The organism is Actinomadura miaoliensis, from assembly GCF_039536785.1.
GTDB classification, from domain to species: domain Bacteria; phylum Actinomycetota; class Actinomycetes; order Streptosporangiales; family Streptosporangiaceae; genus Spirillospora; species Spirillospora miaoliensis.
This window is the reverse complement of sequence record NZ_BAAAZG010000055.1, coordinates 113,810-171,281: the sequence shown is the minus strand read 5'-3', so window position 1 is coordinate 171,281 and position 57,472 is coordinate 113,810. Positions and strand designations below refer to the sequence as shown.

The 57,472-nt window shown below is 73.4% G+C and carries 50 protein-coding genes (2 of these 50 cut by a window edge); 28 read left to right on the top strand and 22 right to left on the bottom strand.

Annotated elements, in window-relative coordinates:
- Positions 1–1,834, bottom strand: the start of a protein-coding gene (locus ABD811_RS35110; RefSeq protein WP_344956378.1) for an AAA family ATPase. The gene continues 1,982 nt to the left of window position 1, outside the view; the window shows 1,834 of its 3,816 coding nt (coding positions 1–1,834); its start codon is at positions 1,832–1,834; its stop codon lies off the left edge, out of view.
- A 313-nt stretch (positions 1,835–2,147) separates the two neighbouring features.
- Between ABD811_RS35110 and ABD811_RS35105 the strand changes: the two genes are divergently transcribed.
- On the top strand, positions 2,148–2,606 hold the full coding sequence (locus ABD811_RS35105) for an STAS domain-containing protein (protein WP_344956376.1): 459 nt from the start codon (positions 2,148–2,150) through the stop codon (positions 2,604–2,606).
- A 61-nt stretch (positions 2,607–2,667) separates the two neighbouring features.
- Here the strand turns inward: ABD811_RS35105 and ABD811_RS35100 are convergent, their stop codons facing one another.
- The 5 genes from ABD811_RS35100 to ABD811_RS35080 form a co-directional block, all read right to left on the bottom strand.
- Complete coding sequence (locus ABD811_RS35100) at positions 2,668–3,468, bottom strand: SGNH/GDSL hydrolase family protein (RefSeq protein WP_344956374.1); 801 nt, start codon at positions 3,466–3,468, stop codon at positions 2,668–2,670.
- 143 nt (positions 3,469–3,611) lie between these two features.
- On the bottom strand, positions 3,612–4,232 hold the full coding sequence (locus tag ABD811_RS35095) for a GTP-binding protein (protein ID WP_344956468.1): 621 nt from the start codon (positions 4,230–4,232) through the stop codon (positions 3,612–3,614).
- Between the two features lie 28 nt (positions 4,233–4,260).
- Entirely contained in the window at positions 4,261–4,701 is a 441-nt protein-coding gene (locus ABD811_RS35090; RefSeq protein ID WP_344956372.1) for a DUF742 domain-containing protein, read from the bottom strand.
- A gap of 76 nt (positions 4,702–4,777) precedes the next feature.
- Positions 4,778–5,233 carry a roadblock/LC7 domain-containing protein gene (locus tag ABD811_RS35085; protein WP_344956370.1) on the bottom strand — a complete coding sequence of 152 codons (456 nt, stop codon included), beginning with the start codon at positions 5,231–5,233 and terminating at the stop codon, positions 4,778–4,780.
- Positions 5,230–8,553, bottom strand: a complete 3,324-nt coding sequence (locus ABD811_RS35080) for a sensor histidine kinase (RefSeq protein WP_344956368.1) — start codon at positions 8,551–8,553, stop codon at positions 5,230–5,232. Before ABD811_RS35080 ends, ABD811_RS35085 begins: the two co-directional genes overlap by 4 nt.
- Before the next feature lie 441 nt (positions 8,554–8,994).
- Between ABD811_RS35080 and ABD811_RS35075 the strand changes: the two genes are divergently transcribed.
- From ABD811_RS35075 to ABD811_RS35055, 5 genes are all read left to right on the top strand, one after another.
- Positions 8,995–9,984 (top strand): ABC transporter substrate-binding protein, encoded by a 990-nt coding sequence (locus tag ABD811_RS35075; protein ID WP_344956366.1) that lies wholly within the window; start codon positions 8,995–8,997, stop codon positions 9,982–9,984.
- Positions 9,981–10,760 carry an ABC transporter permease gene (locus ABD811_RS35070; protein ID WP_344956364.1) on the top strand — a complete coding sequence of 260 codons (780 nt, stop codon included), beginning with the start codon at positions 9,981–9,983 and terminating at the stop codon, positions 10,758–10,760. Before ABD811_RS35075 ends, ABD811_RS35070 begins: the two co-directional genes overlap by 4 nt.
- Positions 10,757–11,554, top strand: coding sequence for an ABC transporter permease (locus ABD811_RS35065; protein WP_344956362.1), 798 nt, complete (start codon positions 10,757–10,759; stop codon positions 11,552–11,554). The genes ABD811_RS35070 and ABD811_RS35065 overlap by 4 nt, the downstream gene beginning before the upstream one ends.
- 72 nt (positions 11,555–11,626) lie before the next feature.
- A complete protein-coding gene (locus tag ABD811_RS35060; protein ID WP_344956360.1) occupies positions 11,627–12,520 on the top strand; it encodes an ABC transporter ATP-binding protein in 894 nt (297 codons plus the stop codon).
- Between the two features lie 72 nt (positions 12,521–12,592).
- Positions 12,593–13,861 (top strand): flavin-dependent oxidoreductase, encoded by a 1,269-nt coding sequence (locus tag ABD811_RS35055; RefSeq protein WP_344956358.1) that lies wholly within the window; start codon positions 12,593–12,595, stop codon positions 13,859–13,861.
- A 5-nt stretch (positions 13,862–13,866) separates the two neighbouring features.
- Here the strand turns inward: ABD811_RS35055 and ABD811_RS35050 are convergent, their stop codons facing one another.
- From ABD811_RS35050 to ABD811_RS35030, 5 genes are all read right to left on the bottom strand, one after another.
- Positions 13,867–15,513, bottom strand: a complete 1,647-nt coding sequence (locus ABD811_RS35050; RefSeq protein WP_344956356.1) for a bifunctional 3'-5' exonuclease/DNA polymerase — start codon at positions 15,511–15,513, stop codon at positions 13,867–13,869.
- Between the two features lie 56 nt (positions 15,514–15,569).
- Positions 15,570–17,144, bottom strand: a complete 1,575-nt coding sequence (locus tag ABD811_RS35045; RefSeq protein ID WP_344956354.1) for a metallophosphoesterase family protein — start codon at positions 17,142–17,144, stop codon at positions 15,570–15,572.
- A 119-nt stretch (positions 17,145–17,263) separates the two neighbouring features.
- Positions 17,264–17,680 carry a YccF domain-containing protein gene (locus ABD811_RS35040; protein ID WP_425549492.1) on the bottom strand — a complete coding sequence of 139 codons (417 nt, stop codon included), beginning with the start codon at positions 17,678–17,680 and terminating at the stop codon, positions 17,264–17,266.
- A 282-nt stretch (positions 17,681–17,962) separates the two neighbouring features.
- The gene (locus ABD811_RS35035; protein ID WP_344956350.1) at positions 17,963–18,871 is read right to left on the bottom strand and encodes a diacylglycerol/lipid kinase family protein; all 909 of its coding nucleotides are present in this window, start codon (positions 18,869–18,871) and stop codon (positions 17,963–17,965) included.
- Positions 18,872–18,876: 5 nt separating this feature from the next.
- Positions 18,877–20,475, bottom strand: coding sequence for an FAD-binding oxidoreductase (locus ABD811_RS35030; protein WP_344956466.1), 1,599 nt, complete (start codon positions 20,473–20,475; stop codon positions 18,877–18,879).
- A 55-nt stretch (positions 20,476–20,530) separates the two neighbouring features.
- Between ABD811_RS35030 and ABD811_RS35025 the strand changes: the two genes are divergently transcribed.
- From ABD811_RS35025 to ABD811_RS35010, 4 genes are all read left to right on the top strand, one after another.
- Positions 20,531–21,124 (top strand): TetR/AcrR family transcriptional regulator, encoded by a 594-nt coding sequence (locus ABD811_RS35025; protein ID WP_344956348.1) that lies wholly within the window; start codon positions 20,531–20,533, stop codon positions 21,122–21,124.
- Positions 21,121–22,644: a glycerol-3-phosphate dehydrogenase/oxidase gene (locus tag ABD811_RS35020; protein ID WP_344956346.1), complete on the top strand. Its 1,524-nt coding sequence runs from the start codon at positions 21,121–21,123 to the stop codon at positions 22,642–22,644. The genes ABD811_RS35025 and ABD811_RS35020 overlap by 4 nt, the downstream gene beginning before the upstream one ends.
- Before the next feature lie 288 nt (positions 22,645–22,932).
- Positions 22,933–23,841, top strand: a complete 909-nt coding sequence (locus ABD811_RS35015; RefSeq protein WP_344956344.1) for a ferredoxin family protein — start codon at positions 22,933–22,935, stop codon at positions 23,839–23,841.
- 189 nt (positions 23,842–24,030) lie between these two features.
- Positions 24,031–24,327, top strand: coding sequence for a WhiB family transcriptional regulator (locus ABD811_RS35010; protein WP_021600082.1), 297 nt, complete (start codon positions 24,031–24,033; stop codon positions 24,325–24,327).
- Between the two features lie 316 nt (positions 24,328–24,643).
- Here the strand turns inward: ABD811_RS35010 and ABD811_RS35005 are convergent, their stop codons facing one another.
- From ABD811_RS35005 to ABD811_RS34995, 3 genes are all read right to left on the bottom strand, one after another.
- Positions 24,644–25,366 (bottom strand): phosphoribosyltransferase, encoded by a 723-nt coding sequence (locus tag ABD811_RS35005; RefSeq protein WP_344956342.1) that lies wholly within the window; start codon positions 25,364–25,366, stop codon positions 24,644–24,646.
- A 160-nt stretch (positions 25,367–25,526) separates the two neighbouring features.
- Complete coding sequence (locus ABD811_RS35000) at positions 25,527–26,492, bottom strand: phosphotriesterase family protein (RefSeq protein WP_344956340.1); 966 nt, start codon at positions 26,490–26,492, stop codon at positions 25,527–25,529.
- A gap of 39 nt (positions 26,493–26,531) precedes the next feature.
- A complete protein-coding gene (locus tag ABD811_RS34995; protein WP_344956338.1) occupies positions 26,532–27,641 on the bottom strand; it encodes a YihY/virulence factor BrkB family protein in 1,110 nt (369 codons plus the stop codon).
- A 294-nt stretch (positions 27,642–27,935) separates the two neighbouring features.
- Here ABD811_RS34995 and ABD811_RS34990 point away from each other — a divergent pair, with 294 nt between their 5' ends.
- The 6 genes from ABD811_RS34990 (at position 27,936) to ABD811_RS34965 (ending at position 32,193) form a co-directional block, all read left to right on the top strand.
- The gene (locus tag ABD811_RS34990; RefSeq protein WP_344956336.1) at positions 27,936–28,142 is read left to right on the top strand and encodes a hypothetical protein; all 207 of its coding nucleotides are present in this window, start codon (positions 27,936–27,938) and stop codon (positions 28,140–28,142) included.
- A 327-nt stretch (positions 28,143–28,469) separates the two neighbouring features.
- Complete coding sequence (locus tag ABD811_RS34985) at positions 28,470–30,122, top strand: nitrite/sulfite reductase (RefSeq protein ID WP_344956334.1); 1,653 nt, start codon at positions 28,470–28,472, stop codon at positions 30,120–30,122.
- A 95-nt stretch (positions 30,123–30,217) separates the two neighbouring features.
- A complete protein-coding gene (locus ABD811_RS34980) occupies positions 30,218–30,397 on the top strand; it encodes an Insertion element protein (protein ID WP_344956332.1) in 180 nt (59 codons plus the stop codon).
- Positions 30,394–31,104, top strand: a complete 711-nt coding sequence (locus ABD811_RS34975) for a phosphoadenylyl-sulfate reductase (protein WP_344956331.1) — start codon at positions 30,394–30,396, stop codon at positions 31,102–31,104. The genes ABD811_RS34980 and ABD811_RS34975 overlap by 4 nt, the downstream gene beginning before the upstream one ends.
- On the top strand, positions 31,086–31,865 hold the full coding sequence (locus tag ABD811_RS34970; protein WP_344956329.1) for a sirohydrochlorin chelatase: 780 nt from the start codon (positions 31,086–31,088) through the stop codon (positions 31,863–31,865). The genes ABD811_RS34975 and ABD811_RS34970 overlap by 19 nt, the downstream gene beginning before the upstream one ends.
- Before the next feature lie 46 nt (positions 31,866–31,911).
- The gene (locus ABD811_RS34965) at positions 31,912–32,193 is read left to right on the top strand and encodes a hypothetical protein (protein ID WP_344956327.1); all 282 of its coding nucleotides are present in this window, start codon (positions 31,912–31,914) and stop codon (positions 32,191–32,193) included.
- 35 nt (positions 32,194–32,228) lie between these two features.
- Here ABD811_RS34965 and ABD811_RS34960 read toward each other — a convergent pair whose 3' ends face one another.
- A complete protein-coding gene (locus ABD811_RS34960) occupies positions 32,229–32,849 on the bottom strand; it encodes a DUF1707 SHOCT-like domain-containing protein (protein ID WP_344956325.1) in 621 nt (206 codons plus the stop codon).
- Between the two features lie 235 nt (positions 32,850–33,084).
- Between ABD811_RS34960 and ABD811_RS34955 the strand changes: the two genes are divergently transcribed.
- The 6 genes from ABD811_RS34955 to ABD811_RS34930 all read left to right on the top strand — a co-directional run bounded on the left by ABD811_RS34955 (position 33,085) and on the right by ABD811_RS34930 (position 40,200).
- Complete coding sequence (locus ABD811_RS34955) at positions 33,085–34,710, top strand: acyl-CoA dehydrogenase family protein (protein WP_344956323.1); 1,626 nt, start codon at positions 33,085–33,087, stop codon at positions 34,708–34,710.
- Between the two features lie 19 nt (positions 34,711–34,729).
- Positions 34,730–35,317, top strand: coding sequence for a DUF4262 domain-containing protein (locus ABD811_RS34950; protein WP_344956322.1), 588 nt, complete (start codon positions 34,730–34,732; stop codon positions 35,315–35,317).
- 33 nt (positions 35,318–35,350) lie between these two features.
- Positions 35,351–35,878: a GNAT family N-acetyltransferase gene (locus ABD811_RS34945; RefSeq protein WP_344956320.1), complete on the top strand. Its 528-nt coding sequence runs from the start codon at positions 35,351–35,353 to the stop codon at positions 35,876–35,878.
- A gap of 128 nt (positions 35,879–36,006) precedes the next feature.
- Positions 36,007–38,118: a glycogen debranching protein GlgX gene (gene glgX / locus ABD811_RS34940; RefSeq protein ID WP_344956464.1), complete on the top strand. Its 2,112-nt coding sequence runs from the start codon at positions 36,007–36,009 to the stop codon at positions 38,116–38,118.
- Between the two features lie 26 nt (positions 38,119–38,144).
- The gene (locus ABD811_RS34935) at positions 38,145–38,930 is read left to right on the top strand and encodes a pyrimidine reductase family protein (protein WP_344956318.1); all 786 of its coding nucleotides are present in this window, start codon (positions 38,145–38,147) and stop codon (positions 38,928–38,930) included.
- Positions 38,931–39,108: 178 nt separating this feature from the next.
- Entirely contained in the window at positions 39,109–40,200 is a 1,092-nt protein-coding gene (locus ABD811_RS34930) for an ATP-dependent DNA ligase (protein ID WP_344956316.1), read from the top strand.
- 91 nt (positions 40,201–40,291) lie between these two features.
- On the opposite strand, the gene ABD811_RS34925 is transcribed toward ABD811_RS34930, so the two are convergent.
- Positions 40,292–41,980 carry an alkaline phosphatase D family protein gene (locus tag ABD811_RS34925; protein WP_344956314.1) on the bottom strand — a complete coding sequence of 563 codons (1,689 nt, stop codon included), beginning with the start codon at positions 41,978–41,980 and terminating at the stop codon, positions 40,292–40,294.
- Positions 41,981–42,559: 579 nt separating this feature from the next.
- A complete protein-coding gene (locus ABD811_RS34920; protein ID WP_344956313.1) occupies positions 42,560–43,789 on the bottom strand; it encodes a sensor histidine kinase in 1,230 nt (409 codons plus the stop codon).
- Positions 43,790–44,198: 409 nt separating this feature from the next.
- Between ABD811_RS34920 and ABD811_RS34915 the strand changes: the two genes are divergently transcribed.
- A complete protein-coding gene (locus ABD811_RS34915; protein WP_344956311.1) occupies positions 44,199–46,598 on the top strand; it encodes a HelD family protein in 2,400 nt (799 codons plus the stop codon).
- Positions 46,599–46,674: 76 nt separating this feature from the next.
- On the opposite strand, the gene ABD811_RS34910 is transcribed toward ABD811_RS34915, so the two are convergent.
- Positions 46,675–48,081 carry a sulfatase-like hydrolase/transferase gene (locus ABD811_RS34910; RefSeq protein ID WP_344956309.1) on the bottom strand — a complete coding sequence of 469 codons (1,407 nt, stop codon included), beginning with the start codon at positions 48,079–48,081 and terminating at the stop codon, positions 46,675–46,677.
- 162 nt (positions 48,082–48,243) lie between these two features.
- On the opposite strand from ABD811_RS34910, the gene ABD811_RS34905 reads away from it, so the two are divergent.
- A complete protein-coding gene (locus tag ABD811_RS34905) occupies positions 48,244–48,768 on the top strand; it encodes a nuclear transport factor 2 family protein (RefSeq protein WP_344956307.1) in 525 nt (174 codons plus the stop codon).
- Between the two features lie 55 nt (positions 48,769–48,823).
- Positions 48,824–50,272 (top strand): aldehyde dehydrogenase family protein, encoded by a 1,449-nt coding sequence (locus ABD811_RS34900; protein ID WP_344956305.1) that lies wholly within the window; start codon positions 48,824–48,826, stop codon positions 50,270–50,272.
- 57 nt (positions 50,273–50,329) lie between these two features.
- Here ABD811_RS34900 and ABD811_RS34895 read toward each other — a convergent pair whose 3' ends face one another.
- On the bottom strand, positions 50,330–52,255 hold the full coding sequence (locus ABD811_RS34895; RefSeq protein WP_344956303.1) for a Xaa-Pro dipeptidyl-peptidase: 1,926 nt from the start codon (positions 52,253–52,255) through the stop codon (positions 50,330–50,332).
- Positions 52,256–53,050: 795 nt separating this feature from the next.
- Here ABD811_RS34895 and ABD811_RS34890 point away from each other — a divergent pair.
- Complete coding sequence (locus ABD811_RS34890; protein ID WP_344956301.1) at positions 53,051–53,260, top strand: DUF4236 domain-containing protein; 210 nt, start codon at positions 53,051–53,053, stop codon at positions 53,258–53,260.
- A 273-nt stretch (positions 53,261–53,533) separates the two neighbouring features.
- On the opposite strand, the gene ABD811_RS34885 is transcribed toward ABD811_RS34890, so the two are convergent.
- A complete protein-coding gene (locus ABD811_RS34885) occupies positions 53,534–54,088 on the bottom strand; it encodes a TetR/AcrR family transcriptional regulator (RefSeq protein ID WP_344956299.1) in 555 nt (184 codons plus the stop codon).
- A gap of 335 nt (positions 54,089–54,423) precedes the next feature.
- Here ABD811_RS34885 and ABD811_RS34880 point away from each other — a divergent pair, with 335 nt between their 5' ends.
- Complete coding sequence (locus ABD811_RS34880) at positions 54,424–55,869, top strand: PAS domain-containing sensor histidine kinase (protein ID WP_344956297.1); 1,446 nt, start codon at positions 54,424–54,426, stop codon at positions 55,867–55,869.
- Positions 55,870–55,936: 67 nt separating this feature from the next.
- Here ABD811_RS34880 and ABD811_RS34875 read toward each other — a convergent pair whose 3' ends face one another.
- Both ABD811_RS34875 and ABD811_RS34870 read right to left on the bottom strand, forming a co-directional pair.
- Positions 55,937–56,296: a response regulator gene (locus ABD811_RS34875; RefSeq protein ID WP_344956295.1), complete on the bottom strand. Its 360-nt coding sequence runs from the start codon at positions 56,294–56,296 to the stop codon at positions 55,937–55,939.
- An 11-nt stretch (positions 56,297–56,307) separates the two neighbouring features.
- Positions 56,308–57,279, bottom strand: coding sequence for a hypothetical protein (locus ABD811_RS34870; RefSeq protein ID WP_344956293.1), 972 nt, complete (start codon positions 57,277–57,279; stop codon positions 56,308–56,310).
- A 20-nt stretch (positions 57,280–57,299) separates the two neighbouring features.
- Between ABD811_RS34870 and ABD811_RS34865 the strand changes: the two genes are divergently transcribed.
- Positions 57,300–57,472: the beginning of a response regulator transcription factor gene (locus ABD811_RS34865; protein WP_344956291.1), read on the top strand. 538 nt of this gene lie beyond the right edge of the window; the window shows 173 of its 711 coding nt (coding positions 1–173); it begins with the start codon at positions 57,300–57,302; its stop codon lies off the right edge, out of view.

Below are 57,472 nucleotides of genomic sequence, written 5' to 3'. Positions count from 1 at the left end.
GGCGGGCCCGGGCGTTGGCGGTGGCCTGGGTGGCCAGATGTTCGACCAGGCGGGCGCCGCGCAGGTTGAGCAGGGGCGGCGTGGCGGCCAGCAGGGCGCCGGCCTGGGCGGCGACCTCGCGGGTGACCGCGGCGCCGCGGCGGGCGACGGCGCGGCGGAACAGCTCGGTGTAATCGTCCTGACGGAAGTCGCGGGTGCGGGTGACCTCGAAGGCGCGGACGAGGGCGGGGTTGGCGTCGAACAGGCGGCGGTCGCCGCCGGGACGGCAGAGCGCGACGACGTCCAGCGCCGGCCACCGGGCCATGAGCCGCCGCAGCTCCTCCACGGCGGCGGCGCCGCACCGCTCGTAGGAGGCCAGCCGTTCCAGGTCGTCGACGACCAGCAGCAGCCGCGCCTCCAGGCACTCGCGGACGCGGGCCTGCAGCCACAGCACCGCGTCGCTGACGGTGAGCGCGGCGAACACCTGGTCGGAGATCCAGGCCGCCTCGCGGATGGCGCCGCGCTCGGCCAGGACGCTCTCCAGCAGTTCCGCGGCGGTGCCCTTGCCGGTGCCTTCGGGGCCGGCCACCAGCAGGCGGATCGGGCGCTCCCCCGCCGCCCGGGCGGCCAGGGCCTCGCGCAGCGCGCGGGTCAGCTCGGGCTGCCCGACCAGCGCCTCCTTGAGCTCGGCGACCTCGGGTTCGGCGGCGCCGGGTTCGCCAGGGGTCTGCCGTCCGGCCGCGACGGTGCCGGACGGGGCCAGGCGGCCCACCAGGTGGTTGGTGACCCGGCGGGAGGCGAACAGGCGCCGCACGTCCAGCTGGAACGCGCGCACCGGGACGCGGCAGCGCGGCATGGTGGCCGACTCGGGCAGGCCCTGCACGGCGCCGGTGAGGCGGACCGCCATGTCGAGCCAGGCGCGGCACGCGTCGGCCTCGCCCGCGACGAGCCCGCGGGCCAGCCAGGCGCGCAGGTTCAGCTGCCACGCTTCGACGTTGAAGTCGCCGCGGGAGGCGCGCAGCCGGTCCTGCAGATGCTCGTAGCGCGCCGTGCCCAGTGCCACGGCCATCTCGGCGGGCACGGCCGTCATCTCCGCCGCCAGCAGCAGCCGCGCGACGGCGACGTCGGCGGGCTCGGTGTCGCCGGTCTGGGCGGCCAGCCGGGCGTGCGCGGCGTCCAGGCCCGCGCACACCCAGCCCAGGTAGCCGACGGGCCCGGACAGTTCCGGCAGCACGGCCAGGGTGTCGTCGGGAAGGCCGTCCGCCCACGCGGCCTCCAGGCGGTCCTGGGGGACGGTCAGGTCCTGCTCGCGCAGCGCCGGGTCGGCCGCGTGCCGCTCGAACAACTCCGCCAGGGCGCGGCGGCGCGGCTCCAGGGGTTCCAGCCCGGCGAACACCTCCAGGCAGTCACGCGCCAGCTCGTACATGACAGCGCGGCGCTCGCGGTCGTCGCCCGCGGGCTCAGGCAGCCACAGGCCGGGCGGACGCCACCGGCCGCCCTGGGTGAACCACGCCAGCGGGTCGCGCACCGCGGGCTCGGGGGCGGCCAGGAAGTCCGACAGCAGCTCGTACTCCACGTCGCCGCGCGAGCCGCCCCGTACCGCCGAGGCCCCCAGCAGGAACGTCAGCAGCGACCACTGCTCGGCCCCGGCCGCCGACGTGCCCGGCCCGTAGAAGTCGCTGAGCTGCCGGGAGAGCAGCGCCGCGCGTTCGTCGGCGTTGAAGGCGACGGCGCGTTCCCGCATCTCCTCGTACAGGCCGTCCGGCACCCGCCAGGGACCGTGGGCGTACACGTCCAGGACGGGTTCGTCGGTCAGCAGCAGCTCGAGATGGTCGGGCAACCGGGGCGCGCTCACCTGGGACGCTCCTCCTTAGATCCCACCGGGGGCACGGGGGACGTCCCCCGCGAGAACACTGGTCCGTCACGTCTGGCAAGCACCCTACGCCCGAAGGAAAGGCGGCGCGGCCGCCGTTTGCGCCCTTGACAATGGCACATAGTGTGGGGATCGGCCCTCATATCCGTGGGCCTCACCGTTACGGACGGTGTCGGGGCGCCCCATGGACGCGTCGCCTTGTTGGCAGGCGCCGTGCGCTCCGGAATAGTTGACGGATGAACGAATTTCGCCGCCGGGTCCGGCGGAGGCGTGTCTACCGAAATGGGGGACCCCCGTGCAGCCACTCGAAGTGACCTCCCGTCCGCACGACGGGTTCACCGTCGTACGGCTGCGCGGTGAGCTGGACATCGCCACCGCCGAGGAGTTGCGCCTGCGGCTGCGCCTGGCGCGGCGCGAGCACGGCGACCGGGTCGTGCTGGACCTGGCCGAGCTGGAGTTCATGGACTCGCACGGCCTCTCGGTGATCATCAACTGCTACCGGTCGGTCACCGAGGCGGGGGGCAGCCTCGCGCTGGTCGCCCCCCGGCCCATCGTGTGGCGGGCCCTGGAGATCACCGGGCTGCACCAACGGCTGACCATCGTGGGCACCGTCGACGAGGCGGTCGCCACCGCGCCGGAGCCGGCCGGCGGCGCGGGCGAGGCCCCGGAGAGCGAGACCCCGGAGGGCGGCGAGGACGCCGGCCCTGCCGCCGATCAGGCCGCCGCCCCCGTCGCCGCGGCAGGCTCCACCTGACCGATCTCCACCTGACCGGTCTGCACCTGACCGGGCTCCCGCCGCACGCGGCGGGGAAGGCTCACAGCGGCAGCGGCGTGGGTCGTTTGGGCGCGCGGCCGTCGCCACTGGAACGGCCGGTCGCGCGGCGGCCGATCCACGGCAGCAGATAGGTGCGGGCCCAGCGCAGGTCCTCGCGGTACATGTCGAGGCGGCCCACGGGCGGGACGTCGGCGGGCCACGGCTCACGCCAGTCCTCGTGCACCGGAACGCCGATCACCTCGGCGACGCGCAGCGCCATGCGCCGGTGCCCCTCGGGGGACAGGTGCAGGCGGTCCTCGTACCAGGCGCGGGCGTCCCCGAAGACCGGCATGAGCGACCACAGGTCCACCACGGCGCAGCCGCGCCGGTCGGCGATGGCGCGCAGGTGCATGTTGAACGTGGCGGCCTTGCCGCGCAGCCGCCGGGAGCCGACGCGGTGGTCGCGCGGGTCGAATCCGGTGAAGACCACGACGTCGGCGCCGCAGCCGCGCAGCCGCCGCACGGCGTCGTCGAACTCCACGGCCAGCGCGTCGGGGTCGGTGCCGGGCCGGATGATGTCGTTGCCGCCCGCGCAGAACGTCACCAGGTCCGGCCGCATCGCCACGGCCGCCGGCACCTGGTCGGCGACGATCTGCCGCAGCAGCTTGCCGCGCACGGCCAGGTTGGCGTAACACAGCCCCGGGTTCTGCGCGGCCAGGTGCTCGGCGAGCCGGTCCGCCCAGCCGCGGAAGCGGTCGGGGTCGTCCGGGTACGGATCGTTCAGTCCCTCGGTGAAGCTGTCACCGACCGCGACGTACGTCGCGACACGCCGGGCGGACACCACATCCTTGGACTGATCCATAGCAACCCCCTGATACGGCGCAATCCAACCGATCACGACGACATATCATGCAGGGTGCACATATCCCTACGCGACCGTAGGGACCGGCGGGTCCGGAGCCGTCGCGTGGCGCCCGGGTCCCCGCCGGATCGACGAGGCGCCTGTCAGGTCCAGCTCGGAGAGGTGCCCACGGCGCCGCCGCCCGGCGGCACCGGCGGCGCCGACGGCGGCATCGGCCCGACCGACGTCGAGTGCACCGCCATCGCGTGCTGCACCAGCGTGATCAGCACCTGCTTGGTGGACTGCCGGCTGCGCGCGTCGCACTTGACGATCGGAACGTGCCGGCTGATCGACAGCGCCTCCCGGATGTCCTCCACCGCGTACGGGAACTCCCCGTGGAAGCCGTTGACGCCGACCACGAACGGCAGGCCCAGCTCCTCGAAGTAGTCGACCGCGGCGAAGCAGTCCTCCAGGCGGCGGGTGTCGACCAGCACCACCGCGCCGATCGCCCCCTTCACCAGGTCGTCCCACATGAACCAGAACCGGTGCTGGCCGGGCGTGCCGAACAGGTACAGGATCAGCTCGCTGTCCAGGGAGACGCGGCCGAAGTCCATGGCGACCGTGGTCGTGGTCTTGTCGGGCACCGCCGACAGGTCGTCGACCTCGGCGCTGGCGGCCGTCATCACCGCCTCGGTGGTGAGCGGCATGATCTCCGAGACGGACCCGACGAAGGTGGTCTTGCCGACGCCGAAGCCGCCACCGACGACGATCTTGACGGACGTCAGCTCGCCGTCCGCGCCGGGCGGCGCGGTTTCAGAGCTTGCGAAGGCCACTGAGCACCCTTTCGAGTAGGCGGAGGTCCGGCTGGGCGTTGGCGGGGCGCGACTGGTGCAGCCGCAGCAGTCCCTCCAGGGCCATGTCGGCGACGAGCACGCGAGCGACGCCGAGCGGGATGCGCAGCATCGCCGACACCTCGGCGACCGAGCGCGCCGACCGGCACAGATCCATGATCGCCCGGTATTCGGGCGTCAGGCTGGAGATGTCGCGGGGCGGGTAGGGGGCCGCCGTGACCAGGGCCTCGATGGCCAGGTCGTACCGCGGCTTGGTACGGCCCCCCGTCACGGCGTAGGGGCGCACCAGCGAACTGGTCTCACCCTCCGCCCGGGCCTCCGGCGCGGGGCGTCCCTGGGCCGGATCGCCCGACCACCGGGGCGGGCCTCCCGGGCCGGGCCCGTAGGGCCTGCCTCGATCCATCTCGCCGACCTCCGTCCGAGTCAGTCGCTGCCACTACGGGGGGACGCCGCCCCCGCACCCCCGGGGTCATTGCTGGTCAATAGCGGGCCGGACCCGCACCCATCTCCGACACCGACGGCCCGCCGTACGGCGGCTGCTGCCCGTCTCCCCCGGACCGCAGCGCCGGCGTCAGGACCCGGCCCACGCGTTCCACCAGCAACGTCATCTCGTACGCCACCAGGCCCAGGTCGCAGTCGGGCGCCGCCAGCACGGCGAACACCGAGCCGTTGGCGATGGACATCACGAACAGCAGCCCGCGGTCCATCTCCACGACGGTCTGGTTCACCCCGCCGGCGTCGAAGATCTTCGCCGCGCCCTGGGTGAGGCTCATCAGCCCCGACGCGATGGCCGACAGCTGGTCGGCCCGCTCCGGCGGAAACCCCGACGAGTACGCCATCGGCAGCCCGTCGGAGGAGACCACGACGGCGTGGGCGACCTTCGGGACGCGATCCGCGAAGTTCGTCACCAACCAGTTGAGATCCTGCCCGCTCACGGGGTGCCTCCTGTCTCTCCGCCATCCTGTGACGGACCCTCACCATGCGTGCCGGCGGATCCGGCCGCGCCGCGAGCCTCATCGCGTCCGCGGCGCACGCCGCGCTGCAGGCTCGCGAAACGATTCCGTACGACATCAGCGGACTGGCTCTGCGCCTGCTCGCGCCGCGCCGCGGCCTCCTGCGGCGAGACCGCGCCGGGCACCCGGTTGCGACCGGGCACCCGCTTGGGCAGCCCAGCGGACGTGCGGGAGCCCGCGACCGGCTTGCGGGTCGCCGCCTCCGCCACCCGGAAGCCCTCGTCGGCCGGGGACTCCCAGCCCTTGGCCGGGTCCCCGGACGCGCCCTCGGTCCTGCGCTGGAACCACTCCGACTGCATCGCATCGAAGATAGGGGAGCGTTCGGAGGGACGCATAGTGTCGGGTGGGGCGGATGATCCGCGTTGCGGTGGCCGGGCCGCCGGACGGGGCCTGCCCTGCCCGAACCCCTGCTCGGGAGACGGGGCGGGAGCGGCCTGCGCCGGGGGCATCTGCCCTGCCGGAGGCGTCTGCGCCGGAGGCGGGGCGCCCTGCCCGAACGGCTCCTCGGGGTAGGGGCCTTCCGCGAAGGAGGGTTCGTCCATGGCGGCCGGTTCGGGGGACGGCGCGTCCTCCCACTGACCGCCGCCGACGGGCTGTCCCTGGTCGCCCGGCTGCCGGCGGGTCGGCCTGCCGAGCCTGCCGGGCCGGACGGGCGGCATCGGGCCGGTGTCCCACGACACCTGCCGGGGCGGGCTCTGCTCGGGCATGGCCGGCTGCGCCTCCGGCACGACCGGCTCCGGGCCGTGCAGATGCGCGCCGGGCTTACGGACGGGCAGATCGCCGCCGAAGCCGGGCCGGTCGTCGCCGGCGAGGCCCGGGCGCTCCTCGGCGCCGTAGCCGGGCCGGTCCTCGGCGCCGTACGGGTCGCGGGCGTCGGCCCCGTAGGGGTCACGCGTGTCGGCGCCGTAGGGATCCCGGGCGTCGACGCCGTAGGGGTCCTTCGGTTCGTGCTCGCCGCCCATCGGCAGCGGGCCGGTGTTGCCGAACGCCGGCTGCGGCCCGGTCTGGCCGGGCAGCGGCGGCTGCGGGCCCGTGCCGCCGGCCATGGGGTGCGGTCCGGTGCCGTCGAGCGTGCCGTGCGGGCCGGTTCCGGCCACCGGCTGCGGCCCGGTCGGCGACTGCGGGCCGGGCTGCGGGCCGGTGCCGCCGACCGTCGGCAGCGGGCCCGTTCCGCGCAGCATCGGCTGCCCGCCGGTGCCGTTGTACGGGTCGTCGGCCTCGGCCCGCTGGAACATCCCGCCGGCGGAGTTGCCGCCGGGGCCGGCCAGCGCGGACTGCGCCGACACCCCGGCCAGCTGCGGCCGTCCCGCCGGTTCGGCGTCGCGGGAGCCGAAGCCGCGGGTGCCGACGCCGCCGCTCTCGCCGGCGCTGATGACCGCGTCCGGCAGCATCACGAACGCGGTGAGCCCGCCGCCCTGCGCGGCCCGCAGCTCCACCCGGATGCCGTGCCGGACCGCCAGGCGGCCGACCACGAACAGGCCCATGCGGCGGGCCGCGGAGAAGTCGATGACCGGCGGGTTGGCCAGCCGCCAGTTGGCCTGCTCCAGCTCCTCGGACGACATGCCCACGCCGTTGTCGTTGATCTGCAGCATGGCGCCGCCGCCGCTGAGCAGCTGCCCCGACACCGTCACCTTGGTGTGCTCGGCGGAGAACGTGGTGGCGTTCTCCACCAGCTCGGCCAGCAGGTGCACCAGGTCGTTGACGACCGGGCCGGCGACGGTCATGTCGCCCTGCACGCGCACCGCGACCCGCTCGTACTGCTCGACCTCCGACAGCGAGGCGCGCACCACGTCGATCAGCGGTACCGGGCGGTTCCACCGGCGCACCTGGTCCTGACCGCCGAGGACCAGCAGGTTCTCGCAGTTGCGGCGCATGCGGGTGGCCAGGTGGTCCAGGCGGAACAGGTTGGCCAGCTGCTCCTCGTCGCGCTCGCTCTGCTCCAGCTCCTCGATCAGCCGCAGCTGGCGTTCGATCAGGGTCTGGCTGCGCCGCGACAGGTTGACGAACATCGCGTTGATGTTGCCGCGCAGCACGGCCTCGTCGGCGGCCAGCCGGACCGCCTCGCGGTGGACCTCGTCGAACGCCCGCGCCACCTGGCCGATCTCGTCCCTGGACTCGACGTCGATGGGCTCGACCTCGATCCCCTCGGCGGCGGCCTGCGGGTCGCGCAGCCGGTCGACCAGGCCGGGCAGCCGGGTGCCGGCCACCTCCAGCGCGCCCTCCTGCAGGCGGCGCAGCGGCCGCACCATCGACCGGGCCACCACGACGACCACGATCAGGACGACGGCCAGCAGCAGGGCCAGCAGCACCGCGTCGCGGACGGTGGCGAACTCGGCGTCGGAGCGCAGCTCGTCGACACGGTTGCTGACGTCGGCGCGCATGCGCGTCTCCACCTGCTGCATCCGGTCGATCCGGGCGGTGGAGTCGCGCACCCAGTCCTCCGCCTGGCGGGGGCCCAGCGGCTGGATGCTCAGCGACGTGGAGCGGGCCGACAGGGTCAGCGCCTGGGCCCGGGTGAACTCCGCCCGGTCCAGCTCGGGACCGGTGACGGTGTCGTCGAACAGCCGCTGCTCGGCCAGGTTCGCCGAGGCGCGGAAGTCGGCCAGGCCGCGGGTCAGGTCCGAACGGGCGTCCTGGACGCCCTGCAGCGTGCCGGAGTCGAAGCGGCGGTCCCACAGGGCCGCGGCGATGAGGGCGCGCTCGCGGGACGCGGCGTCCTTGGCGCGCGACAGCGACACCAGCGTCAGCAGGCTGCGGGCGGTGTCGGGGTCGGACGCGTCGTAGGCGGCCACCACCAGGTGGGCCAGGATGTCGTCGTTGAACTCGCTGTACTTGTCGACGACCGGGCCGGGGGCCAGCCGTCCGGCCAGCGCCCGCAGCGCGCCCAGCGACCGCACCCGGTTGTCGATGTTGGCCAGGCCGAGGCGCAACTGCGTTCCGCTGATGTCCGCGTCGGCGACGGCCTGACGGTATTCACGCGCCGCGGCGTCCACCGCCGACTGGCGCTGCCGCAGGGTGTCGTCGTCCACGGCGCGCGCACCGCCCGCGGCGCGCTCGGCCATGGCGTCGCGCTCGTTCTCCAGCGCCTGGGACAGCACGCTCAGACGACTACCGACGGTAGCCAGATCACTGCTGCGCCGGTACTCCTCCGCGTTGTCCACGGAGGAAAGGACCCGGCCACCGGCCAGCACGGCCGCCACGACCGTCGGGATCGCGATGACGGCGATCAGACGCGTGGTCACGCGCCAGTTGCGCAGCCGCAGCCACCCGCCGGAACCCCCCTTGCGCTGGGGTTCCTTGCCGGTAGTGGGCGCTGCCCGGGGGGACTGCGGGGCGACCTCGGCCCCTTCCGCTGTGCGCACTGCCCTCCGCTACCTCTCAATGGACGACCGCTCGCGGCCCACATGCCCCGAACGCGATTCCACTATTTCGCGCCTCAAGAGCCTCTGCGGGCGAGCGCGGAACATTGCAACACAGAGCTACCATCCCAGCCAACCCGAATGATCACACAGGTCATAACTTGTGATGAATGAGCCGGGGATGTCACAGATTGTTTGCAGTTGTTCACATTTGTACGTGTAAAGCTGCATCTTACGACCATGCCGCTCGCCCGTGCGCTACGCTCCCCGACCGTTGAAAGATCACTTTCATCGACCCTCCCCCGCATCACGGAGCGTTGCCAAATGCATGCACTCCATCGCCGCACCCTGCTCGCCGGCGCCCTCGCCCTGACCCTGGCCGCCTCGGCGGCCGCCTGCGGCGGCTCCGAGGAGAAGGAGTCCGCCAACGGCCTGGAGCAGTCCGAGATCACCGTGGGCACGATGCTGATCGGTGACACCGCCCCGCTGCAGCTGGCCATCAGCCGCGGCCTGTTCAAGGCAGAGGGCCTGACCGTCAAGACACAGGTGATCAACGGTGGCGCGGAGGCCATCCCGCGACTCAAGAGCGGCCAGCTCGACATCTCCGTCGGCAACTACGTGTCGTTCTTCAACGCCACCGCCACCGGGGCGCTGAAGACGAAGATCGTGGCCGAGGCGTCGCAGGCCGCGCCGAAGACCCACACGCTGCTGGTTCCCAAGGACTCCCCGATCCGCAGCATCTCCGACCTCAAGGGCAAGAAGATCGGCGTCAACACCAAGCGGAACGTGGCGACGCTGCTGGTGCGTTCGGCCGCCAAGCCCGCGGGCGTCGAACTCGACGAGGACAAGAACTTCGTCGAGGTTCCGCCGCCCAACATGGAGGCCGCGCTGAAGTCCGGCAGCGTCGACGCCGTCCAGGCGATCGAGCCGTTCGGCACCCAGATCCAGCAGAAGCTCGGCGCCCGCCTGCTGGCCGACCTGTCCAGCGGCGCCACCGCAGACTTCCCGCTGTCGGGTTACGCCACCACCGAGGAGTTCGCCACCAAGAACCCCAAGACCGTCGCCGCCTTCCAGCGCGCCATCGTCAAGGCGCAGGGCATGGCCGCCGACCGCAAGGTGGTGCAGGACATCCTGCCCAAGTACGCGCGCGGCATCGACGCCAACGTCGCCGCCACGATGGTGTACACCGCCTACCCGACCTCGCTGAACGCGACCCGGCTGCAGCGCGTGGCCGACGTCATGCAGCAGTTCGGGATCGCCAGCCAGCGCATCGACGTCAAGTCGCTGCTGATCGCCGGGGCGACGTCCGGATGATCGCCCCCCGGCGCTTGCTCCTGGGCGCCGCCGGCGTGGTCGGGGCGATCCTCGTCGTCGAGGCGGTCAACCGGCTCGGCCTGGTCGACGAGGACGCCCTGCCCGCCGCGACGACGATCCTGTCGGAGGCGGGACGGCTGGCCGTCGACGGCGACTTCCTGGTCGACGTCGGCGACACGGTGCGCGCCTGGGTCGGCGGGCTGCTGCTGGCGGTGGCCGTCGCGGTCCCCCTCGGCGTCCTGCTCGGCTCGGTGCCGCTGCTCGGCACCGCCTCCCGCTTCCTGGTCGAACTGTGCCGCCCCATTCCCTCGGTGGCGCTGATCCCGCTGGTGCTCATCCTGTTCTCCTCGGTCACCCAGCAGAAGATGGCGCTGATCTTCTACGCCTCGCTGTGGCCGATCCTGATCAACACGCTGTACGCGCTGCGCGACGTGGACCCGGTCGCCAAGGAGAGCCTGCGCGCGTTCGGTTTCGGTGAGGGATCGGTGCTGTGGCGGGTGTCGCTGCCCAGCGCCGGCCCGTTCATCGCCACCGGCGTGCGCATCGCCGCGTCCGTCGGGCTCGTCGTCGTCATCAGCGCCGAACTGCTGGCGGGCGGCGGCGAGGGCGTCGGCAACTTCCTGATGGAGAGCCAGTCCGGCGGCGGCAACACCGAGATCATGCTCGCCGGCGCGTGCTGGGCGGGGATCCTGGGGCTGGCCGCCAACGCGGGCCTGGTCGGTCTGGAACGGCTCGCCTTCCGCTGGAACACCGCCCGCGTGGAGGGGGTCTCATGACGCGGCTGCTGCGCGGGGCCGCCGAGCGGCTGTGGCTCGTCGTGCTCGCGCTGATCGCCTGGGAGATCGGCACCCGGGCGGTGCAGGAGGAGTACTTTCCCCCGCCGTCGAAGATCGTCTCGGCGCTGCACGAGATGTGGTTCTCCGGACCGGCGTCCCGGCTGTTCCTCACCGACAAGGCGGTGGACGACTTCTCCACCAGCCTGGGCCACCTGTTCGCCGGCTGGCTGATCTCCTGCGTCGCCGGCGTCGCGCTGGGCGTGGCGATCGGCCGCTCCCGGACGCTGAACGACCTGCTGGACCCGCTGCTGCAGTTCCTGCGGGCGGTGCCGCCGCCCACGCTGCTGCCGTTCTTCATCATCGTGTTCCAGCTGGGCGCCACCATGCAGATCATCACGATCGCGTTCAGCGTGGTGTGGCCGGTGCTGCTCAACAGCGCCGACGGCGTGCGCACCGTGGACTCCCTGCAGCTGGAGACCGCGCGGGTGTTCGGCCTGTCGCGGTACCGGCGCCTGGTGACGGTGATCCTGCCGTCCGCCGCCCCGAAGATCTTCGCGGGGCTGCGGGTCAGCCTGGGCTTCGCGCTGATCCTGATGGTGCTGTCGGAGCTGGTCGGCAGCACCGCGGGCATCGGCGCCCAGCTGATCGGCGCGCAGCGCGACTTCGACCTGCCCGCCATGTGGGCGGGGATCATCATCCTCGGCGTGCTGGGCCTGCTGTTCAACGGGGCGTTCGTGCTGCTGGAACGGCGGCTGCTCGCCTGGCACAGCGGTGCCCGCAGGCTGGCCAACTGAACGACCAGGGGGGCGCGGGGGCCGCCCCCCGCGAGCACACGCCTCGCTACCACCAACAGAAGGGTTGACGTCGTGCTGGAGATAGCCGCCCTCAGCCACACCTATCCGGACGGGCACATCGCCATCCGCGGCATGGACCTCACCGTCCCCGACGGTGAGCTGGTGAGCATCGTCGGCCCGTCCGGCTGCGGCAAGTCCACGCTGCTGCGCTGCATCGCCGGGCTGATCCGCCCCACCGGCGGGAAGGTCGTCCTCAACGACGAGCAGGTCGCGGGCGTCCCCGACGGGCTGGCCGTGGTGTTCCAGGACTACAGCCGTTCGCTGTTCCCCTGGCTGACGGTGCGCGACAACGTGGCGCTGCCGCTGCGCCGCCGCGGCAAGTCCAAGACCGAGCGGCGGGACGCGGCGATGCGGGCGCTGGAGTCGGTGGGGCTCGCCGACGCCGCCCGCAAGTACCCCTGGCAGCTGTCGGGCGGCATGCAGCAGCGGGTGTCGATCGCCCGCGCGCTGGCCTACCAGCCGTCGCTGCTGCTGATGGACGAGCCGTTCGGCTCGGTCGACGCCCAGACCCGGGAGGACCTGGAGGACCTGGTCCTGCAGGTGCACCGGGCGGAGAAGATGACGATCCTGCTGGTCACCCATGACATCGACGAGAGCGTCTACGTCGGTGACCGGGTGGTCGTGCTGGGGCCGTCCCCCACCGGGGTGGTCGCCGACGTGCCGGTGCCGCTGCCGGCCGAGCGCGACCAGATCGAGACGCGGGCGATGCCGGAGTTCATCAGCACGCGGGCGAAGGTGGGCCGCCTGGTCCGCGGCGACCACGGCGCGCTCGGCGAGACCGATGTCACTGCGGCCGATTCCGCGAAGGCCGAGACGGACACCGCCGACGAGACCAGGATCGACATCAACAAGACGGACACGAAGACGGACAAGGCCGACGTCGCGGCGGCGCGCAAGGACGGCTAGGGCGGCTTGCGGGACCGGCCCGTCCGCCGGTCGAGGTCGGACATTCAGAACGCGAGGACGGAAAGGCGATCCATGGACGCACTTGTCGTCGGAGCGGGCATCGGGGGCCTCACCGTGGCGCTCAGCCTGCACGAGGCCGGCATCCGCACGCAGGTCGTCGAGGCGGCGACGCGGCTGCGCCCGGTGAGCGTCGGCATCAACCTGCTGCCGCACGCCGTGCGCGAGCTGACCGAGCTGGGGCTGGGCGAGGAGCTGGCCGCCACCGGCGTCACGCCCGCCGCGATGGCGCACTTCGACCGGCACGGCGGCCGCATCTGGGCCGAGCCGCGCGGCGTCGCGCAGGGGTACCGCTGGCCGCAGTACTCGATCCACCGCGGCGAGCTGCAGCTGATCCTGCTCGACGCCGTCCGGGCCCGGCTCGGCGCGGACGCCGTGCGCACCGGGACGGCGTTCGAGTCGTTCGAGCAGGACGACGCGGGCGTGCGGGCCCGGCTGCGCGACCGCGCCACCGGCGCGGTCGAGACCGCCCGCTGCGACGTGCTGATCGGGGCGGACGGGTTCCGCTCGACGGTGCGGGCGCAGCTGCACCCGGGCGAGTCCGGGCCGCTGTGGAACGGCGTGCGGCTGTGGCGCGGCATGACCGAGGGCGAGCCGTTCCTGGACGACCGCACCATCGCCGTGGCGGGCAGCAACACCGCCGCCAAGCTGGTGGTCTACCCGATCTCCCGGCGGGCCCAGGACGAGGGGCGGGCGCTGCTCAACTGGTCCGCCGAGGTCAAGCTCGTCGACGAGGGGATCACCGAGGCGCCCGACGTGGAGACGCGGGAGGGACGGCTGGAGGACTTCCTGCCGTACTTCGCCGACTGGCGGTTCGACTGGCTGGACGTGCCCGCGCTGCTGTCGTCGACGGAGCGGATCCTGGAGCACACGATGATCGACCGGGATCCGCTGCCGTTCTGGAGCCAGGGCCGGGTCACCCTGCTCGGCGACGCCGCCCACCCGATGTACCCGATCGGGTCCAACGGCGGCTCGCAGGCGATCCTGGACGCCCGGGTGCTGGCCCACGAGCTGGCGCAGCGTCCCGGCGACCCCGCCGGCGGGCTGGCCGCCTACGACAAGGCGCGCCGCGAGCCGGTGAACGCGATCGTGCTGGCGTGCCGCGACATGCCCGCCGACCGCGTGCTGCACACGGTGAGCGAACGCGCCCCTGACGGCTTCGAGCGCATCGAGGACGTGCTCAGCGCCGAGGAGCTCGCCACCATCAGCAACGCCTACCGGCAGACGTCGTTCTCCGACGTGGATGCGCTGAACAACCGCCCGTCCCTGAGCGTGCGCCGCTGACGTCCTCATTTGGCGTCGGCGTAGCAGTCGACGACGGCGGTCTCCATCGGGAACACGACGGGGGTGCGGCCGAACAGCAGGCGCCCGGCCTCCTCGGCGGACGCCCGCACGGCCGCCCCCACCTCCTCGGCCAGCTCCGCGGGTGAGTGGACGATCACCTCGTCGTGCTGGAAGAACACCAGGCGGGGCGGGCCCAGGGCGGCCAGGCGGCGCCGCAGCGTGGCCAGCAGCACCAGCGCCCAGTCGGCGGCGGTGGCCTGGACGACGAAGTTGCGGGTGAAGCGGCCCCGGCTGCGCACCGCCGCGGCCGCGCGCTCGGTGCCCTCGGCGGTCAGGGCGCGCCACTCGGCCGACGGCGGCGGGCAGGTGCGGCCCAGCAGCGACCGGACGAGGTGACCGCGCTCGCCCGCGCGGGCGGCCGATTCCACGAACCCGAACGCCTCGGGGAACCGGCTCTTCAGCACGGCCAGCAGTTGCACGGCCTCGCCGGTGCCGCCCCCGTACATCGCCGACAGCAGGGCGATCTTGGCCTTGTCGCGGGCGCCGCCGAAGGCGTCGGCGAGGGCGCTGTAGAGGTCGCCCTCGGCGGCGGCGCGGGCGAACGCGCGGTCGCCCGCCAGCGCCGCCAGCACCCGCGGCTCCAGCTGGGCGGCGTCGGCGACCACCAGCGCCCAGCCGGGGTCGGCGACGACCGCGCGGCGCAGCACCCGCGGGATCTGCAGGGCGCCGCCGCCGTTGGTGGCCCAGCGGCCCGACACCACGCCGCCGACCACGTACTCGGGCCGGAACCGCCCGCCCGACACCCAGGTGTCCAGCCACGTCCAGCCGTGCGCGGTGTGCAGCCGGGCCAGCTCCTTGTACTCCAGCAGCAGCGGCACCGCCGGATGGTCGACGCGTTTGAGCACGTGCGCGCGGGTGGAGGGGACGGGCAGCCCGGCCGCGGCGAACGCCTTGACCACCTGCGCCGGGGAGTCGGGGTTGACGTGCCGTCCGAACGCCTCGCCGATGCGGTCGGCCAGCTCCTGCAGGCGGCGGGGGCGCAGCCCGCCGGACGGGCGGGGCCCGAGCAGCTCGGTGAGCAGGGCGTCGTGCCGCTCGGCCGACCAGGGCAGCCCGTCGTGGCCCATCTCGGCGGCGACCAGCGCGCCGGCCGACTCGGCCGCCGCCAGCAGCGCGAACCCCTCCAGCCCGGCGACGCGGCGGCGCTGCGCGGCGTGCACCGCCACGACCTGGTCGATGTCGTCGTGCCGGGCGCCCGCGTCGGGGGCGCCGCCGGTCTCGTCGTCGAACAGCGACGGCTGGGGGCGGACGTCGGGCGGCGCGGGGTCATCGGGGACGGGCGCGCCGTTCAGCCTGGCCCAGGCCGCCCGCACCGAACGCGGCTCGCCGTAGCGGCCGTCGTGGCCGAGCAGCAGCGTCTCGACCAGTTCGAGGTCGTGGCAGCGCGCCACCCGCACGCCCGCGCGCAGCAGCCGCGGATACACCCGGGCGGTGGACGGCCACACCCACCGGGGGGCGGCCGCGCGCTCGCGGTCGGCGATCGCGGCGGCGAGGTCGGCGACACGCTCGGCCGGCCCCGCGGGCGCGCCGTCGTCGCCCACCGGACGCAGCGTGCCCCCGCCGTCCTCTCCGCAGGCCACCGCGATCCTCACCGCTCCAGTGTCGCGGACGGCACCGACAGAACCGGCGCGTGCGACCAGCGCGGCCGTCAGGCCGGCGAGGAGGGGGAGGCGGCCGTGGCGGCGGGCCGCAGGGGGATCGTCACCTCGTCCTCCACGGGCGGTCGGTCCTCCTGGTCGCCGCAGCCCGTCGCCGCGAAGCAGCGGATCCGCAGCCGCTCCTCGGTGACGTCGATGCGCAGGAAGCTCTTGAAGAAGGGCGGGCGGTCCCAGTCGACCATCTCCGAACGGAAACGCTGCGGCACCTTGCGCACCGGGAGCCGCGCGTAACGCAGCCTTCGCCGCTGCCCCTTCGGCACGCCCAGCAGCGCGGCGACGAAGCGGGCGCGCCGCGACGGGGAGGCTCCCGAGGCCTCCCCCACGCTGTTGTACGCGCGGGCCGGTTCGATGCCCAGGCGGTGGCGGATGGCCTCGGTGGCCTCCTGCGGGGTGAGCTCGAACAGCTTCGGCAGCCGCAGCCACCTGCCGTACAGCTTGCTGTAGCGCGACAGCGAGTCGCCCCGCAGCGGGTAGCAGCGGAAGTCGTTCTCGTCCACCAGGCGGGTGCGGGGGATGATGTGGGTGGCGTGCATGAACGCGCCGCTGCCGCCCGCCACCACGTACTGGATCGTGCGGTCGCCCACGCGCACCGGGTAGCGCTGGTAGTTGTGGATGTCGCCGCCGATCGCGGCGACGTAGTTGTTGGCCGGGTCGCGGACGACGTCGTCGACCGTCCCGCCGCCTTCGATCCGGCCGGGGGCGCGGCGGTCGTCCACGCACAGGGGCTTGCCGGTGATGAGCAGCTTGGGCTTGGGGCCCGCGGAGACCTCCCGTAGCCACGCCCCCTGGTCGCGGTCGAGGCCGCCGGTGATGCCGGTGTCGATGGCCACGATCCTCAGCGCGGGCGTGTCGATGGCCCAGTACGGCCCGGGTTGCCGCGCGCGTTGCCTGGGGGCGCCCCGGTAGCGGTCTCTGGCCTGGGCCAGCGCCTTGTCGTCCACTTCGCCCGGCCGGCGCCACAGCAGGCGCGGCACCAGCGCCAGGGGGCCGCGCCAGGGTTCGGGTGTGCAGTCGATCGTCAGGTCGCAGAACACCCGGAGGAACCCCTGCAGGCCGTCGTACCAGTCGTGGTTGCCGGGGATGGCGTAGATGGGCCCCGGGTAGCCCTGGTACGGCCGGAAGAACTTGTCGGGGTAGTCGGCGGCGTCCCCCGCCGGATAGATGACGTCGCTGGCGATGACCATGAAGTCGGTGTCCTCCCCCACGCGCAGCGCGGGCGGCACCACGGCGTACTGGGAGCGGTCGCCCTCACCGGTGTCTCCCAGGAGCAGGAAGGAGAACTCCGTGGCCGAGCGGTGCATGGTGAACGCCGCCCTCGTGCCGCGCGCGGTCAGCGCGGCGACGCAGCGCCGCCGGATGCCGTTGGACGGGTCGCCGAAGAGCTTGGCGATGACGTCGTTGCGCGAGCGCCACAGCACCGTGGGGCGGCGCCAGGAGAACGGCTTGACCCGCTCGGGCAGCAGTTCGCCGAAGCTGCCCGGCTTCCCGCACACCCATCCCGCGCCCGCCTCGGACGTGCGGGAGTTCTCTGGGGTTCGCTCCGCGGCCGCGTCCTCGGCGCGCACACTTCACCTCCGGCAGGATGAGGGGACAGCGCCACCCTTTCCGGAGATGATCTGCCCCGTCAAGCGATTCGGCGGGGCTCACCCGGCGGTTCGCGCGGCCTGCCCGGCCCGCGGCCGCCTCACTGGACGGTGAAGGTGCGCGGGTCGCCGGTGGGGACGATCTCGCGGCCCAGCGGCAACAGCGACACGGGGATCAGCTTGAAGTTGGCGATGCCGAACGGGATGCCGATGATCGTCACGCACAGGGCGATGCCGGTGACCAGGTGGCCGAGGGCCAGCCACCATCCGGCGACCACCAGCCAGATGACGTTGCCCAGGCAGGAGGCGGCGCCCGCGTCGCGGCGGCGCACCACGGTGTTGCCGAACGGCCACAGCGCGAACAGCGCGATGCGGAACGAGGCGATGCCGAACGGGATGGTGATGATCAGGATGAAGCAGATGATCCCGGCGATGGCGTAGCCGACGGCAAGCCAGAATCCCGACAGCACGAGCCAGATGATGTTCAGCAGAGTGCGCACGAGCCCCACCCTAGGCATCCCGCGGCGCGGTGGGGGGCGCGAACGACGCGGTCGGCGCCGACGCCACCCCCGTGGACGTCGGCGCCACCACGCCCAGGACGACCGCGGTCATCATGAGTCCCCCCAGAACGGCGAGCTGTCGCCATCTCATGACCGGTCCCGCAGTCGCCCTTAGGTCCCTTATCGGGACGTTCTGAACGCTATACGGGCGTCCGTAATGCAGGCGTAAACCGACCAGAACTTGCCGTCCAAATCTGGTGCACGGCGCCGGCGTGCCGTCTCGCGGGCTCGGGGGCTGGATCAGGGGGCGGGATCAGGGGCCAGGACGCGCAGCGCCTCGGGCAGGACGGTGGCGGTCACCGGGAGCACCCCGGGCAGCTCGCCGTCCGCCCCGTACGGGAGCGTCCGGCCCGGCGTGGCCAGCTCGATCCGGACCTGGCGGCCGCGCAGGACCTCCACCTGGGGGCGGCGCACGTGAAGGCCGTTCTCCAGCTCCCGCATCACGGCGAAGAACAGGGGTTTCGGCGCGCGGTTGATGACGACCACGTCGAGCAGGCCGTCGTCCACGCGGGCGTCGGGGGCGATGTGGCGGCCGAAGCCGTACCAGCCGGAGTTGGCGGCGACCACGGTGTAGCCGGTGCGCCGGTGTTCCTGGCCGTCCACGGTGATCCGGTAGTCGGCCGGTCGCCAGGTGAGGACGGCCCGCAACGCGCCGACGTAGTACGCGGCCGAGCCGCGCAGCACCCGGGTCCTGTTGGCGTTGGCGTTGGCGACGGCGTCCACCCCCGCGTAGACGCTGCCCAGGACGGGGGTGCCGTTGGCGTCGATGGCGTCCACGGCGCGCGGCTCCCCCTCCAGCAGCAGGCGGGCCAGGGCGTCGGGCCGGGAGGGGATGCCGAGCTGACGGGCGAAGTCGTTGCCGCGTCCGGCGGGGACGATTCCCAGCACCGCCCCTGTCGTGGCCAGGGCGCCGCCCACGCAGCCGACCATGCCGTCTCCGCCCACGCCCAGCACGACGCGGCCGGCGTCGGCGGCGGTGCGGGCGAGCGCGGCCGCGTGCCGCAGTCCGCGGCTGTACTCGACGACGACCTCGGCCCCCGCCTCGCGCAGCAGCCGCGCCAAGGGGACGAGCGTGGCCGCGGAGGCGGAGGCGCCCGCGGCGGGGTTGACGATCGCGGTGAACGCGCGGCGGCCTTCTGGCGACGGCATCGCGGCTACTCCTGGGCTGCGGGCGGGAGGAGGACGCCGGGGTTGAGGATCCCCGCCGGGTCGAGCCTGCGTTTGACGGCGCGCAGCACGTCGACGCCGAGGGGCCCGATCTCGCGCTCGTACCAGGCGCGGTGGTCGGTGCCGACCCCGTGGTGGTGGGTGATCGTGCCGCCGGCGGCCAGGATGGCGTCGCCGGCGGCGTGCTTGGCCTTCTCCCAGTGCGTCACGGCGTCGGCGCCCTGGGCGGACACGACCGTGAAGTACAGCGACGCCCCGGCCGGGTACACGTGCGAGATGTGGCACATGACCAGGGGCGGCGTGCCCTGGGCGGTCAGGGTGGTGGTGAGCGCGTCCCTGACGGCCGTGTACAGCTCCGGCAGGCCGGACCAGAACGCGGCCGTCTCCAGGGTCTCGGCGAAGGCGCCCACGTCCAGCAGCGCGTCGCGCAGGTAGGGGGCGTTGTAACGGCCGTGTTCCCATGACCGGCCCGGCCCGGGGCCCAGGGGTTCGCCGCCCTCGTCCTCCAGTACGGCGCGCACCCGGGCGCGGCGGTCGGCGATCTCCTGGGGCGAGCCCTCGAAGCCGACCACGGCCAGGCATCCGGACGTCTCCCCCAGGCCCTCCCCGATGGCGTCCGGGTCGGCCAGGCCCACCATGGTCTCGGCCTCGTCGGACAGCCGCAGGACGGTCGGCTGCGGGCCGTCCTGGGCGATCCGCCGCAGCGCCGCGCCGCCCTGGGCGAAGGAGGCGAACCGCCAGCCCTCATAGGCGTGCGCCTCGGGGGCGGGCCGGATCCGCACCGTCACCGACGTGATCACACCGAACGCGCCCTCGGAGCCGAGGACGAGCTGACGCAGGTCCGGCCCGGCCGCCGACCGGGGCGCCCGCCCCAGGCGCAACGTGCCCTCGGGCGTGGCCACCGTCAGCGCGAGCACCATGTCGTCGAACCGCCCGTACCCGGCCGACGCCTGCCCGCTGGAGCGCGCGGCCGCGAAGCCTCCGATCGACGCCCATTCATAGGACTGCGGGAAATGGCCGAGGGTGAAGCCGTGTTCGCGCAGCAGCGCCTCGGCCTGGGGCGCGCGCAGCCCCGGTTGCAGCACGGCGGTGCGCGACACCGGGTCGAGGTCGACGAGCGCGTTCATGCGGCGCAGGTCCAGGGCGACGAAGGCGTCGAAGGGGCCGTGCGGGGTGAGGCCGCCCACGACCGAGGTGCCCCCGCCGAACGGCACCACCGCCGTGCGCCGCCGCGCGCACACCCGCAGCACGGCCAGGACGTCCTCGTGCGAGCCCGGGAGCACGACCGCGTCCGGCGCGTCAGAGGTCTCCCCGGCCCGCATGCGCAGCAGGTCGGGGGTGGACTTGCCGCGGGTGTGCCTGATGCGCGTCTCCGCGTCGGCACGGACGTGCTCGGCGCCCCCGACCGCTTCGGCCAGGGCGGCGAGAGTCTCCTCGCCGAGGCGCGAGGCGGGGACCGTGACGTCCTCCAGGCGTGGCGGCGCGGCCTCGGCGGGACGCACGCCGAGCAGGTCGCGCAGCAGGCGCACGGCGCCGTCCGGCAGGCGCGTCGCCCTGGCCGGGTCTCCCCACCCGCTCCACCGCATGTCCGGGGTGTCCACCGCGCCTCCCTGCGCCCTCGACATGCTTACACTGTGACATATGGCGTCTAATCGTAACAAGCCAACCGATGACGCGGTGCTGGACGCGGCCCGCGACTGCGTGCTGGCGGTCGGGGTGCGCCGCACCACGCTGACCGACATCGCGCGCCGCGCCGGGGTGTCGCGCATGACGCTCTACCGGCGCTGGCCGGACGTGCGCACGATCGTCGGCGACCTCATGACCCGGGAGTGGATCGGCGTGGCGGCGGCCGCGCAGCCGCCCGAGGACGGCCGCCCGGTCCGCGAACGGCTCGTCGACGCCCTGGTGGAGGGGGTGCGCGCGTTCCGGGCCCATCCCCTGCTGCGCAAGATCGTGGACGTCGATCCCGAGCTGCTGCTGCCGTACGTGCTCGACCGGCGCGGCGCCAGCCAGGAGGCCTTCCTGGAGTTCTTCGAGACGGCCCTGCGCGCCGGGCACGCCGACGGCACCATCCGGCGCGGCCATCCGGCCCGGCAGGCGCGCGCGCTGCTGCTGATCGTCCAGTCGTTCGCGCTGTCGGCGCCGACCATGACCGACGACACCGACCCCGGCCTGTCCATGGACGCCCTGGACGCCGAACTGCGCGACATCCTGGAAAGGACCCTGGCGCCATGAGCACGTCCCTGTCCGCCGCGCGCAGGGCCCGGGAACTGGACGACCTCCCCGGCAAGGTCGTGGACGTCCTGGTGGTGGGGCTGGGCGTCACCGGTGCGGGCGTGGCCCTCGACGCGGCCTCACGCGGCCTGTCCGTGGCGGCGATCGACGCACACGACCTGGCGTTCGGCACGTCCCGGTGGAGTTCCAAGCTCGTGCACGGGGGGCTGCGCTACCTGGCCTCCGGGCACGTGGACGTCGCCTACGAAAGCGCCGTCGAACGCGGCATTCTCATGGAGCGCACCGCCCCGCACCTGGTGCGCGCCCTGCCGTTCGTGCTGCCGCTCACGCCGATGGTGGGGCGTGCCCAGACCACCGTGACCCGCGCCGGGATGCACGCGGGGGACGCCCTGCGCCTGGCCGCCGGCACCCCACGCGCCGTCCTGCCCCGCCCCCGCCGCCTGTCGGCCATCGAGACGTTGCGCCTGGCCCCTCCCCTGCGTCCGTATGGGCTGCGCGGAGGACTGCTGTCGTGGGACGGGCGCCTCGCCGACGACGCACGTTTGGTGACCGCCATCGCCCGCACGGCGGCCGGGCTGGGCGCGTCCATCCTCACTCGCTGCCGCGCTCTGGCCCTGGGCGGAGACGGGGCGCACGTACGCGACGAGCTGTCGGGCCGCGAGTTCACCGTGCGCGCGCGGGCCGTGGTCAACGCCACCGGCGTCTGGGCGGGCGAACTGGTCGGCGGGGTGCGGTTGCGCCCGTCCCGGGGCACGCACCTGGTGCTGCGGTCGACGGCGTTGCCCGGGCTGTCGGCGGGGCTGCACCTGCCCGTGCCCGGGGAGCGCAACCGGTTCGTCCTGGTCATCCCCCAGGAGGACGGACGCGTCTACGTCGGCCTGACCGACGAGCCCGTCGACGGCCCCGTCCCGGACGTGCCCGAGCCGACCGAGGCCGACATCGGGTTCCTGCTCGACATCCTGGACTCGGCCCTCGACGTCCCTGTGACCCGTGATCAGGTGGCGGGGGCGTTCGCCGGGCTGCGCCCGCTGCTGGACGACGGTCAGGGGAGCACCGCCGACATCTCCCGGCGGCACACCGTGCTGACCTCACGCGACGGCGTGGTCACCGTCGTCGGCGGCAAGCTGACCACCTACCGGCGGATGGCCGAGGACGCCGTGGACGCGGCCGTCGCGTCCGCTCCCCGTCTGCACGCCGGACCGAGCCGCACCGCGCGCCTGCCGCTCGTCGGCGCCGCCCCGCCCGCCCGGCTGGCGGCCCTGGACGCGCCGCGCCGCCTCGTGCGGCGGTACGGCACGGAGGCGCCGCTCGTCGCGGCGCTGGCGCGCGAGGACGCCTCGCTGCTGGACCCGGTGCTGCCCGGCCTGCCCGTGCTGCGCGCCGAACTGGCCTGGGCGGTGCGGCACGAGGGCGCGCTGGACGCCGGCGACCTGCTCGACCGCCGCACCCGCATCGGCCTGGTGCCGGCCGACCGCGCCGCCGCACTGCCCGCCGCGGAGGCCCTCCTCTCGGTGGTGTGACGAAGCTCGGCGTGACAAAGCTCGGCCTGACAAAGTTGGGCATGCGAAGCACGTGTGACGAGTGCGCGTGCATGGGCAAGCGTGACGTCACCGTACGGGCAGCACGGCCAAGCGCGCAGGTAAGACGCCGAATCCGTGGCCGAGAGGCGACGGCGGCGCCGGAAACGGCGCACCACCGGGTCATCAAAGATCAAATCCAGGGTATGAGGTGATTCATGTCTCCTGGTGACCCGGGGGTTGATTAGGTTAACCTAACCTAATCGCGTTATCGATCAACGGGGGTCCCACGTGACGCGCCGGAACAGTTGCGCCCACTGCCCGGGCAGCCACTCGGGCGAGCGGTCGTGCCTGGCGAGCGCGACCACCAAGGCGCGCGGCTGGCTGCTCGTCGAGCACCCGGGCCCGTGGCCCGAGCGCGTCGAGCAGGGACTGCCCGGCCACCCCGCGATCTCCGAGGCCGTGCGCGCCGCCCAGGCCGCGGGCGTCCGGCCGCAGCTCATCCGCAGGTCCGGACGGCGCCGCCGCATCCCGCCCGTGCAGGTGTACGTGGGCTACTCCCACGGCGAGCGGGTCTGGCTGGAGGGACGCGAGCTCGCCGACCCCGCCGAACTGGCCGACCTGGACCTGGCGGCGGTCGCCGCCGGGACGCCCCCCGGGTTCGGCGAGCCGGTCACCGACCCGTTGCTGCTGGTGTGCGCGCACGGCCGGCGCAACGCCTGCTGCGCCCGCTACGGTGCTCCGCTCGCACGGAAACTGACGGCACGTTTCGACCCTTTTGTATGGGAAACGACCCACGTCGGCGGTGACCGTTACGCAGCGAACCTGGTATGTCTCCCACACGGCGTGTACTACGGCGATCTCGGCCCCGACGAGGCCGTGCGGGCCGTGGACGCCTACCTGCGGGGCGAGGTCCTGCTGGACCGGCTGCGCGGCCGTGCCGGGCTCCCCGAACCGGCGCAGGCCGCCGAGCACTTCGTGCGAGCGCACACCGGGATCCGCGGCGTGACGGCGGTCACCGTGGAATCGGTGTCGGGAACATCTCCGTACGAGGCGGTGGTTGTTGTAGGCGAGAGGCGTTACCGGATCGTCGTGGAGCGCGTCGAGCAGACCGGTCCATGCGGTGCGGAGTGTCAAGAGAACCTCGGAACCTACGTTGTTAGGGAACTCACCCTTCTCAACGAGGCGGCCCTCGTGTAATCTCTCGGAGGCCCCATTCGAGGGTCTCCCTTGCCGCACGCGGCCCTCTGTCCCGGAACACAACCGGGCGGGGAACAGAGCGGCAACTCCAGACGTTGGACCTCTCGGCGCTGCTGACGCACGTCTTGTAGCACGTCGAGCGTCCATGTCCCGAAATTGCTCAGCAAAACCAACCAAGGTGGGTGTTCCATGGCTCAGGTACGTCGTCAGGCAAACCTCCCTCGTCCCAGCTGGGGCTGGCAGGACGCCGCGGCGTGCCGGGGGGAAGACCTGGTGCTCTTCTTCGGACCCGACGGCGAGCGTCAGCCCGAGCGTGAGATCCGTGAGCGCAAGGCCAAGCAGATCTGCATGGGCTGCCCCGTGCGCACCGAGTGCCTGGACTACGCGGTGTCCCGGCCCGAGAAGTACGGCACGTGGGGCGGCCTGAACGAAGACGAGCGCGCCTCGGAGCGCCGTCGCCGGATGCGTCGCGCGAACGCCGCCTGAGGCGATCTCCGCCGGACGCCAGATCGCTGCGTCGCGCACCCCGGCACGCCACCGGAAAACGTACGGCCCCGCACTGCGGGGCCGTTTGCGTTGCCCGCCCCTGAAAACACCCGACGTCTTTCATCACATGTCCGTCACATGTACGTCACGGTGCCGCCGAAAACACCACGCGAGACGCGAATGCGGAGTATGGCGTGAACGCAATACACGATGCCGCCCCGGCGTGTGATCAATTTACGCGAATTCGCGCCTCCCGCCATTCCCCGGCCGGCTTCCCAGGCCCGTCCGTCCGGCTTCCCACGCGCGTCCGGCCGGTTCACTCGGCGAGGCGGGCGCGGTCCAGCCAGGAGATGACGTCGGCGTCGGTCAGCTGCTCGAAGTCCCGGTACCACTGGCCCACCGCGCGGAACGACCACGGCGCCGCCAGCACCGCGACGTCGTCCGCCTCGGCGTCCATCGCCCGGACGGTCTCGGCGGCGCCCACCGGCACCGCCAGCACCAGCCGCGCCGGGCGCCGCGCCCGCACGGCACGCAGCGCCGCGCGGGCCGTGCCGCCGGTCGCCAGCCCGTCGTCCACCACGATGACGGCCCGTCCCGCCAGGTCGGGCAGGGGCCGCTCGCCCCGGTAGGCGCGCACCCGGCGGTCCAGCTCGGCGCGTTCGGCCTCGACCGTGGCGGCGAGGTCCTCCTCGTCCAGCGACAGGCGGTCCAGCAGGTTCCGGTCGAACACCGGCTCGCCACCCTCGGCGATGGCGCCCACGCCCAGTTCGGGCTGGAACGGATAGCCGATCTTGCGGGTGACCAGGACGTCCAGCCGGGCGGGCCGGTCCGGGAGCGACAGCCGCCGGGCGATCTCGTAGCCGACCGGCACGCCGCCGCGGGGCAGCGCCAGCACCACGGCCCCTTCCAGCCCCATCGGGACCAGCCGCTCGGCCAGGAGACGGCCCGCCTCGGCGCGGTCGGTGAACGGCAGCCGGACGCTCTGGGTTCCGGAACCCGCGCCACGCGCGGCGCCCCCGCCGGTCCTGTTCCAGGGCATCGGCGCCCCCCTCCCGGGGTCGCGGACTTCGCCTGTCCCTTGACCTGTGCCCTACCCAGCCTCGCCGGGTTATCGAGCCGCCCGGCCTCGTATCGGACCGTCAGGCGGCGTAGCGGACCGTCAGGCGGCGTATCAGACCGTCAGGCGGCGTAGCGGACGCTCAGGCGGCGTCGGCGCAGGCGAGCCAGCGCAGGGGGTTGTCGTGGACGAGCCGCGTCAGCGTGTCCTCGTCGGCCCCAGCGGCGCGCAGCGCGGGCAGGAACACCTCGAACAGGTAGCCGTAGCCCGCGCCGCCGTAGCGGCGCACGTGCGTCATCCGGGACACGCCCGTGCTCAGCAGGACCCGGTCGCCCAGCCCGGCCTCCAGCAGCTCCATGACGGCGCGCACGCGGGCGCCCAGGGCCACCGGGTCCTCCCCCGCCAGGCCGAGCGAGCCGAACGACACGTACGCGCCCGCCTCGGCGATCTTGCGGGGCATGGCGGGGTCGTCGGCGAGGTCCTGGCGTCCGACGGCGACGCGGTGCGGCTCCAGGCCCGCGCCGGTGAGGATGTCCAGCTGGGCCGCCCCGGCGCGTCCGCAGGTCGCCACCGGCAGCCCGGAGTAGCGGGCGGCGCGGGCGGCGGCGCGCAGGCACCGCTCCTCGCGCTCGGTGGGCGCCTCGCCCCAGGTGCCGATCTCGCCGATGACGCCGGGCAGCGCGTTGGTGCCGTCGATGCCGAAGCCGATCTCGGCGAGGAAGTGCTCGGCCAGCCGCTCGACGTCGGCGTCGCCGACGAAGGCGGGGTGGAACGGCTCGGTGAACACGCCGGTGCCCGCCACCACCGCGACCCGCGACCCGGCGCTGACGCGGGCCAGGGACGGGGCGCTGCGCCCCATTCCGGCGCAGGTCAGGTCCACGACCAGGGCCAGCTCGCGGTCGGCGCGCAGCTCCGACAGCTCGATCATGACCGCCTTCTCCTCGTCCAGCCACCGCCGCGGGTCGGAGGCCAGCAGCGCGGGACGGGCCGGCCAGCGCAGGTCCAGCCGCAGGTGCTCGTGCGGCAGGACCGGCCCGGTGACGGCGGAGACGGGGACGGCGCCGGTCACCGTGCGGATCCGGCCGCCGTTCTCCTCATGGAGGGTCATGTCACGCGAGGTTACGACATGTTTGGCCAATTCCGACTATTAGCCAGCACAGTTTTTACCCGACGAGGTGTTTAGCGGCTCGCCGGCCGCGGTGGCGGCACGGGCCCGGGCGGTGTCGCCGCTCGGCCAGCGCCGGTCGATCTCGGCGTTGAGCGCCGCGCCCACCAGCACCGCCAGCGCCGCCACGTACAGCCAGGCGAGCACGGCGATCGACGCCGACAGCGGCCCGTACACCGACACCCCGCCGCTCAGCGACCCGCTCAGGTACAGCCGCAGCAGGAACCCGCCGAGGATCCACACCACCAGCGCCATCACCGCGCCCGGCACCTGCCGCCACCAGGACGTCCGCACCGGGACGCTCATGTGGTACAGCAGCGCCAGGAACAGGATCGACAGCGTCACCACCACCGGCCAGTACGCCAGCAGGACGTACCCGGCGCCCTCCGGCAGCGCCCGCCGCAGCAGCGCGGGCCCGGCCACCAGCAGCGGGAGGACGATCAGCATGACCACCAGGCCGACCAGGTAGAGGAAGAACGCGCGCAGCCGGGTGCGCACCACCCCGCGCACGCCCGACAGGCCGTAGGCGATCGTGATGGTGTCGACGTAGACGTTGGTGGCGCGCGAGCCCGCCCACAGCGTGAACAGGAAGCTCAGCGACACGATGTTGGGGCTGCCGCCGCGGATCACCTCGTCGATCAGCGGGACCACCACGGAGTGGACCGCGGGCCCGGTCAGCACGGTCTCGGCCCGCGCGATCACCCAGGTGCGGACCTCCTCGACGGTGCCGGGCCCGAGCAGGCCGCGCAGGTGGCCCATCAGCCCGACCAGCCCGATGACCAGGGGCGGCAGCGACAGCAGCGCGAAGAACGCGGCCTCGGCGGCCAGGCCCGTCACCCGGTAGCGGAAGGCCGCGACGGCGGTGTCCCGCACCAGCCCCCAGGCGACCGCGCGGACGGCCGGACGCTCCCCGGCCGGGCTCGCCGTCGCATCGCCGGCGGGCTCGCCTGCCGGGTTCGCCGACGCATCGCCGGCCGGCTCGCCGGCGGGTCCGCCGGCCACGGGGGCGGACGTCTCCGGACGTCGTCTCAGCCGCATGGCGCGTGCCCAGGCCCGGGGACGCAGGTTGCCCAGCCTGAACACGCTGGTCATGCCCACCCACCGTAGGGTGTATTCCGTCCAGGCCATGGCACACCGCCCAAATTCGCACTCCGCGTCGCACGTTCCGTGATCGGACCGTTACGTGCAGGGCGGGCGGCCCTCCCCCACCGTCGCGGGCGCCGCCGCCGTCCGTCGTGTCCGTTCCGCTTGGTCCGCGTGGTTCACACCGTTCGACGCGCGCCGCGCCCGGCCCGCCCAAGATCATTTCGAGGGTGGGTCTCGGCGCCCGCGGCGGCTCCGGGTGCCCCCGCGCATGCATCGCGGCCCATCGGTGACAATGGAGGGGTGATCTGTGCGGCGTGCCGGGAGCACCGCCACGGCGAGTGCCGTGGCGGCTCGTGGTGCGACTGCCAGCACCTGGCCGCCCCCGCGACGCCGGAACGGCGGAGCCGCCGCGACGACGCGGCGGCCCCCGACGACGCGGCGGGCGCCGACCGCGCGGACGCGTCGCCGGCCGCCGAACCGCAGGTGAACTGGAGGCGGCAGGGGTGACCGGTCCGGCCGTGATGATCGTCCGCCGCCCGCGTCCGCATGCCGGACGCAACTGGACATGCCGCGAGAGGGCGTGTCAAAGTGCTGATATGACTGCTGCGGACCCGTTGCTGGTGATGCGCCGGCACGTCGACTTCCTCCGCGTCCGCAGCGCGATCTGTCGGTGACGCCCCGACCACGCCCCCCTTTTTCTCCCGCGGGTGCGTGGTGCCCCGGCGTCACGTGTCACCGCCTTACGCTCAGCGTCGAGCCCGGCCTTCGCGACCGCCGGTGCGCCATGCGTCCGCCCCACGCCACCGAACGCCCTGACCGACAAGGACGCGCGCCGTGCCACCAGCGACCAGACGCAAGCGAGGCGAGGGCCAGTGGGCCCTCGGCTACCGCGAGCCGCTGAACAAGAACGAAGAGAACAAGAAGAACGACGACGGGCTGAACGTCCGCCGCCGGATCCTCGACATCTACTCCAAGCAGGGCTTCGACTCCATCGACCCGGCCGACCTGCGCGGCCGGTTCCGCTGGTACGGGCTCTACACCCAGCGCCGTCCCGGCATCGACGGCGGCAAGACCGCCGTGCTGTCGGACGAGGAGCTCGACGACCGCTACTTCATGCTGCGGGTGCGCATCGACGGCGGCCAGCTCGACGCCGCGCAGCTGCGCACCATCGCCGACATCTCGGTGAAGTACGCCCGCGGCACCGCCGACATCACCGACCGGCAGAACATCCAGCTGCACTGGATCGAGATCGAGAACGTCCCGGCGATCTGGGAGGCGCTGGAGGCGGTCGGGCTGTCGACCACCGAGGCCTGCGGCGACACCCCGCGAGTGATCATCGGCTGTCCGCTGGCCGGGATCGCGGCCGACGAGGTGATCGACGGGACCCCGCAGATCCGCGAGGTCGCCGAGCGCTACATCGGCTCGCCGGAGTTCTCCAACCTGCCGCGCAAGTTCAAGACGGCGATCTCCGGGTGCGGCGCGCACTGCACCGTGCACGAGATCAACGACGTCGCGTTCGTCGGCGTGGTCAACGACGAGGGCGAGGTCGGCTACGACCTGTTCGTCGGCGGCGGGCTGTCCACCAACCCGATGTTCGCCCGGCGGCTGGGCGCGTTCGTGGCGCCCGAGCGGCTGCCCGAGGTCTGGGCGGGCGTCACCTCGATCTTCCGCGACTACGGCTACCGGCGGATGCGGCACCGCGCCCGGATCAAGTTCCTGATGGCCGACTGGGGCCCGGAGAAGTTCCGCGAGGTGCTGGAGAAGGAGTACCTGGGGTACGCGCTGCCCGACGGGCCGCCGCCCGCCCCGCCGCTGCCGCACCGCGACCACGTGGGCGTCCACCCGCAGCGGGACGGCCTCTTCTACGTCGGGTTCGCGCCCAGGGCGGGCCGGGTCAACGGCGAGCTGCTGCACACGATCGCCGACCTGGCCGAGCGGTACGGGTCGGGCCGGGTGCGCACCACCGCCGAGCAGAAGATGGTGATCCTGGACGTCCCGGCGGAGAACACCGAGCCGCTGGCCGGCGAGCTGGCCCGGCACGACCTGCAGGTGCGCCCGTCCACCTTCCGCCGCCAGACGATGGCCTGCACCGGCATCGAGTACTGCAAGCTGGCGATCGTCGAGACCAAGCAGCGGGCCATGGACCTGATCGACGAGCTGGAGAAGCGGCTGCCCGACTTCGACCAGCCGCTGACCATCAACGTCAACGGCTGCCCGAACGCCTGCGCCCGCATCCAGGTCGCCGACATCGGCCTGAAGGGCCAGCTGGTGGTGGACGAGAACGGCGACCAGGTCGAGGGCTTCCAGATCCACCTGGGCGGCCAGGTCGGCGCCTCCTTCGGCAAGAAGGTGCGCGGCCTGAAGACCACCTCGGCGGGTCTGACCGACTACGTCGAGCGGGTCGTGCGCAGGTACGACGAGCAGCGCCGAGACGGCGAGAGCTTCGCCGACTGGGTGGGGCGCGCCGACGAGGCCGACCTCAGGTAGCGGGCGCGGGCGCGCAGCCGGTCCCGGCAGCCGCCCCCTCGCGGCCGACCTTTTGCAGCCGATCTTTGTAACCGAACTCACAAGGCCATCGAGCAATGAGCGAACGAGCGGCGCCGTTCTACTGCCCGTACTGCGGCGAGGAGCGCCTGCGACCGCACGAGGAGGACGGGACCTGGGCGTGCGGGGACTGCCTGCGCGTCTTCAGGCTGAAATTCCTCGGCGTCGGGGACGCGCGGGCGGCCGAGCGCCGGACACACAAGGAGACTTCCCCGTGACACTGCTGGAGACCGACAGACCGACCCTGGACCTGGAGGACGTCGTCGCCTCGGCCGCCGAGGCCCTGGAGGGGGCGTCCACGCTCGAGATCATCCGCTGGGCGGTGGCGACCTTCGGCGACCGCATCTGCCTGACGTCCTCGATGTCGGACGCGGCGCTGATCCACCTGGTGTCGAAGGTCAAGCCGGGCATCGACGTGCTGTTCGTCGACACCGGCTACCACTTCGCCGAGACCATCGGCACCCGGGACGCGGTGGAGGCCGTCTACCCGGTCAACGTGATCAACGTGACGCCGTCGCGGACCGTGGCCGAGCAGGAGGCCGCGCTGGGGCCGCGGCTGTACGGGCGCAACCCCGACCTGTGCTGCCACCTGCGCAAGGTGGAACCGCTGGGCAAGGCCCTGGAGGGCTACATGGCCTGGTTCAGCGGGATCCGCCGCGAGGAGACCGCCAGCCGCCGCGCCCGCAGGGTCGTCGAGTGGGACGGGCGGCGCGGCATGGTCAAGGTGAACCCGATCCTGCACTGGTCCCAGGAGGACATGGACAACTACATCGCCGACAACGGCGTGCTGGTCAACCCGCTGCACTACGACGGCTACCCGTCGATCGGCTGCGAGCCCTGCACCCGTCCGGTGGCGCCGGGCGAGGACCCGCGCAGCGGCCGGTGGGCCGGGACGGGCAAGACCGAATGCGGCATCCATCTGTGACGACGCCGGTGGGCACGGGTCCGGCGCCGATGGTCGCGGTGGCGCACGGCAGCCGCGATCCGCGCGCCGCCGCGACCGTCGAGGATCTGCTGGCCGCCGTGCGGGGGCGGCGGCCGGGCCTGGAGGTGCTGACCTCCTTCCTCGACCACGCGCCTCCGGCGCCCGCCGGGGTGCTGGACGGGCTGGCGCGGCGCGGCGCGGGCTCGGCCGTGGTGCTGCCGCTGCTGCTGACGGCGGCGTACCACAGCAAGACCGACGTGCCGGGGGTGCTGGCCCGCGTCCGGGCGCTGCACCCCCGCCTGGGGCTGCGCACGGCGGCCACGCTGGGCCCGCATCCGCTGCTGGTGGCGGCGCTGGAGCGGCGCCTGGCCGAGGCCGGCGTGCCGCCCGGCGATCCGGACACCGCCGTGGTGCTGGTGGCGGCGGGGTCCAGCGACCCGTCGGCGAACGCGACGATCTGGGCGATGGCCCGCGAGTGGCGGTCGCGGGGCTGGCGCGGCGTGGTGCCGGCGTTCGCGTCGGCGGCCCGTCCCACGCCCGGCGAGGCGGTCGCGGCGCTGCGGGACGCCGGCGCGCCGCGCGTGGCCGTGGCGTCCTACTTCCTGGCGCCCGGGTACTTCGCCGACAGGGTGCGGGAGGAGTCCCTGGCGGCCGGGGCGGACGCGGTGTCGCCCGTCCTGGGCGCCGCCCCCGAGCTGGCCGACCTGGTGCTGCACCGCTACGACGAGGCGGTCGCGCACTCCGGCGCGGTCGCCGTCTGAGAGAACGGTCACGCATACCGCCGTCAGGGCGGGTATGCGGTGGTGCATGACTGAACGCGAGGATCTGGGCCACGAGCCCGAGGAGACGCGGGACAGGCGGTTCGCACCGGTCACCCGCGGCGGCGACGCGCGCGGCCGGACCGTCGAGGACCGGCCGCCCGAGGTGCCGGGCGAGGGTAGCACCGTCCCCCGCGAGCAGGGCATGGCCCGCCAGGAGGACGAGGTCAGCGGTACCGGCGTGCCGGGCGTGGACGTCGGGCAGCCCGACTCGCTGACGCCCGACGAGGAGGGCGTCCGGGAGGCCGAACGCCACGACGACACCCGGTAGCGGCGGCGACCGCCCCGGCGACGGCGGGAGGGCCGTCAGCCGTCGGGGCCGGCTCCGGGGCCGTGCCCTCCGCCCCGGGAGCGGCGCTCCTGCCACCAGGACGCCAGGGCGCGGCGCACCGGAGCGTGGTGCTCGTCGTCGACGATCTTGATGTCGCCCATGACGGCCTTGGCCCGCACCCGCACGACCGGCACCTGCAGGCCGGGCGGCACCTCCCGCACGGCGACCTCGCGGTCGCCCATGACCGCGTAGCCGGTCAGCTCGACCCGCACGCCGTCCGGCACGATGATCCGCACGTCCCCCATCACGGCGGTGACGCAGACCTCCACCTGGCCGGTGGGGACCTGCGCCTCCCGCAGGTCGAGCACGACGTCGCCCATCACCGCGTGGGCCTCCAGCGCGTCGCTGATGCGGCCGGAGATCCGCTCGTCGCAGTCGCCCATGAAGGCGTGGAAGCGGCGCGGCGCGGGCAGCGCGGGGTCCGCCCCGGGCGCGCCCATCGCGGGCAGGTCGGCGGTGATCCCCTCCAGGTCCGCGCGGGTGACGGCCAGGTACGCCTTCTCGGTGCGCTCGGTCAGCTCCGCGAAGGTCAGCCGGCCCTCCACGGAGGCGACGCGCAGCCGCTCGACGGCGGCCTCGCGCTCGGCGTCCGACACGCGCGCCGGTGCCTGTCTTCGGTCCGGGCGGGACGTCGGCGCCTGGCGCGAACTCTGCTGCGGGGTGGAGTCGGCCATGTGTCAGACGTTACGTGACATCGCCCGTCGTACCCTCCGCCGCCCGGACGAGTTTTCCCCGCCCTCAAGGAGGACCGGCGGACGATCATCTTCCGCCCTCCTTGCCGAACAAGATTCGGTACTGTACTGGGGACGGCACGGTGAAAGGCGGTATGCGATGCCCCCGACCCACGAGGTGCTCAACCAGGTCCCCCCGCACGTCGGTCACGACGTGGCCGACGACCCCGCCCTGCTGGACGGGCTGGCGCGCGAGGGCGCCGGGTGGGCGGCCGACCGGATCCACGAGCTGGGCCGCCTGGCGGGCACCGAGCAGGCGCAGGAGTGGGGCCGGCTGGCCAACGAGCACCCGCCCGTCCTGCGCACCCACGACCGCTACGGGCACCGCATCGACGAGGTGGAGTTCCACCCGGCCTGGCACGAGCTGATGCGCGTCGCGGTGTCGCACGGCCTGCACGCCGCGCCCTGGGCCGACGACCGTCCCGGCGCGCACGTGGCGCGGGCCGCCGGGTTCTACGTGTGGCGGGTGGACGCCGGGCACGGCTGCCCGATCAGCATGACCTACGCGTCCGTGCCCGCGCTGCGGCAGAGCCCCGAGCTGGCCGCCGCCTACGAGCCGCTGCTGACGGCCCGCGACTACGACTTCGGCCTGCGCGCCCCGCTCACCAAGACGGGCCTGCTGGCGGGCATGTCCATGACCGAGAAGCAGGGCGGCTCGGACGTGCGCGCCAACACCACCCGCGCCGTGCCCGGACCGGACGGAGCGTTCCGCCTGACCGGGCACAAGTGGTTCACCAGCGCGCCCATGTGCGACGTGTTCCTCACCCTCGCGCAGGGCCCGGACGGGCTGACCTGCTACCTGGTGCCGCGCGTGCTGCCCGACGGGACGCTCAACCCGCTGCGGCTGATGCGGCTGAAGGACAAGCTGGGCAACCGCTCCAACGCCTCCGCCGAGATCGAGTACGACGGGGCGCTGGCCTGGCAGGTCGGCGAGGGCGGCCGCGGCGTGCGGACGATCATCGAGATGGTCAACATGACCCGGCTGGACTGCGTGGTCGGCGCCGCCGCGGGCATGCGGCACGGCACCGTCACGGCCGTCCACCACGCCGTCCACCGCCGGGCGTTCGGCCGCGCCCTGATCGACCAGCCGCTGATGCGCAACGTGCTGGCCGACCTGGCCGTGGAGTCCGAGGCCGCCACGGTGCTCATGCTCCGCCTGGCCGGGGCGACCGACCGCTCGGTGCGCGGCGACGAGGCCGAGACGGCGTTCAAGCGCCTCGCCCTGGCCGTCGGCAAGTACTGGGTGTGCAAGCGCTGGCCCGTCCACGCCGCCGAGGCGCTGGAGTGCCTGGGCGGCAACGGCTACGTGGAGGAGTCGGGCATGCCCCGCCTGTTCCGCGAGTCGCCGCTGAACTCCATCTGGGAGGGCTCCGGCAACGTCGCGGCGCTGGACGTGCTGCGCGCCATGGCCAGGGAGCCGCAGACGGTGGAGGCGTTCTTCGCCGAGCTGGACCTGGCGGCCGGCGCCGACTCCCGGCTGGACACGGCGGTCAAGCAGGTCAAGGAGTCCCTGGCCGACCTGGCCACGATCGAGATCCGCGCCCGCCGCGTCGTCGAGCGCCTCGCCCTCGTCCTGCAGGCGTCCCTGCTGGTCCGGCACGGCCATCCGGCCGTCGCCGACGCCTTCTGCGCCACCCGCCTGGACGGCGACTGGGGGTCGGCCTTCGGCACCCTGCCGCCCGGCCTCGACCTCGCCCCGATCATCGACCGCGCCCGGACGGCCTGAGCCGCGGGGAGGAACGGGCGTGGCGACCGCGTCGGCGTCCGACCGTAAGCTGTGGGCCATGTCCGCCGGGCCGCCCCAGTGCCACTGCATCATCTGCCACGACTACGGCGATCGCGACCGCCTGGACAACTTCGAGCTGCGGACCATCGTGCACATCACCGAGTACGGGTGGAGCGTGGTGCTCGTCGGGGCGGACGAGCAGGGCCCGGGCTGGGCGTACACGATCGGGCTGTGGCACAGCCACCGCTCCCCCGAGCTGGGCATGTTCGGCGGCGACGTGTACGAGATGGAGGAGGCCCTCAACACGCTGGGCCGGCAGGTCGCCGCGGGCCGCCCGGTCGCCGACGGCGAGCGCCGCGACGACGTGCTGCGCGGCCTGCCCGCCGCGTTCCGCGCCGTGGACCCCGGCTGGTACCAGGCGATGTTCGGCGGCGCGGTGGCGTTCTACCGGCGTCCGCCGCTGCCGATCCTGCAGGCCGCCTGGCCGAATCCAGACGGGCTGTTCCCCTGGCAGCCCGGCACCGACCTGCCCTTTCGCCGCTCCCAGCCGTGGCTGTGGCTCACCCCCCGCCAGCATCCGCCGGGCGCCTGGACACGCCATCTGTGACCGGTTCGTCCGGGGCGGGCATAGGCTCGACGGGTGTTCGGTCCGCTCACCGAGTCCCTTCGGACCTCCCGTCTGCTGCTGGAGCCGCTGGCCGTCCACCACGCCGAGGAGATGGCCGAGGCGCTCGCCGACCCCAGGCTGCACCGCTACATCGGCGGGCGGCCCCTGACCGCCGCCGAGCTGCGCGTCCGCTACGCCCGCCTGGTGGCCGGGCCCGCCCCGTTCCACCAGGAGTCCTGGCTGAACTGGGTCGTCCGGCGGCGCCGCGACCGGCGCGCGGTCGGTTACGTCCAGGCCACCGTCCGGCCCGGCCCGCGCGGCCGGGAGGCCGCCGTCGCCTGGGTGATCGGCATGCCCTACCAGGGCTTCGGCTTCGCCACCGAGGCCGCCCGCGCCATGGTCGGCTGGCTCGCCGCGCACGGCGTCACCGAGATCACCGCCTCCATCCATCCGGACAACGTCGCCTCCGCCACCGTCGCCCGCCGTCTCGGCCTCCACCCCACCCCCGAGACGTCCACCGGCGAGACCGTCTGGCGCTCACGCACCACCGGCCCCACATGACTCCGCCGCGCGCGGGCAGGCATCCGGGCGGTCACGACTCGATCTCCGCGCGGGGGTCATACGACCGGCGCGGGTAAGGGAGAATTCGGATGCCTGTCAACCACGCCGACACCGAGGAGCGGAGGACGATGCGGGAGGTCTGGCCCGGGGAGCCGTACCCGCTGGGCGCCACGTGGGACGGCACGGGGACCAACTTCGCGCTCTTCTCCGAGGTCGCGCACCGGGTGGAGCTGTGCCTGTTCGACGCGGCGGGCCGCGAGACCCGCCACGAACTGCCGGAGGTGGACGGGTTCGTCTGGCACGCCTACCTGCCGGGCGTGGGCCCCGGGCAGCGCTACGGGTACCGGGTGCACGGGCCGTACGAGCCCGAGCACGGCCACCGGTGCAACCCCGCCAAGCTGCTGCTCGACCCGTACGGCAAGGCCGTGGAGGGCGAGGTGCGCTGGCACGAGTCGCTGTTCTCCTACCGGTTCGCCGACCCCGACACGGTCAACGACGACGACAGCGCCCCCTACATGCCGAAGAACGTGGTGATCAACCCGTTCTTCGACTGGGGCGACGACCGTCCGCCGCGCGTGCCCTACCACGAGACGCTGATCTACGAGGCGCACGTCAAGGGCCTGACCCGGCTGCACCCGGGGATCCCGCGGGAGCAGCGCGGCACGTACGCGGGCCTGGCCCACCCCGTCATGATCGACCACCTGAAGGACCTGGGCGTCACCGCCGTGGAGCTCATGCCGGTGCACCAGTTCATCCCCGAGCACGCCCTGGTCGCGCGCGGCCTGACCAACTACTGGGGCTACAACACCATCGGGTTCCTGGCGCCGCACAACGCCTACAGCTCCGCGGGGCAGGCCGGCGAGCAGGTGCTGGAGTTCAAGGCGATGGTGCGGGCGCTGCACGAGGCGGGCATCGAGGTGATCCTCGACGTCGTCTACAACCACACCGCCGAGGGCGACCACCTGGGTCCGACGCTGTCGTTCCGAGGCATCGACAACGCCGCCTACTACCGGCTGCGCGACGACGACAAGCGCTACCACCTCGACTACACCGGCTGCGGCAACTCGCTGAACGTGCGCAGCCCGCACGCCCTGCAGCTGATCATGGACTCGCTGCGGTACTGGGTGACGGAGATGCACGTCGACGGGTTCCGCTTCGACCTGGCCTCGGCGCTGGCCCGCGAGCTGCACGACGTGGACCGGCTGGCGGCGTTCTTCGACCTGGTGCAGCAGGACCCGGTGGTCTCCCAGGTCAAGCTGATCGCCGAGCCGTGGGACGTGGGCGAGGGCGGCTACCAGGTCGGCAACTTCCCGCCGCTGTGGACCGAGTGGAACGGCAAGTACCGCGACACGATGCGCGACTTCTGGCGCGGGCAGCCCGGCAGCATGCCCGAGTTCGCCTCCCGGCTGACCGGCTCCAGCGACCTGTACGAGAACAGCGCCCGCCGCCCCTTCGCCTCGATCAACTTCGTGACCTGCCACGACGGCTTCACCCTGGCCGACCTGGTCGCCTACAACGTCAAGCACAACGACGCCAACGGCGAGGCCAACCGGGACGGCACCGACGACAACCGGTCCTGGAACTGCGGCTACGAGGGCCCCACCACCGACCCCGAGATCCTCGACCTGCGGGCCCGGCAGCGCCGCAACTTCCTGGCCACGCTGTTCCTGTCGCAGGGCGTGCCGATGCTGTCGCACGGCGACGAGCTGGGCCGCACCCAGCACGGCAACAACAACGCCTACTGCCAGGACAACGAGCTGACCTGGGTGCGCTGGGACGACGCCGACGGCACGGGCGACCTGCTGGAGTTCGTGCGCACGCTGTCGCGGCTGCGGCACGACCACCCGGTGTTCCGGCGGCGGCGGTTCTTCCGGGGCGCGGCGCCCGGCGCCGAGCAGCCCGCCGACATCGCCTGGCTGACCCCCTCCGGCGACGCCATGACCGGCGACGACTGGGCCGCGGGGTTCGCCAAGTCGCTGGGCGTCTTCCTCAACGGCGACGCCATCACCGAGCCGGACCCGCGCGGCCGCCCCGTCCGCGACGACTCGTTCCTGCTGCTGATCAACGCGCACTCCGAACCGGTGGAGTTCACCCTGCCCGGCGCGGCCTACGGGGAGCGCTGGGAGTTCACGCTGGACACCGCCGACTGGCGCACGGTCGGCGAGCGGCCCCGGGTCAAGGCGCGCGACCAGCTGGACGTGCCGAGCCGCGCGCTGATCGTCCTGCGCCGTCTGTCGTGAGGCGCGGCCCCGCGTAGCCTCGGGCTATGCACGAGTCCCCTCAGAACGACGTGGAGCAGACGACCGACGCCGATCTGGCGTTGCGCCCCCTCGCGGCCGCCGGTGACCCGGTCCGGCTGGCCGACGCCTACGCCTATCCCCCGGGCGGGCCCTGGCTGCGGGCCAACATGATCGCCAGCGTGGACGGCGCGGCCGCCCGCGACGACCGCGCCGGCGGGCTCGGCAACGAGACCGACCGCAGGCTGCTGTCCCTGCTGCGCGGCCTGGCCGACGTGGTGATCGTCGGCGCGGGCACGGTCCGCGCCGAGGGCTACGGGCCGGTCCGCCCCGGCCCCGGCGGCTGGGAGAAGCTGCGCGCCGACCGTCCCCCCGTGCCGCCGCTGGCGATCGTGTCGCGCCGTCTCGACCTGGACCTGGACGCCCCCGTCTTCACCGACGCCGACCCGGCGGCCCGCACCATCCTGCTGACGACGCGCACCGCGCCGCCGGGGCGCGTGCGCGCCGCCGCCGAACGCGCCGAGGTGATCGTCGCGGGCGAGGACCGGCTCGACTTCGCCGCCGCCGTCGCCGAGCTGGTGGCGCGCGGCCACGAGCGGCTGCTGTGCGAGGGCGGCCCGCGGGTGCTGGCGCAGGTCGTGGCGACCGGGGTGCTGGACGAGATGTGCCTGACGGTCAGCCCCATGCTGCTGTCGGGCGGCGCCTTCCGGATCCTCAACGGCCCGGCGGTGCCCGTCCCGCCCCGGCTGCGCCTGGCCGCGGCCTACCAGGACGACGAGGACTTCCTGTTCCTGCGCTACGTCCGCAGGGGGTAGCGCAGGAACAGCACGCCCTGGTCCTCGCAGCGGCGTGTGGTGGGCGACGCCGAGCGGCTGACCACCACGATCGGGGCGGGTGGGCTGGGGCGGCAGACGGCGCATGACCGGCAGGTCAGCGCGAAGGCTTTCCGGTCCGTTTCCCTGTTTTGTCACAGGTCAAGGCCAAGATGGGGGCATGGACCTGCCCATCAGCCCGCCCCTGTCGCCGATGCTCGCCAAGGCCGTCAAGACCATGCCCAAGGGCGATCTGCTGTACGAGCCCAAATGGGACGGCTTCCGCTGCGTGGTGTTCCGCGACGGCGACGAGGTGGAACTGTCCAGCCGCGGCGAGCGGCCGCTGACCCGCTACTTCCCCGAGCTGGTCGAGGCGGTGCGGCGGGAGCTGCCCGAACGCTGCGTGGTGGACGGCGAGATCGTCATGCGCCGCGGCACCCGGCTGGACTTCGACGCCCTGCAGCAGCGCATCCACCCGGCCGCCTCGCGCATCAACCTGCTGGCCGAGCAGACCCCGGCCTCGTTCGTCGCCTTCGACCTGCTGGCGCTCGGCGACGAGTCGCTGCTGGAGACGCCGCTGGGCGAGCGGCGCCGGCGCCTGGTGGAGGCCCTGGCCGGCGCCGGGCCGAGCATTCACGTCACGCCCGCCTCCGACTCCTACGACCTGGCGCTGCGCTGGTTCGACGAGTTCGAGGGCGCCGGGCTCGACGGCGTGATCGCCAAGCCCGTCGACATCACCTACCAGCCCGACAAGCGCGCCATGTTCAAGATCAAGCACGAGCGGACCGCGGACTGCGTGGTGGCGGGCTTCCGCTGGCACAAGTCCGGGCCGATCGTCGGGTCGCTCCTGCTCGGTCTCTACAACGACCGGGGGGCGCTGCAGCACGTCGGCGTGTCGGCCTCCTTCCCGATGAAGCGCCGGGCCGAGCTCGTGCACGAGCTGGAGCCGTACCGGATGACCGACCTGTCCGGCCACCCGTGGGAGGGCTGGGCCCGGCAGACCGAGGCGACGGTCGACCGCATGCCCGGCGCGGTCTCCCGCTGGACCGGCAAGAAGGACCTGTCCTGGGTGGCGCTGCGCCCGGAGCTGGTGGTGGAGGTCGCCTACGACGGCATGGAGGGCGACCGGTTCCGCCACACGGCCCGCTTCCGCCGCTGGCGCACCGACCGCGCCCCCGGCTCGTGCACCTACGAGCAGCTGGAGATCCCCGTCGCCTACGACCTGGACAACATCCTCAGCGGAGGGGCCGACGCGCCCCGCGCCGACGGGTGACGTCCCCGGACGCCGGGAGCGGTGTGCCCACAGTGAAGCATGGGCACACCGCTCATTGCTCTGTCCCTCGGGGGGCGCCCCCTGGAAGGGGCTACGGGCGCTGGGTCTCGTTGCGCACCGTCTCGTCGACCAGGTCGCGCTTGGCGCGCGCCTCCATGCCGCTGACGTACGGACGCAGGTAGGTCTGGTTCAGGCCGGGGACGCGGTCCTCGATGACGAAGGTCGCCTTGGTGGAGGCCTGGGCGTCACGGGTCCGCACGGTCGGCACCGTCTTGAAGTCGGCGCGCAGCTCGTCCTTGCCGATGCGCGTCATCACGTAGCCGCGCTGGTTGTTGTAGAACTTCAGATGCGGGTTGATCTTCAGGAAGGGGTGGGCGGCCGGGTCGGAGTCGGCGCCGTCCCCGCCGCTGGTGATCGACGAGCAGACCAGCTCGGCCCCGACCGTCTTCGAGGCGGGGTCGTCGTAGTCGACCTTCAGCTCGCTGGCCCAGTGGGCGTGCACGTCGCCGGTGAGCACGACGGGGTTGCGCACCTTGGCGTCAATCCAGCCCTGGGTGATGCGGCCGCGGGAGGCCACGTAGCCGTCCCAGGCGTCCATGCTGGTCACCTTGGCCGGGCCGGCGTTGTTGTCGCGCTGGGCGAAGAACACCTGCTGGCCGATGACGTCCCAGCGCGCGGTGGAGCGGCGGAACCCGTCGAGCAGCCACTGCTCCTGCCGGGGCCCGGTGATCGACCGGGACGGGTCGGACGCGGCGGCGCACTCCTTGTAGCCGTCGCCGCAGGCCTGGTCGTCGCGGAACTGCCGGGTGTCGAGCATGTGGAAGTTGGCCAGGCGCCCCCACCGGACGCGCCGGTAGATCTGGATGTTCGGGCCGTTCGGCACCGACGCGCGGCGCAGCGGCATGTTCTCGTAGTACGCCTGGAACGCCGCGGCGCGCCGCCGCATGAACTCGTCGGGGTCGGGCGTGTCGGAGCCGGCCTCGGGCACCGGTCCGGCCCAGTTGTTCTCGACCTCGTGGTCGTCGAACACCACCAGCCACGGGGCGGCGGCGTGCGCGGCCTGCAGGTCGGGGTCGGACTTGTACTGGGCGTGCCGCTGCCGGTAGTTCGCCAGCGTGACGGTCTCGGGCCCCTCGTGGTCGCGGACGTTGCCGCCGGGGACGGTGTAGACGTCCGCCCGGTACTCGTACTGGTAGTCGCCCAGGTGCAGGACCAGGTCGGGGTGCTCCTCGGCCAGCCGCCCGTAGGCGGTGAAGTAGCCGTGCTCGTACTGCGAGCACGACACGAACGCCATGGCCAGCGCGGGCCCGAAGGCGTCGGGGCGGGGCGCGGTGCGGGCCCGTCCGACCGGCGACACGTACCCGGCGGCGCGGAACCGGTACCAGTAGTCGCGGTCGGGCCTGAGGCCGTTGAGCTCGACGTGCACGCTGTGCGCCGACTCGGGCCGCGCGATGGCGACCCCCCGCCGTTCGATCTTGCGGAACCGCGGGTCGGAGGCGACCTGCCACTCCACCGGAACGTTCAGCGCCGGCATGCCGCCGAGGCCGTCCTCGGCCAGCGGCTCCAGGGCCAGCCGCGTCCACAGCACGAAGCCGTCGTGGTCGGGGTCGCCCGAGGCGACGCCCAGGGTGAACGGGTCGGTGGTCAGTTTCCCGGGACGCCGCCGCGCGGCGGCCTCCGCCGGTCCGGCGATCGCGGGCAGCGCCGCGGCGGTGCCGACGGCCACACCCGTGGTGACGAGGAAGGATCTCCGGTTGAGCGGGTGCGCGGCAGCGGCCATGAGGTGCCCTTTCGGGAGATGTCCGACATCAATCGGCGGACAGCTTCACCACGGCCGATGGCCGGGGGGTTGTAGAGGGGTGACGGCCCACCCAACAAGAACGATCGATTCACGTCCGCCATGAGAATCCCGGCGGCGCCGCACGGCGTCCGCGATCCGCTCGCCACCGCCCCGAGAACGCCCCCATTCCCGCGCCAGAACGCACGTCAGACCACGTGAGCCGGCTGATCACCCCCGCATCGGGATACCCTTCCGAACACCAAGTACTCCCCCCGTGACGCAATGTGATCGCGTCGGCCGACGGCTTCCCGCTCCGGCCATCCCCGGCTGCCGTCGCCCGGACTGCCCTGCCGGTGCCGGTCAGGGGCGAGGGGACAGGCGAGTCCAGCGGCGCTGACCGGGTCGGCGCCCCATCGCCGCGGCACAGCGGGGGCAGACGCGCCGCACGCGGTCCGCCGAGCCCCCTGATTCGGGTTGGACGTCCTCCCAGGTGACGTGCGGGAACCGGAGCAGTCGGCCAAGGCACGGTACGGCGAGGTGACCGGGGGCGGCTTGCCCGCGTTCTTCCCGTGCGCAGGGTCAGCCGCCGGTGTGCTCTGGTGACGCGTGCAGCGGCAGGGAGAGGACCATGCGGGTTCCGCAGCTGGGGTCCTCGGCCATTCCCAGCGTGCCGCCGTGGGCCTGGGCGATCTGGCGGGCGATCGGCAGGCCCAGACCCGTGCCCGACGGGTCGCGGTCGCGGGCGTCGCGGCGGCGGTAGAAGCGGTCGAAGACCTTTTCGCGTTCGCCGGGCGGGATCCCGGTTCCGTCGTCGACGACCTCCAGGACGGCCCGGTCGCCTTCGGTCGTGACCGACACCTCGATCCTGCTGCGGGCGTGGCGTTCGGCGTTGGTCATCAGGTTGCTCAGCAGGCGGGCCAGGCGGATGGGCGAGCCGTCCACGACGACGCCCGGTGCCAGCCGGGTCGTGATGGCGAAGGCGGGCCTGCGCAGGGCCAGCTCGGCCTGGACCACACCGGCCAGGTCGACCGGCTCGGTCGAGACCGGCACGCCCGCGTCGAGCTGGGCGAGTTCCAGCAGGTCGGAGACGATGCCGCCGAGCCGCTCGGCGTCGTGACGCGCCGCGTGCAGGATCTGGCGCAGATCGGCCTCCGGGTCGGAGAAGGCCTCCTCCAGCCGGGTCAGCAGGCCGGTGATCGGCGCACGCAGATCGTGGGAGGTGTCGCTGATGGCCTGGCGCTGCTGCTCCACCGCCTGCCGCAGCCTGTCGGCGGTCTGGCGTTCCTTGGCCCGGGCGTGGCGCAGCCGCTGGTTGATCTGCTGGAGTTCGCGGGTCCGCGCGAATATCTCGGCCTCGACCAGCCCCCTGCGCTCGGCGGGTGAGCCGGTACCGGGCTCACTGGCCCGCCGGAGCTGATCGACGAAGGCGGTGACCTCCTCCAGCCGGATGATGACGCCGGCGACCTTTCCGTCCGGGTCCTGTATCGGGGCGTTGACGGCGTTCCAGTAGCGCTCCTCGAACGTCCCCGGCCGTCCGGGGACCTCCACGTCGTAGCGCTGCAGCGCCATGACGTCGACCTCGCCGTCGGCCACCACCCGGTCCAGCGAGGCCCGCAGTTCCGCGCAGCCGTGGCCCGCGGGCCCGCCGGGGAACAGCTCGAGGATGCGCCGGCCGATCAGCTGGTCGCGGCTGCGTCCCAGCATTCGCTCGTAGGCGCGGTTCACCACGACGTACTCCAGGTCGGGCGACAGCACCGCCGCGGCGACCGGGGACGCCTCGAACACCTGCGCGAAATCTATCTCCGCCATCGCACGGCTCCGGGTCCTTGAGGGCGACGGCAGGCGGCTCCGCAGTCCGCGGACGACCGCCTGACCCCGGGTTTCCCGGAAAGCACGATCCCCCGATCCGGGTGGCCCAAAACACACTATTGCGACACCGAAAGCCCCTGACCAGGGTGTATCCACCTGTGGCGACCCGGGCGGCCCGACCATCAGGCCGGTGCGACCTCGCGCCGGGCTCTGCCGCACGCGCGGGCGTGCGGCGCTCCAGACGATCGGAGCACGCGAGAAGGGCCGGCGGGGTGGCGGGAAAGAAACAGAAGACGGAATACGGATTGGATGATAGGGTCTGCTGCGCATGGCAGACACAACACACCAATCCTATGAATAGGAGTGTACCGGCTCCATGGCTACCCGTCAAGACGCAACCCCTCAAGCCGTGTCAACCCCCGGGCGCGAGAAATCGGGGGACGGTGCGGACGAGGACGTGCGGCACGCCGCCGTGCGGGCCGAGCAGGAGTACGTGACGCGGGTGTACGACAGGCTCGACGAGGAGCGCGCCGAGGCCGAGGCGGCGCTGCGGGCCGGGCCGGGCGAGGGCGGCGGCAGCGCGTTCTCGGCGCAGGTGGAGCGGACGGTCGTCGCCGGGGAGCGGGCCCGGCGGCTGTCCCGGCTCAACGCGGTGGAGCGCGGGCTGTGCTTCGGCCGCGTCGACCACCGTCCGGACGGGGACGGCGAACCGGGCGACACGTTCTACATCGGCCGGATCGGGCTGCGCGACGAGAACCGCGAGCCGCTCCTGATCGACTGGCGCGCCCCCGCGGCGCGTCCCTTCTACACCGCGACGCCGGGCTCGCCCGGCACGCTGGCCCGCCGCCGTCACCTGCACCTGCGTGGCCGCACGGTGGTGGGCATCGACGACGAGGTGTTCGACCTGGACGGGCTCAGCGAGGACGACCGGAGCACCCTGGTCGGCGAGGCGGCGCTGCTGGCCACGCTGCGCCGCGGCCGCACGGGCCGGATGAGCGACGTGGTCGCCACCATCCAGGAGGAGCAGGACCAGGTGATCCGCGCGGGCCTGCCGGGGATCCTGGTCGTCCAGGGCGGCCCGGGCACCGGCAAGACGGTCGCCGCGCTGCACCGCGCCGCGTACCTGCTCTACACCCACCGGGACGTGCTGGAGCGGCGGGGCGTGCTGGTGGTGGGGCCGAACGCCACGTTCCTGCGGTACATCGAGCAGGTGCTGCCGGGGCTCGGCGAGACGGACGTGGCGCTGGCGACGGTCGGCGAGCTGTTCCCCGGGGTGCGCGCCACCGCCGCCGAGACGCCCGAGGTCGCCGTGCTCAAGGGCGGGCTGCGGATGGCGGGCCTGGTGGAGGCCGCCGTACGGGACCGCCAGCGCGTTCCCGACGGCGACCTGGAGGTGGAGTCGGACGGGCTGACGCTGCGCGTCGACCACGAGACGTGCCTGCGCGTCCGCGACCGTGCCCGCGCGCTGCGCGCCCCGCACAACGTGCAGCGCAGGCTGTTCCTGCACGAGATGCTGGAGGCGCTCGCGCTGAACCGCGCCGAGCAGTACGACCGCATGACCGACGAGCCCCTGGAGCAGATGGCGCGCGACGGGGGCCTGCCCGAATGGCTCCAGGAGCTGATCGCCGAGAGCGCCGACGAGCCGCTGCTGGACGAGGCGGACCTGCGGCTGGCCAAGGAGGCGCTGTGGCACGATCCGGCGGTGCGGGCGGCGCTGGACGGGCTGTGGCCGGAGCTGACGCCGGGCCGCCTGCTGGAGGAGCTGTTCGCCGACCGCGCGGCGGTCGGCAGGGCCGGGGCGGCGGCGGGCCTGGAGGAGGCCGAGTGCGACCTGCTGGTGCGCCCGCCGGGCGGCCCGTGGACGATCTCGGACGTGCCGCTGCTGGACGAGGCGGCCGAGCTGCTCGGCGAGGACGACCGGGCGGGCCGGGCCCGCGCCCGCGCCGCCGCGGCCGAACGCGCCGAGGAGGAGCTGTACGCGCGGGAGGTGATCCAGGTGACCGGGCTGACGGAGGTCGAGGGCCTGGACGCGGGCCTGCTGGCCGGCCGGCACCACGACGACGGGCCGCCGCGGACCACCGCCGAGCGGGCCGCCGCCGACCGCACCTGGGTCTACGGGCACGTGATCGTGGACGAGGCGCAGGAGCTGTCGGAGATGGCCTGGCGGACGGTGATGCGCCGGATCCCGACGCGGTCCCTGACGGTGGTGGGCGACATCGCGCAGACCGGCAGCCCGGCGGGCGCGCGCTCGTGGGAGCAGATGCTCGACCGGTACGTCACCGACGGCTGGCGGGAGCAGCGGCTGCTGGTCAACTACCGCACCCCGGCGGCGATCATGCGGGTGGCCGAGGACGTGCTGGCGGCGGTGGCGCCCGACCAGTCGGCGCCGCGGGCGGTCCGCGACGACGGCCCGCCGCCGGTCGCCGTCCGCGTCCCCGGCGAGGAGACGGCGACGCGGCTGCGGGCGCTGGTGGAGGCGGAGCTCGGCGAGATCGCCGCCGGCACCGAGGGACGGCTCGCGGTGATCACCTCGGCGGCGCGGCACGCCGTCGCGCGGGCGGCGCTGCCGGACGCGCCCGCGGGGGCGACGCCGGAGGCGCTGGACTCCCCCGTGGTCGTGCTGACCTGCGAGGAGGCCAAGGGCCTGGAGTTCGACGCGGTGGTCGTCGTGGACCCGGCGGGGATCGTGGCGCAGTCGCCGCGCGGCGGCCAGGACCTGTACGTGGCGATCACCCGGGCGACCCGGCGGCTGACCGTGGTGCACGACGGCGACCTGCCGCCGATGCTGGCGCGGCTGGCGTCCCGCTGAACTCTCCCCCGGGCTCCCGCCGGGACCCGCGTCCGCGGCATGCCCGCCGCACCGGCGCACGCCGCGGACGCGCCGCTCACCCCTCGTACGGCAGCAGTTCCCTGTCGATCTCCTGCCACCGGCCGCGCAGGGCCCGCAGGACGTCGGGATGCCGTGCGGCGAGGTCGGCCTGCTCGCGCGGGTCGGCGGCCAGGTCGTGCAGCGTCTCGCCGTCCTGGCGGCGCAGGTACTTCCACCGGCCGCGGCGCACCGCGCCCTCGGCGCGCGTCCGCCAGAACAGGTCGCGTTCGGGCGGCGGCGCGCCCTTGAGCAGGTAGGGAACGAGGCTGTGCCCGTCCAGCGGGTGGCTCGCGGCGGGCCGGATCCCGGCGGCCTCCAGGATCGTCGCCGTCCAGTCGTGTGTGATCACCGGGACGTGGCTGACCTGGCGGGAACGGATGCGGGCGGGCCAGCGCAGGATGTTCGGCACCCGGATGCCGCCCTCGTTCAGCCCGCCCTTGGCGCCCGACAGCGGCCACTGGTACGACCACCGCTCCCCACCGTTGTCGCTGGTGAACAGCACGAACGTGTCGCGTTCCCGGCCGCTGTCGCGCAGCGCCCGCAGCACCCGGCCGACGGCGGCGTCCAGGGCCTCCACCATCTTGGTGTAGGTGGCGAGCGAGCCGCCGTCGGCGTGCCGGAGCGCCCGCCCGTCGCCCGCCTTCACCCGGGCGGTGATCTCCGCGCTGACGGCGCGGTCGCCGGGCGCCTCCCACGGCCAGTGCGGCGCGGTGAAGTTGAGGTTGAGCAGCCACGGCCGGTCCCGGTGGTCGCGGACGAAGCCGGCGGCGCGGTCGGCGATGACGTCGGTGTAGTACTCCAGGGACTCGGCCGGGACCTCCCCCTCGTACAGGTCGGCCCCGGTGCTGGAGATCTTGGAGTAGTAGTCGACGGCGCCGGACAGGTTGCCGAAGAAGGTGTCCCAGCCCGACTTGAGGGGGCTGTACCAGGGCAGGAAGCCGCAGTGCCACTTGCCGAACATGGCGGTGGCGTACCCGGCGCCGCGCAGCAGCGAGGCGAGGGTGGGGTGGCCGGGCGGGATGCCGTGCAGCTCGTCGGGCCGGGCGATCGGCTCCTCCAGCCCGCCGCGCAGCCGTCCCGGATAGCGGCCGGTGTAGAGGGCGAACCGGGTGGGCGAGCAGACGGCGGCGGCCGAGTAGGCGTCGGTGAACCGCACGCCCTCCCGGGCGAGCCGGTCCAGGTTGGGCGTGCGGATCCGCGGCGCCCCGTAGCAGCCCAGGTCGGCCCAGCCCAGGTCGTCGCCGATGATGATCAGGAAGTTCGGCCGGCCGGTGCCCGCGGCGCGCGGGTCGGCGCGGAAGGGCCGCTCGTCCGCGTCCGCCCGCGCGCCGCCCTCGCCCAGCACCGTCCCGGCGACCGTGCCCGCCGCCACCGTCCCGAGCGCCGCCGTGACGCCCCGTCTGCCGATCCGCTCCGCCGCCACCCGGACCACCATTCCCTACTATTTCGATTAAATTTGGTCGAATAGTAGGGAATTGGGATCATCGCCCGCAATGTCGGGTCGATCACCGACCGATGCGGGGCGGCGCGACCCCGGTCGGCCGACAGATGCCGCGGCCCCGGGCGCGCCCCTAGCGTCGACGGCATGAGCAACGAGATCGCAGAGCTGGACAGGCGGGTGCGGGAGCTGGCCGACCGCGCCGAGATCACCGAACTGGTCGTCCGGGGCTTCGCCGCGATCGACGAGCGGCAGCGGGACCCGGCGGGACGGCCCTTCGACGAGGCGTGGGCGCGGGCGTCGTTCACCGAGGACGTGCGGTTCGACTTCCCGCCCGGCTCGTTCGCGGGCCTGGCCGGCGCGCCGGCGATCCAGAACAGGATCATGGACGCGTTCGGCGCGACCCAGCACCTGGCGGGGGTGCCGCTGATCGAGCTGGACGGCGACCGGGCCCGGGTGCGCTGGGACGCCGTCCACACCCACCACCATCGTGAGCCCGAGCGCGGCCTGTTCGTCTCCGGCGGGTACTACGAGGCCGAGGCGGTGCGCACGCCGGACGGGTGGCGGTTCCGGCGCATGGCGCTGCACGTCACCTGGACGACCGGGGAGCCGCCGCGTCCCGATCCCGCGCTGCGGGCGCTGATGGCGGCCACCCTTCCCTCGGACACGTAACCAAGCATACGCTTGGTCAAGCGACGAGCCGGGACGGATCCGGGAAGGGACGGCGATGACCAAGCAGCTGCGGGAGTACTCCAACCTGATCGGCGGCGAGCTGCGCCCCGCCGCCGACGGCGGCACGCTGGACTCGGTGGACCCTGCGACCGGCGAGGTCTGGGCGCGGGTCCCCCGCGGCCGCGCCGCCGACGCCGAGGCGGCCGTGGCCGCCGCCCGCGCCGCCTTCCCCGCGTGGTCGGCGCTGCCCGCCGCCGCCCGCGCCGCCTACCTGCGCAAGGTCGCCAAGGTGTTCGCCGACGCCGCCCGGGAGCTGGCCGAGCTGGAGACCCGCGACAACGGCCGGATCATCAGCGAGACCGCCGGGCGCGACCTGCCCGGCATGACGTACCTGTGGAACAACGCCGCCGCCGAGTGCGCCCGGGCCGCCGAGGGACGCGGCGTCGACTTCGGCCCCGGCGTGCAGGGCCTGACGCGCCGCGAGCCGTACGGGGTGACGCTGGGCATCATCCCGTGGAACTCGCCCATCTCCACGCTGTCGGCCAAGGCCGCCTGGGCGCTGGCGGCGGGCAACACCGTCATCATCAAGCCCGCCGAGCAGGCCACCGTCTCGTCCCTGCGCGTCGGCGAGCTGCTGCGCGAGGTGCTGCCGCCCGGCGTGCTCAACATCGTCTCCGGCCTCGGCGAGGAGGTCGGCGACCCGCTGGTGCGCAGCCGGGGCGTCGACAAGATCAGCCTGACCGGCTCGGTGGACACCGCGAAGATCATCACCCGGGCGTCGGCGGACGCGCTCAAGCCGCTGGCCCTGGAGCTCGGCGGCAAGTCCCCCAACATCGTGTTCGCCGACGCCGACCTGGACAGGGCCGCGCCGGGCGTCACCACGCAGGCGATCTTCACCGCGAACGCCGGGCAGATCTGCTACGGCGGCTCCCGCGTGCTGATCCAGCGGCCCGTGTACGACGAGATGATCGAGCGGATGCGGGCCGTCGCCGCGGGCATCCGCCTCGGCGACCCCCTGTCCCCCGACACCACCATGGGGCCGATCGTCTCCCGCGAACAGTACGAGCGCGTCACCTCCTACCTGGAGATCGGCGTCAAGGAGGGCGCCGAGCTGGTGTTCGGCGGACGGTCCGGCGCCGAGCTGGTCGAGGAGCGCCTCGCCGGGGGCTACTGGGTGGAGCCGACCCTGTTCGCCACCACCGACAACGGGCTGCGCGTCTGCCAGGAGGAGATCTTCGGCCCCGTCGCGGTGGCCATCCCCTTCGACACCGAGGAGGAGGCCGTCGCCATCGCCAACGACTCGTCCTACGGCCTGGCCGCGGGCGTCTGGACGCGCGACCTCGGCACCGCGCACCGCATGTTCCGCGCCCTGGAGACCGGCACCGTGTGGGTCAACACCTTCCGCAAGGTGCTGTTCCCGCTGGAGGGCACCAAGGACAGCGGCTACGGCAACGACTCCCTGCTCGCCTACACGCGCGAGAAGGCGGGCCTGTTCGAGTTCTGAGCCGGGACGGCGGGCTCCCGGCGCGCCGGTGACGCGCCGGGAGCCCGTGTCACACGGTCAGTAGAGCCGCTTGGGCTGCTTGGGCAGCACCACGCCGGACGGTCCGCGCCAGGTGCCCGTCTCCGGGGCGACCAGCGTGGACAGCTCCTCCTCGCCGAGCAGGACGGGGACGCCGACCGAGCTGCCCGCCAGGTCGACGGTCACCTGGGCGCCGGTGGGCGTCTCGGTGTTGTAGTCGGCGTCGGTGCCCGCGATGACCAGGGCGAGCCGGTGGCCCTTCTTGAGGACGTACTCCTGGGCGAGCGTCTCCCAGCGCACCCCGTAGTACCTGCCAGGGGTCAGCGGGGCCGGTTTGCTGAGCGAGGCGCGGTTCTGGGCGTCCAGCCAGCCGCGCGCCACCACGTTCACCTCCGACGTGATCGTCTTGGTGCGGGTCTGCCGGTAGCAGGCGTCGTCGGCGGCGGTGCTCTCGCCGTGGCAGCTCTCGGTCGTCAGCGTCTCGATGCCCTCGCCGCGGCCGAGGTAGTCGACGCGCGTGTCCGCGCCGTAGTCCACCAGCAGCGCGGTGAGGTTGGCGGTCGGCCCGTCCAGCTTCACCTTGAGGTTCGCGGTGGGCGTGCCGGACAGCCGCGCGCTGCGCGGCAGCGGCGCCGACACGAACGACAGCCGGTACGGCTTGGCCGCGGTCGGATCGGACACCAGGTCGCCCTCCGCGTGGCCCGCGCCGTTCGGCCCGGCCGCGTCGGTGAACGTGCCGGTGGCGCCCTTGGCGGCGGGCTTGAGGCCGAGGGTGCCGTCGGCGCCGGGACGCAGCGTCAGCGTGCGCGCCGCCGGCGCCGGCCAGTCCGCCTGGGTGATCCACTGGTCCGGACCGATCTCGATGTCGGCGCGCGGCTCCCGCAGCACATCATTGCCGATCTTGTGCAGCTCGTGGTCGAACCACTTGTGCAGCGTGGCGACCCACTGCTCGCGGCGGGTGTCGAACGGGTCGACGTGCCCGCGCTGCGACAGCCACACCTTGCGCGTCACGCCGCGCTTGGCCAGGCCCGCCCACCACTTGGCGAAGTGGTCGGTCTTGACGTTCAGGTCGTTGACGCCGTGGTAGGCGAACACGCTGGCCCGCACGTTCCGCACGTCGCCCACGGTGCCGTCGCGGTAGTTCGACTCGGCCCAGTAGGCGTTGTAGTTCCCCGTCGCGTCGTCCTCGCCCTTGTCCAGCTCGGCGCGGACGGCGGCGCACTTCTCCGGCGGGTCGGTGTCGACGTAGTCGGCGAGCCAGGGCTGCTCGTCCTCCCAGTACTTGACGCCGTTCATGCGGCTGTACTCGTACCAGCTGCTGATCGCCGAGATCGGGACGATCGTCTCCAGGCCCCGCACGCCCGTGGCGGCGACGCCGTTGGCCAGCGTGCCGTCGTACGACTTGCCGATCATGCCGGTGCGGCCGGTGGTCCACGACGCCTGCACCGGGGCGCCGTCCGCCGTGTAGGCCTTGGCCCGGCCGTTCAGCCAGTCGACGACGGCCTTGACGCCGAGCACGTCGGGCGCCCCGCCGCTGGTCGGGCAGCCGTCCGACTTGGTGGTGCCGATCATGTCGACGGCCAGGAACGCGTACCCGCGCGGCACGAAGTAGTTGTCGTAGAACAGCGGGAACTTCACCGGGTTCCCCGCCGCGTCGTAGACCTTGCGCTCGCTCTCGTTGCCGCGCCCCGAGTTGTCGTAGTACGGGCTGGCGTCCATGATCACCGGCACCTTGAGGCCCCGCTGGGTCTCCTTGGGCCGGATGATGTCCACGTTGACGCGGTCACGCCTGCCGTCGCGGTCGCTGTCGAGGGGGGACTCGACGTACACGTGCTCGCGGATCGCGTCGGCGTAGGAGAAGACCGGCTGGGTCACGCCGTCCTTCACCACGATCTTGGGGACGGCGGCCCGCGCGTCGGCCACGCCGCCCGCGCCGGCCAGCACGACGCCGGTCGCCAGCGTCACCGCGATGGTCCGTCGGGTTCGTCTCAGGGGTCTCCTGGGCAACCCGCACCTCCGGATTCTGTTTGATCGTTACGGAGGCACAGGCAACACCGTGGGCGGGGCCAGGTAAAGATCGGCGGCGCAGGAACCGCGACCGGTTTTGGTCAGCACTTGCCCTTGCGCCACGCACCGTGTCCGCAAACGCACCTTACGTCCCGTCCGTTGCGCGGCCGTGCGTGTGGGCCGTCCGGGTACGCCACTCGGCAGTGAGCATCGACTGCCACACCAGGATAAAAGGAATGGCCTTCCCCGAGATCGAACTCGGGGAAGGCCCTCGATTCAGCTCACGACCGCCAGGGCCGTCCCCTTACATCCGCCGGGGGTCCGGCGTCGGCAGGGGGTTCGGGGCGGGCGGAACCGGCAGGGGCGTCGGCACCGGAACCGGCAGCGGCTCCGGTGTCGACACAGTGATGGGTGCAATGACCATCTTGTCCATGGGTTGTCCCTTTCGTGGTTTTACTTGAGCCGCGTCTGGCGCGGCATCCGCCTCGTTCGGGCCGGACAGTAAGGACAGTCCGGCGGCGACACCGAACGGCAACCACAGAATCCGTGTCGGTTTCTCGGCCGTGGGCGGAGCCAGGTAAAGATCGGCGGCGCGGGAACCGCGACCGGTTTTGGTCAGTACTTGCCCTTGCGCCCCGAACAATGTCCGCAATGCCCCTTACGTCCCGTCCGTTGGGCGCCCGCGCGTGTGGCCACGGCCGCGGCGGGCATGCCGGGCGCCGTCACCAGCCGGCACGAGCACAGGAGGAAACGATGGGCTGGGGCTACCGCAAGTCCCTCAGGATCGGCCCCTTCCGGATCAACCTGTCACGGTCTGGCGTCGGCCACAGCGTCGGCGGCCGGGGCGTCCGCTACACCCGCACCGCCCACGGCCGCCGGGAGATGACCTTCCGCATCCCCGGCACCGGCCTGTACTGGCGCCGCCCCCTCTCCCGCCGCCGCCCCCGCACCCGCCGCCACTGACCCAGGACATCACCCGGCGCGCACGGACACCCCTGCGCACGGCATCCGAGCCCGACGCCTTGACATAGTAAGGTTCCGCCTGCCATGTGCCCCCGGGCGCGGGCCGGCCGGTCAGGAGCGCAGGTCGGTGTCCTTTCTGGGCTGCACGCGCTTGGGCTCGCCGGGCATCTTCGGGTAGTTGGGCGGGTACGCCTGTCGCCGAGCCGACGTTCCACCTCACGGCCGAACGCCTGGCGTTCCTGCCGGTAACGGCCGAGGCGGCCGCACGTTCGCTTATTCGCGGCGCAGCACGGTGAAGAGCAGGAGTTCCCGGTAACGTTCCTGCTGTTCGAGGTCGGTGGGAAGGACCTGCGGGACGGCGTTGATCAGCTGCACTTTGCCGAGGTGGGCGTTGTACAGCAGCAACCCGCGAAGCCGCGCCTCGTCCGGCGGGAAACCGAGGTCCTCGATAATCCGCGAGACGTAGGCGATTCGCCGTTCGGTGACCCGGGTGAGGACCGCGGCGACCCGCGGCTGTCCGGCGGCGGCCATCAACGCGATCTCGACCGGGTCGCCTCCGGTGGCCGCCGGCACCACGGCGAAGAGCGTCCGCAGGCGCGCCATCGGCTCCGACTCCGCCTCGGCCCTGGCGATGACCTGCCGGGTGTTGCTCTCTTCCCAATGGGCGAGCACGGCGTCGACCAGGGCGTCCCTGCTGCGGAAGTGCCAGTAGAAGCTGCCCTTGGTGGTCCCCAGGCGGACGGCCAGCGGTTCGACGGCCACCGCGGCCAGCCCGCCCTCACTGATGGCGGTCAGCGCCGCCTCCACCCAGTCCTGCGCTGACGGCACCCGCACCCCCTCCGCGAATTTCGCCGGACACTACGTATTGCCGTGCACCATACGCTAGCGTATGGTGCACCTCCATACGCAACCGTATGGCAGCCGGAATCCGAGGCATGTGGAGGGACTGAGTTGTTCGGCGGAAATGTCGCTGCCACCACGCCGGACGCGGGAGCGGACGGACGATGCGGCAGGCAGTGACGATCACGGGATCGCGAGCCATCGGTCACCGGCCTCGGGCCGGCCGCCGTGCGCTGTTCGAGGACGATGCCGGGCCGTTGGCGACGCCGGGCACCCGGTTCCCTCCGGGCGGACCGACGGACGCGGCGTCCCCGGCGGGACAGATGACCGCAGAGAATCTGGCGCCGCTCGTCAGCGACCTGCGGCGAATCGTGCGATCCGATCTGCTGTGGCTGTACACCACCCTGCCTTCCGGCGCGGCGTGGGTCGCGGCGTCCGGCTCGGCCGCCGGTGTCCGCGATCGGCCGCCGGAAGGCCTCGAGACGTTCCGGTCTCCCACGGGTCCACGGCCGATCCCGCGGCAGGCGCTGCCGGACGGCTGGCGGGCGGGCGTGCTCGCCCCGATCCGTGCACCCGACGGACGCGACGCCGGATGTCTGCTGCTCGGCTGGACCCGGTGGAGCGGCCGGTACCTGGCCCGCTGGATCACCTCCGGGAGGCTGGGCGGCGCGGTGACCGGTGCGGCCGACGTGCTGGGCGCCTTCTGGGCCAAGACGTGGACGGCCCACGTGCTGGAGGCGGAACGGTCCCGGCTCCGCACGGTCATCGACCACTCCAATGTCTGCGTCCTTGCCCTGGACCAGAATGGAAAGATCGTCGTCTGGAACGCGGCGATGTCGGAACTCGTCGGTGTGCGCGCCGAGGACGCCGTCGGCAGGCGGCCGGAAGAGCTGTTCACCCTGACCGGCGAGGACGGCCGCGCGGTGTGCCTGGCCGCCGGGCTGCACGGCAGCGTGCGGCTGACCACGCCCGGTGGGCGCTCGCTGTGGACACGGGTGTCGTGCTCGGCTCCGGCGCGGGCCACGCCGGCCGCCGCGTCCGGCCTGCTGTGCGCGGCGTTCGTGGACGAGTCGGCGCAGCGGCAGGTGGAGTACATGCGGCACCTGCTCACGCTGTCGGTACGTCATGAACTGCACGGTCCGCTGACCACGATCCGCGGGCACTGCCAGTTGCTCGAGGAGGTCCTTCCCGGCGACGAGAACACGGCGGACTCGCTGGGGGCGATCCAGGACGCCGTGGAGATGATGCGGCACGTCATCGGCGACCTGGTCCAGTTGGTCGGCCCGGACCCGGCGGCGCCGCCCGCGACGCGGGTGGAACCCGTGCAGGTGGAGCCGCTGCTGCGCAGGACGCTGCGGAGCATCCCGTCGGTGGCGGCGCGCGGCCTGGTCGCCGCGGCACCGGGCCTGACCGTGCGCGGCGATCCGGTCCGGTTGCGGCAGTGCCTGCTCCTGGTGCTCGGCAACGCGGAGAAGTACGCGCCCGACGGCACGATCGAGATAACGGCGTACCGGGAGGGGACGTCCGGTGTGATCAGCGTCGCGGACCGGGGCCCGGGGATCCCGTCCCGCGAACGCGACCTGGTGCTGCGGCCACGCTACCGGTCGGAGGCCACGCGGGACCTGCCCGGGTCCGGGATGGGGCTGTACATCACCGCCACGGTGATGACCGCCATGAACGGTCGGCTCGAGCTCGCCCCCGCGCCGTCGGGCGGCCTTGAGGTGCGGCTCCGCCTGCCCCTCTGGGCGGACCCGCGCCACGCGACCTGAGTCCGGCCGGCCCGGGACCGCCCGCGGCCCCTGCCGGATCCGTCCTGGTCGGCTGGAGCACAGTCGGTCAGCCGGCGCGCAGGTCGCGGAGGGCCGCGCGGAAATCGGCGAGGTCGAAGGGCTTGGCGAGGACCCGGGTCAGCGTGCCGTCGGCCAGGTCGCCCGAGGCGTGGACGGCGGCGGTGAGCATGAGCACCGGCAGGTCGGCGCCGCGGGCGTCGGCGCGCAGACGGGCCAGCAGATCGGCGCCGTCCATGTCCGGCAGCATCCGGTCCAGGATGAGCAACTGCGGCGGGGCGGCGCCGGTCAGTTCGCGCCAGCCGTGCTCGCCATCCTCGGCCAGCACCGCCTCGTGCCCGTCGCGTTCCAGCACCGTGCGTAGCAGCCGGCCCACTCCTGGGTCGTCATCGATGATGAGCACCCGCATGGCGGCAGAACCTAGCAGATCGGAGCGTGGCCGCCGGTGGCGCAGAGCCAGCCGACGGCCTCCGTCGCCGAGCGGACCGGCACGATCCGCACCCCGGTGCCCCGGGCCGCCGCGGTGGCGGCGGCGCGCTGCCAGACCGGTACGAAGAAGACGTCCGCGCGTGCCGCCACCGCGGCACGGACCTTGTCGGCGACCTCGCCGACGCCGGTCACGGTGCCGTCGGGACCGATCCCCCCGGTTCCGGCGACGCGGCGGCCGCCGGTCAGGTCGCCCGGGGTGAGCGCGTCGGCGCGGGCCAAGGCCAGGACGAGCCCGGCCGACGGCCCGCGCACGGCGCCCAGCGGGTAGGCGGTCGCCGAGACGTCCGGGCGGGCCCGTACCCGCGCGAGGCGGGCTGCGGGCATCCGCCGGATCTCGGCCTTCCCCCACGAGTCGTCGGAGCTCCTGGGGACGACGAGAACGCGCAGGCCGGTTCGCCGGGGCGCGGTTCGCAGGTCGGCCTGCGTGCGCAACGGGGCCAGGTCCTCGGCGTCCCCAGCGGCCAGCAGGATGTCGCCGGGCCGCAGTCCGATGGCAGGGGCCGCGTCGGTCACCTGCAGCCCGGTACCGCCCCCCGGAGTCCGGCGGGCGGCGAGCTGGGCGGCGACCAGCACGGCGTTGGTCTGTGCCGTGCCCATCGCCCGGTCCGTCGCCGTGGCCGTCGCCGGGGAACTGTCGCCGCCGCCCCTGATCGTGCGTTCCCCGCTCAGTTCGGCCACCGCCCACTGGAACCAGGTGCTGCGCCGTATCCGGACCGTCGTGACCGACCAGGACCCGTCGGCAGGGCCGCCGACCTGGATCACCGGGCCGGGACCGACGCGGTGGTACGGCGAGCCGGTCACCCCGAGGCCGGCCAGCATGATCAGGGAGGCGACCGTGCCGTACCGCAGCCGGCGTTTCAGCGGTACCGCGCGCGACTCACCATCGCTCCGAACGGCGTTCATATCTCCAGTAGCATGGCGTCATGGCACGGGTCCTGGTCGTGGACGACGATCCACGACTCGTCAAGGTGGTCGCGGGCCTGCTGCGCAGACGCGGACACCAGGTGGAGGCCGCGCCCAACGGCGAGTCGGCCCGGCTGGTGCTGCGGCGCGGCGGTGTCGACATCGCCCTGCTGGACATCAACCTCCCCGACAT

What these genes read in the sequence shown, in the direction of transcription:
- ABD811_RS35100 (WP_344956374.1), bottom strand. Translation starts at nt 3,468, where the DNA reads ATGGATCAGTCCAAGGATGTGGTGTCCGCCCGGCGTGTCGCGACGTAC.
- ABD811_RS35090 (WP_344956372.1), bottom strand. Translation starts at nt 4,701, where the DNA reads ATGGATCGAGGCAGGCCCTACGGGCCCGGCCCGGGAGGCCCGCCCCGG.
- ABD811_RS35075 (WP_344956366.1), top strand. Translation starts at nt 8,995, where the DNA reads ATGCATGCACTCCATCGCCGCACCCTGCTCGCCGGCGCCCTCGCCCTG.
- ABD811_RS35070 (WP_344956364.1), top strand. Translation starts at nt 9,981, where the DNA reads ATGATCGCCCCCCGGCGCTTGCTCCTGGGCGCCGCCGGCGTGGTCGGG.
- ABD811_RS35065 (WP_344956362.1), top strand. Translation starts at nt 10,757, where the DNA reads ATGACGCGGCTGCTGCGCGGGGCCGCCGAGCGGCTGTGGCTCGTCGTG.
- ABD811_RS35055 (WP_344956358.1), top strand. Translation starts at nt 12,593, where the DNA reads ATGGACGCACTTGTCGTCGGAGCGGGCATCGGGGGCCTCACCGTGGCG.
- ABD811_RS35040 (WP_425549492.1), bottom strand. Translation starts at nt 17,680, where the DNA reads ATGCCTAGGGTGGGGCTCGTGCGCACTCTGCTGAACATCATCTGGCTC.
- ABD811_RS35035 (WP_344956350.1), bottom strand. Translation starts at nt 18,871, where the DNA reads ATGCCGTCGCCAGAAGGCCGCCGCGCGTTCACCGCGATCGTCAACCCC.
- ABD811_RS35030 (WP_344956466.1), bottom strand. Translation starts at nt 20,475, where the DNA reads ATGCGGTGGAGCGGGTGGGGAGACCCGGCCAGGGCGACGCGCCTGCCG.
- ABD811_RS35025 (WP_344956348.1), top strand. Translation starts at nt 20,531, where the DNA reads ATGGCGTCTAATCGTAACAAGCCAACCGATGACGCGGTGCTGGACGCG.
- ABD811_RS35020 (WP_344956346.1), top strand. Translation starts at nt 21,121, where the DNA reads ATGAGCACGTCCCTGTCCGCCGCGCGCAGGGCCCGGGAACTGGACGAC.
- ABD811_RS35010 (WP_021600082.1), top strand. Translation starts at nt 24,031, where the DNA reads ATGGCTCAGGTACGTCGTCAGGCAAACCTCCCTCGTCCCAGCTGGGGC.
- ABD811_RS35005 (WP_344956342.1), bottom strand. Translation starts at nt 25,366, where the DNA reads ATGCCCTGGAACAGGACCGGCGGGGGCGCCGCGCGTGGCGCGGGTTCC.
- ABD811_RS35000 (WP_344956340.1), bottom strand. Translation starts at nt 26,492, where the DNA reads ATGACCCTCCATGAGGAGAACGGCGGCCGGATCCGCACGGTGACCGGC.
- ABD811_RS34995 (WP_344956338.1), bottom strand. Translation starts at nt 27,641, where the DNA reads ATGACCAGCGTGTTCAGGCTGGGCAACCTGCGTCCCCGGGCCTGGGCA.
- ABD811_RS34980 (WP_344956332.1), top strand. Translation starts at nt 30,218, where the DNA reads ATGAGCGAACGAGCGGCGCCGTTCTACTGCCCGTACTGCGGCGAGGAG.
- ABD811_RS34970 (WP_344956329.1), top strand. Translation starts at nt 31,086, where the DNA reads ATGCGGCATCCATCTGTGACGACGCCGGTGGGCACGGGTCCGGCGCCG.
- ABD811_RS34965 (WP_344956327.1), top strand. Translation starts at nt 31,912, where the DNA reads ATGACTGAACGCGAGGATCTGGGCCACGAGCCCGAGGAGACGCGGGAC.
- ABD811_RS34955 (WP_344956323.1), top strand. Translation starts at nt 33,085, where the DNA reads ATGCCCCCGACCCACGAGGTGCTCAACCAGGTCCCCCCGCACGTCGGT.
- glgX (WP_344956464.1), top strand. Translation starts at nt 36,007, where the DNA reads ATGCGGGAGGTCTGGCCCGGGGAGCCGTACCCGCTGGGCGCCACGTGG.
- ABD811_RS34935 (WP_344956318.1), top strand. Translation starts at nt 38,145, where the DNA reads ATGCACGAGTCCCCTCAGAACGACGTGGAGCAGACGACCGACGCCGAT.
- ABD811_RS34930 (WP_344956316.1), top strand. Translation starts at nt 39,109, where the DNA reads ATGGACCTGCCCATCAGCCCGCCCCTGTCGCCGATGCTCGCCAAGGCC.
- ABD811_RS34925 (WP_344956314.1), bottom strand. Translation starts at nt 41,980, where the DNA reads ATGGCCGCTGCCGCGCACCCGCTCAACCGGAGATCCTTCCTCGTCACC.
- ABD811_RS34920 (WP_344956313.1), bottom strand. Translation starts at nt 43,789, where the DNA reads ATGGCGGAGATAGATTTCGCGCAGGTGTTCGAGGCGTCCCCGGTCGCC.
- ABD811_RS34905 (WP_344956307.1), top strand. Translation starts at nt 48,244, where the DNA reads ATGAGCAACGAGATCGCAGAGCTGGACAGGCGGGTGCGGGAGCTGGCC.
- ABD811_RS34900 (WP_344956305.1), top strand. Translation starts at nt 48,824, where the DNA reads ATGACCAAGCAGCTGCGGGAGTACTCCAACCTGATCGGCGGCGAGCTG.
- ABD811_RS34890 (WP_344956301.1), top strand. Translation starts at nt 53,051, where the DNA reads ATGGGCTGGGGCTACCGCAAGTCCCTCAGGATCGGCCCCTTCCGGATC.
- ABD811_RS34880 (WP_344956297.1), top strand. Translation starts at nt 54,424, where the DNA reads ATGACCGCAGAGAATCTGGCGCCGCTCGTCAGCGACCTGCGGCGAATC.
- ABD811_RS34875 (WP_344956295.1), bottom strand. Translation starts at nt 56,296, where the DNA reads ATGCGGGTGCTCATCATCGATGACGACCCAGGAGTGGGCCGGCTGCTA.
- ABD811_RS34870 (WP_344956293.1), bottom strand. Translation starts at nt 57,279, where the DNA reads ATGAACGCCGTTCGGAGCGATGGTGAGTCGCGCGCGGTACCGCTGAAA.